Origin of the sequence: Streptomonospora alba, from assembly GCF_000826685.1 — a bacterium.
In the GTDB taxonomy this organism is placed as follows: Bacteria; Actinomycetota; Actinomycetes; order Streptosporangiales; family Streptosporangiaceae; genus Streptomonospora; species Streptomonospora alba.
Genome location: NZ_JROO01000023.1, coordinates 1 through 57,671, shown reverse-complemented (window position 1 = coordinate 57,671; position 57,671 = coordinate 1). Strand labels below are relative to the sequence as shown.

Here is a 57,671-nt window from a genome sequence, read left to right as displayed (position 1 = left end):
TGGCGTTCAGCGCCTCGGGAGAGGGATCGACGGAGTCGGCTTCGGCGCGCAGGATGGCGCGCAGCCGCTCCTCGATGGGGTCGTGGGGTGGTTCGGTCATGTCGTCTGCTCCAGAGCCGAGCGGAGCGCGGCTATACCCCGTGCGGTGTGACTCTTGACTGCGCCGCGGCTGATGCCCATCGCGTCGGCGATCTGCGCCTCGGAGAAGTCGCCGTAGTAGCGCAGTACGACCGCCTCCCGCTGTCGGGAGGGCAGATGGCGCAGGGCCTCGATGACCGCCGCTCGCTCGAGCTCGCTCATCGCCCCCTGCTCGGCGCTGGGTGCGTCGGGTAGGGCCTTGGGCGCGTGCTTTTCTACCACGGCGCGGTGCCGTAGGACCGACCGGGCCCGGTTGACCACGGATTGGCGGAGGTAGGACAGTGCCTTGTTGGGGTCGCGCAGCCGGCGCCAGGCGCCGTGCATCGCGACGAAGGCGTCCTGTACGACCTCTTCGGCGGTGGCGGAGTCGCGAACGAGCAGGGTGGCCAGTCGGACCAGTGGACGGTACTGCGTCGTGTAGAGCTGGGTGACGGCTTGGTCGGCGTCCCAGTCGACAGCGGACGGTGCCGCTGTGGCCCCTGCGACCATCGTTTCAGTCACATCCGTTTGACGCGCGCCCTTCTCGTCGGGTTTACGAAAGGGCATACCTGTACTTCTCGTTCCGCGTCGTCGTCGCCGGGATCAAGCAGCGCTGGCCGATCGCCGTGTCGCCTCGCGAGCCCGGGCCGCCCCGGTGCCTCGCAGGCGCCGCCGCTTCGGCGGTGTGCTGACAGTACAGGACGGCGCGGCCCACATTGCGCGGTGCGCAAGAAGGGCCCGCGGCGCATGGGGCAGGGCGCAGCGGGCGGGAAGCGTCCGCGCGGGCGGACGGGTGGGGAGACCTCACGGGAGCACCACTTGCTGAGGGGACGGTTGGCTGAGCGAGCGGGGATATGACACACACCGCACGTGCACGGTATGACGCAACCGTAGAAGATCGGGCGCGGGTTCGGCAGCCGGACCGCCCGAGGGGCGGCGGGTGGCGGGCGGCGGAGAGGGATTCGGCGGCACCGCCCCGTCCGGCGCCCGCGGCGGTGCGCTCCGCTCAGGCGTCGAGCTCAGGCATCATGGAGGACGCCCGCGCGACCGGCGATCCGGCCGCCGCGGGCGGCCGCATCGGACCACGGAGACGGAGAGGCCCTACGGTGACCACGACCGAGCCCGACTGCCTGTTCTGCAAGATCGCCGCCGGCCAGGTGCCCGCTGAGATCGTCCGCGACGGCGAGCGCGTGCTGGCCTTCCGCGACATCAACCCGCAGGCTCCCACGCACGTGCTGGTCATCCCGCGTGAGCACCACCCCGACGCCGCCTCGGCCGCCAAGGCCGGAAGCGGTCTGGTCGACGCGATCGTGAGCGAGGCCCACGCCATCGCCGAAGACGAGGGGATCGCCGGCACCGGGTACCGGTTGGTGTTCAACACCGGCTCGGGTGCCGGGCAGACGGTCTTCCACCTGCACTGCCACCTGCTGGGCGGGCGGGGCATGGAGTGGCCCCCCGGATGAGCGGTGCCCCCGGATAATGCAGGAGAGCGGCGCAGCGCCGTTGGTAGACTGAAAACGCACGACAGAGTTCGCTTCGATCACTGCGGCCACGGTGATCACGTCCTCCCGAGCGGGGCCGCGCGACAGGCGAACCCGACCTTCGGACCGCGAGAGGCAGGGGCGAGACGGCCGCAAGGCCACATCATGGTCGACTCAACACAACAGAGCACTCACCAGGTGAAGATCGTCGTGCCCGAAGAGCACATGATGGTCCACCTGCTGGGCTCCGGTGACGAGCTGCTCCACACCGTCGAGCGCTCCTTCGACAGCGACATCCACGTTCGCGGCAACGAGATCACGATCAGCGGCAGCCCCGAGGAGACCTCGGTGGTGGTGCGGCTGATCGAAGAGTTGCTCGAACTCGTCAAGAACGGCACCGTGGTCACGCCCGACGCCATCGACCGCACGCTGGGCATGCTGCGCTCTCCGGGCGGCGACGAGGAACGGCCCGCCGACGTGCTCACGCACGACATCCTTTCGTCGCGCGGGCGCACCATCCGGCCCAAGACCCTCAACCAGAAGCGCTACGTCGACGCCATCGACCGCCACACCGTGGTCTTCGGCATCGGCCCGGCCGGCACCGGCAAGACCTACCTGGCCATGGCCAAGGCGGTCAAGGCGCTGCAGAACAAGCAGGTCAACCGGATCATCCTGACCCGCCCCGCGGTCGAGGCCGGCGAGCGGCTGGGATACCTTCCGGGCTCGCTCTACGAGAAGATCGACCCCTACCTGCGCCCGCTCTACGACGCGCTGCACGACATGCTGGCACCGGAGTCGATCCCCAAGCTGATGTCGGCGGGGACGATCGAGGTCGCGCCGCTGGCCTACATGCGCGGGCGCTCCCTCAACGACTCCTTCATCATCCTCGACGAGGCGCAGAACACCTCGCCCGAGCAGATGAAGATGTTCCTGACCCGCCTGGGCTTCGGCTCCAAGATCGTGGTTACCGGCGACGTCACCCAGGTCGATCTGCCCGACGGCACCACCAGCGGGCTGCGCACCATCGAGAACATCCTGCACGGCATCGACGACATCGGCTTCCGCCGCCTGACCAGTACCGACGTGGTGCGGCACAAGCTGGTCAGCGCCATCGTCGAGGCCTATGGTCGGTACGACGGCCAGCAGCAGAAGGGGTCCCAGGGCACGCGCGGGCGGTCAGGGGGGTCCCGCTCCGGCAACGGCACCGGCACCTAGAGGATGACGCGGCCGCGGCCCGACCGCCCTTCGCGCACGGCGCGGTGCGGTCGGCGCCGGCGTGCCGCCGCCCCCGACACCGAGCACGAGACGAAGGCGCGCTGAGCAATGAGTATTGACGTCGCCAACGAGTCGGGCGTTCCCGCCGATGAGGAACGACTGTCCCGACTGGCCCGCTACGTCCTGGACGCCATGCGGATCCACCCGCTGGCCGAACTGTCCATCGTCCTCGTCGACGAGGAGCCGATGACCGAGCTGCACGTGCGGTGGATGGACGAACCCGGCCCCACCGACGTGCTCTCGTTCCCGATGGACGAACTGCGTCCCGGAGGCCAGGAGGACCGCCCTTCCGAACCGGGCGTGCTGGGCGACGTGATCATCTGCCCGCAGGTCGCGGCGCGCCAGGCCGAGAAGGCCGGCCACAGCGCCCAGGAGGAGACCGACATGCTGTGCACGCACGGCATCCTGCACCTGCTGGGCTACGACCACGCCGAGCCCGACGAGCACAAGGAGATGTTCGGCCTGCAGGGCGAACTGCTCTCGGGCTGGCGGGCCGATGAGGGTGCGGCCGGCGGCCGTCCGCACGAGAGAGAAGACACCGCCCGATGAGCGCCGGCTCTTCGAGCCCGGCGCCGACGGCGGTGGCAGACGGGGGACATCTGGCGGCGGCTGCGGCCGGCGCGCCCTTCGATCCTGCCTACGCGTTCCCCCTCGCGGCCGTGTTCGTGCTGGCCGCGGCGTTCTTCGTGAGCGCCGAGGTGGCGGTCACCCGCAGCGGAGGCATGGAGACCGAGGCGGGCGACGACAGCCCGGCGGTCCGGCGCCTGCGCCGGGTCCTGGCCGAGCCGGCCGAGCACCTCAACACGGTGCTGCTGCTGCGCGTGGCCTGCGAGGTGCTGGCGACCGTGTCGCTGGCGGTGGGCTTCATCGGCTGGCTGGGCACCGGCTGGGCCGCCATCGCCTGCTCCGTCGGCGTGATGATCGTCGTCGACTACGTGTTCGTCGGCGTCACGCCGCGCATCCTGGGTCGCCAGTTCGCGCCTTCGGTGGCCGCGGCCGGAGTCAACGCGGTGGTGCCGCTGGCGTGGCTCATGGGACCCGTTTCGCGCGTCCTGGTCCGGCTGGGCCGCTCACTCACCCCGCGCAACCTCGGTGACCGCAGCGGCCCTTTCACCAGCGAGAGCGAGCTGCGGCGCCTGGTCGATCTCGCCGAACGCGGCCACGTGATCGACGCGGAGGAGCGGGAGATGATCCACTCGGTGTTCAAGCTCGACGACACCTCGGTGCGCGAGGTCATGGTGCCGCGCACCGACATCGTCTTCGTCGAGCGCGACGCCTCCCTGGACGACGGGCTCTCCCTGGCGCTGCGCAGCGGATTCTCCCGCATCCCGGTCCTGGGTGAGGACGAGGACGACGTCATCGGCATCGTCTACCTCAAGGACGTCGTCGCCCGGGCGCACCAGGAGTGGACGAACGGAGGCGGGGCGCCGGAGCGCGGCGCGCAGAAGGGCCAGACGGTAGGCGACGTGATGCGCGCCGCCTCCTACGTGCCCGACTCCAAGCCCATCGACGAGCTGCTGCGCGACATGCAGCAGCGGCGCATCCACGTGGCGGTGGTGATCGACGAGTACGGCGGGACGGCCGGGCTGGTCACCATCGAGGACATCGTCGAGGAGATCGTCGGCGAGATCACCGACGAGTACGACGACGAGGTTCCGCCCATCGAGCGCCTGGACGAGCGCCGCGCACGCGTCACCGCCCGCCTGCCTCTGGGCGAGCTGGCGGAGCTGTTCGGCACCGAGCTGGACGTCGCCGACGTGGAGACGGTCGGCGGGCTGCTCGCCTATGCGTTGGGGCGCGTGCCCATCACCGGCTCCCAGGCCGAATACGCTGGGTTGCGGCTGACCGCCGAGGACACGGTGGGCCGCCGCAACCAGACCGCCACGGTCCTGGTCGAGGCGCTGGAACCGGCCGAGGCGGGCGAAGAGTGAGTTCGCGCGACCGCGCTGAGGCCGCCGAGCGCGGCCTCCAGGCCCGCCACGCGCCCGGGCGCGGCCGCGGCCGCGCCGAGAGACGACCCCGATGGGAGGAGGGCGAGAGTGACCGAGAGCTCCACGCCTGACCAGCTCGACCCCGAGGACGAGAAGCTGATCACCCTGGCGCGCGCCACGCGCGCCCGTACCCAGGCCGCCGAGGGCGCGGCAGTACGTGATGAGACCGGCCGCACCTACACGGCCGCGACGGTGGAGCTGCCGTCGCTGAAGCTGACGGCGCTGCAGGCCGCCGTCGCCGCTGCGGTCTCCAGCGAGGCCGGGGCCTTGGAGGCCGCGGCTGTGGTCACCGCAGCCTCGGAGGCCGCCGAGGCCGACCGGGCGGTGGCGGCCGACATGAAGACACCGCTGGTGGTGCTGGCCGGCCCGGACGGCACCCCCACCGCAGCCCTGCACGCCTGAGCGCGCGAGCGCCCGATACCGCGGCGGTGGCGTCCGCCGCGGGAGCAGACGAGACTGGAGAGATGGACGACCTCGACCTGGAGAAGCTGCGGACCCCGCTGGCGATGCCCTCTTACCCGGAGGGCTTCCGCAGCGGCTTCGCCTGCTTCGTCGGCCGCCCCAACGTGGGCAAGTCGACCTTGATGAACGCGCTGGTCGGCCAGAAGGTGGCCATCACCAGCACCCAGCCCCAGACCACCCGGCGCACCGTACGCGGGATCGTGCACCGCGAAGACTCGCAGTTGATCATCGTGGACACCCCCGGGCTGCACAAGCCGCGCACCCTGCTGGGGGAGCGGCTGGACAGCCTGGTGCGCTCGACCCTGGTCGAGGTCGACGTGATCGGCTTCTGCGTCCCCGCCGACGAGCCGATCGGGCGCGGCGACACCTACATCGCCCGCGAGCTGGCCGCGCAGCGCGATACCCCGGTGGTCGCGTTCGTGACCAAGACCGACCGCACCGACAGGGCCGGCGTGGCCAAGCAGCTCGTCGCGGTGGAGCAGCTGGGGGAGTGGGCCGACGTCGTGCCCGTCTCGGCCGAGTCCGGGTTCCAGGTCGACACCGCCACCGGCGTCCTCTGCGGGCACCTGCTGGAGGGGCCCCCGCTCTACCCCGTCGAAGACCTCACCGACGAGCCCGAAGAGATGATGGTGGCCGAGCTCATCCGCGAGGCCTCCCTGGAGGGGGTCCGCGACGAGCTGCCGCACTCGATCGCGGTCACGGTCGAGGAGATGCTGCCGCGCGAGGACACCCGCCCCGGCCGCGAGATGCTCGACATCTACGCCTCGCTCTACGTCGAGCGGCCCAGCCAGAAGGCGATCGTGATCGGGGCCAAGGGAGCGCGGCTGCGCGAGGTGGGATCGGTCGCACGCCGCCACATCGAGGCGCTGCTGGGCACCAAGGTCTACCTGGACCTGCGGGTTCGGGTCGCCAAGGATTGGCAGCGCGACCCCAAGCAGCTGCGCCGGCTCGGGTTCGACCAGCAGACCTGAGCCCGGGCCGGGCGCGGCCCGGGCCCGGCTCCTGCTGGGCGGGTCCCGTTCGGCGGCCCGCTAGTCGCGGTGCTCCAGGTCCCCGGCCAACTGCAGAGCCGTCCGGCGCACGATCGGGGCGGCGCGGGCGACGAAGTCCCAGCTCACCCGGGCCTCCGGGCCTGAGATCGACACCGCCATCATCGCCGGGCCGCCCAGGACCGGCACCGCCAGGCAGCGCACACCGACCTCCTGCTCGCCGTCGTCGATGGCATAGCCCCGCTCGCGGATGCGGTTCATCTCGGCCAGGAACGTCTCGGTTCCGGTGATGGTGCGGTCGGTGGCGGCGGGCATGCCGGTTCTGCGCAGTGCCGCCAGCGCCTCCTTCTCCGGCAGCTGGGCCAGCAGCGCCTTGCCCACCCCCGCCGAGTGCGCCAGCACCCGCCGGCCGACCTCGGTGAACATCCGCATCGCGTGCTGGGAGGGCACCTGCGCGACGTAGACCACCTTGTCACCGTCGAGCATCGCCAGGTTGGCGGTCTCGCCAAGTTCGTCGACGAGGTGGCTCAGGTGGGGCCGCGCCCAGGTGCCCAGCATCCGCGAGGCGCTGTCGCCCAGGCCGATCAGCCGCGGGCCCAGAGCGTATCGCCGCGACGGCAGCTGGCGGACGTAGCCGTTGGCCAGCAGGGTGCGGATGATGCGGTGGATGGTGGGCAGCGGAAGTCCCGAGGAGTCGGCGAGCTGGCTCAGCGAGACCTCGCCGCCGGCCTCGGCCATGATCTCCAGCAGGGAGAACGCGCGGTCCAGCGATTGCACGCCGCCCGAGCGCGTGCGGGGTCCGGGGTCGGCGTCGGCCGCCGCCTGCGAGGTAGCCACGTCAGCTGCTCCCATCCTTGTGCCCGGCGATCGCGGCGCCGGGTGCGCCGGCGCCCGCCGACTCTTGTCGTTTTCGAATTGTAAAAGTTAATGTCCGCTATACAGAAGTCGGATGCGGGACGCGAGGCCATGCTGATGCCCGCCCCGGGACCGCGGGAGTATGCGGAACCGAGGTCGGTCGTGACCGTACCCGCTGGAGACGAGGCGGTGGCCGAGAAGTGGATGCAGTCGGAGACGAGGGCGCCGGGAGCGCGCGAAACGGCCCGGAAGCCGGTTCCGGCGCCCCGGGACCGCTCCTGGAGCGGTCGCTGGAGGAGCTGAACGCCGAGCTCGACGCCCGCCTTGCCGGCGCCGACGCGCGGCTGCTGCGGGACTACCCCGGCACCGGCGGCGGGCGGCAGCCGGTGCACACCGTCTACGTGCCCGCCGACCGGATCGGGCGCGGAGCGGCCGCCGACTGGGGTGCGCGGGCCGCCGCCGCGCTGCGCGAGTACGCCCCCTCTGCGGCGGAGCTGGCATCGGCGACCGGCCTGGAGGAGGGGGACGTCGCCGCGGCGCTGCCCCGCGTGCTGGCCAAACTGGAGCGCGAACCCGTCGAGGACCTGCGCGTCGACGCCGAGGACGGCTACGGTGCTCGGCCCGGCGCCGAGGAGGACGCCCACGTCGCCGCCGCCGCCACCGCGCTGGGCGCCGACGTCCGCGACGGTGCTGCCCCGCCCTGGATCGGAATCCGGATGAAGGGGATGGAGGCCGCGGAGCGGCACCGCGGCGCACGGAGCCTCGCGCTGTTCCTGAGCGCGCTGCGGGACGCGGCCGGGGACCTGCCGGAGGGCGTGCGCATCACTCTGCCCAAGATCACCTCGGTGGAGCAGGTGGCGGCGGCTGCCGCGGCCTGCGCCCGGATCGAGGGCATGCTCGGCCTCGACGAGGGGCGGCTGCGGTTCGAGCTGCAGGTGGAGACCCCGCAGTGCGTCATGGGCCCCGGCGGCACCGCCGAGCTGGCGCCCATGGTGCGCGCGGGCGAGGGCCGCGTCAGCGCCCTGCACTTCGGCACCTACGACTACACCGCCGCCTGCGGAGTGACGGCCGCCCACCAGGCGATGGACCACCCCGCCGCCGACTACGCCAAGGCCGTCATGCAGGTGGCCGCAGCGGGAACGGGCGTGTGGCTGTCGGACGGCTCCACCAACGTGCTGCCGGTGGGCCCGGCCGAGCAGGTGCACGCGGCCTGGCGGCTGCACGCGCGGCTGGTAGGGCGCTCTCTGGAGCGGGCCTTCTACCAGGGGTGGGACATGCACCCGCACCAGCTGCCCACCCGCTACCTGGCCACCTACGTCTTCTACCGCCGCGCCTTGGCCCCCGCGGCCGCCCGGCTGGCCGACTACCTCGGCTCGGCCGGCGGCGCCGTCCTCGACGAGCCCGCCACCGCACAAGCGCTCGCCTCCGTGCTGACCCGCGGCCTGCAGTGCGGCGCCCTCGACGAGTCCGAGGTGACCGCGGCCTGCGGCGCGACCGCCGGCGACCTGGCCGCGCTGGCGGCCCGCCGCGTGGGGTAGGGGGTCTCCATGAGCATCGGAGGCGGCGAGTACCGGGGGGAGGGCGCCCCCGCCGGCGGCGGAGACGACTGCGATCTGATCGTGCGGGCGCTGCGCGCCGTCACCCCCGAGGGGGAGCGGGCGGTCTCGGTGGGCGTGCGCGACGGGCGCATCGCCTGGGTCGGCGAGTACGGGCACAGTGCCCGGGCCGCCCGCACGGTCGAGACCGCAGGCGACGAGGTGCTGCTGCCCGGCCTCGTGGACAGCCACGTGCACATCAACGAGCCGGGGCGCACCGAGTGGGAGGGCTTCGCCACCGCCACCCGCGCCGCCGCGGCCGGCGGCGTCACCACGCTGGTCGACATGCCGCTCAACAGCGTCCCGCCCACCACGACGCTCGACGCGCTGGAGGAGAAGCGCGCGGCGGCCGACGGGGCGGTCGCCGTCGACGTCGCGTTCTGGGGCGGCGCGGTTCCCGAGAACAGCAGCCCCGAGACCGCGGGGGAGCTGCGCCGGCTGCACGAGGCGGGCGTCTGCGGATTCAAGGCGTTCCTCGCGCCGTCGGGTGTCGAGGAGTTCGGCCACCTGGGCCCGGCCGAGCTGCGCACCGCCGCGGAGGCGATCGGGGCGTTCGGCGGGCTGCTGATCGTGCACGCCGAGGATCCCGCGGTGCTCGCGGCGGCGCCGGCGGCCCACGGGCGCGACTACGCGGCCTTCGCCGCGTCGCGTCCCGAGCAGGCCGAGGCCGCGGCGGTGCGCGCGGTCGTCGAGGCCGCGCGGGCGACCGGAGCCCGTACGCACATCCTGCACCTGTCGTCGTCGGCGGCGCTGCCGGAGATCGCACGGGCCCGCGCCGAGGGCGTGCCCGTGACCGCCGAGACCTGCCCGCACTACCTGACCCTGGCCGCCGAGGACGTCCCGCCCGGCGCCACTCAGTACAAGTGCTGCCCGCCCATCCGCGGCGCCGCCGAGCGCGACGCCCTGTGGCAGGGCCTGGCCGAGGGCGTGATCGACTGCGTCGTCAGCGACCACTCGCCCAGTCCACCCGCACTCAAGAACACCGCCACCGGCGACTTCGCGACAGCGTGGGGCGGGATCTCCGGATTGCAGGTGGGCTTCTCGGCCGTGTGGACGGCGGCGGCCGCGCGCGGCCACCGCCTCGCCGACGTCGCCGCCTGGATGTCACGCGCCCCCGCCGAGATCGCCGGGCTCAGCACGAAAGGCGTCCTGGAACCGGGCCGCGACGCGGACTTCGCCGTCGTCGCCCCCGAGGACCCGGTCCGCGTCGACGCCGCGTCGCTGCACCACCGGCACCCGCTGACCCCCTACGACGGCCGCGACCTCGTCGGGCGGGTCCGCTCCGCCTGGCTGCGCGGAGACCCGATCGACCCGGACGGACGGCGGCCCCCGCGCGGCCGCCTGCTGACACGGGGGTGAGGCGCGCGGCCCGCGGCGCCCGCGCCTCCTCTTATACGAAGCCGGGGATCGCGTCCCAGGCCCGGCCTGGACCGGCGGCGTCGTCGCGCTCGACCGCGGCCTCGATGCGGCCGTAGGGGCGATCGGCGGCGTGGAAGACCTCGTTGGGGTTGTCCATGCCGAAGGGGGACAGGTCCACCGCGATGTGGTGGATGTTGGGCATGGAGAAGCGGACCTCGGCGATCTCGGAGTGCTCGCGCAGGACGGCCTCGCCCATGGTGTACAGGGTCTGCTGCAGGGCGAGACTGCGGGTGGTCGCGAACGTCTCCAGCATGACCGCCTTCACCTGCTCGTAGACCGCGTCCCAGTCGGTGGCGCCCGCCTCCCACCGGCCGCCGGTGTAGCGCCAGCGGGCCGTGATGTCGGTGGCCAGGAGCCTGTCGTCGGTCTCGGCCAGGGTGGTGAACCGGGTCTTGGGGAAGTCGCGGAACTCCGACTCGGCGGACTTGAGCACGGTCAGCCCGTCGAACCCGGCGACCACCCACTCGCGGTCGCCGTCCCTGGTGACGACGGCGGTGCGGGTCTCGGCTCCGCTGCGGGCGAAGGCGTGGTCGTGGGGCCCCTCGGCGGTGGGGATGCGCTGCCAGGCGTACTGCTCAAGCTCCACACCGGCGCCGTCGATGTAGTCGTGCTCGGTGGTGAAGTGGCGGGCCAGCAGCAGGCCGAAGTCCTCGGCGGCGCCGACGCCGTGCTCGCGGGCCAGCGCATAGACCGCGTTCTTCTGGGTGTCGGTGGTCAGGCAGTGGGCGTTGTCGCCGCGGGTGTGCACCGCCACCATGTCGCCGCGCAGCCGGGTGCTGACGTTGAGGTCGGTGATGCGGTGGGCGGCCGCGGAGCGGTCGACGTGCACCAGGCGCACCTCGGCCTTGCCGTACTCGTTGCGCCCGAGGCGGATCGCCATGTCCGGCTCCTTGGTCGGGTGGGGGTCGATGTCCAGACGCCGGTCGCCCGGCTGCGCGGCGAAGTGCCCGAAGGAGCACTCAGCTGCCGCGGTAGGTGGCGTAGCCGAACGGGCTGAGCAGTAGCGGAACGTGGTAGTGGGCCTCCTCGTCGGCGAGTTCGAAGGCTACCGCCACCTCCGGATAGAAGCCCTGCTGCCCGGTGCGGGCGAAGTAGTGGGCCGTGTCGAAGACCAGCCGGTAGGAGCCCTCCGCCAGGCGGTCGGGGCCCAGGTCGCGGGCGCGCCCGTCGTCGTCGGTGGCGCCGGAGGCGATCACCGTCCTGCTGCCGGTGTGTCCGTCGGCGCCGGCGTTGTGGGAGGCCGGGCGTTCCAGCCGCACCGGTACACCGGCGGCGGGGCGGCCGAGGGCGGTGTCCAACACGTGCGTGGTGACGTGGCTCATCGGCGATCGAGTACCTTTCCGACACGCTGCAGGGCGATCTTGCGGAGTTCGTCGGCGACGACGCGCGCCTCGGTCGCCGGGTCGTTGGCCATGCGCCGGGTGAGGTCGGCCAGCAGTTCGCCGGCCGGACGGCCCTCTGCGCAGACGAGGTAGATCCGGCCGAAGCGCCGTTCGTAGTCGGCCTGGGCGGCCGCGAAACGCCCGCGCACCTCGGCCTCGCCGGCGGAGAACCCCTCCTGCTCACCGCGTGACCACGTGCTTTCGGCGCCGGTGCCGGCAGCGCGCTCGCCGATGCGGGGGTGCCGGGCCAGGGCGGCGGCCACCTCGTCGTCGGTGAGTGTGCGCGCGAGTTCGTCGGCGGCCTCCAGGAGCGCCGAACGCGAAGCGAAGGGGCGCCGGTCGCGCAGTTCGCCGATCCAGCGCCGCACGTCGAGGCAGGAGCCGAACTCGGTGGCGAACTCCTCGGGGGAGAGGGCGTTCACGCGTGCGAGACCGGGATCGGGGGCGCTCGCAGCGGCGCTGTCCGGCATCGTGCCTCCTTCGCCGGGCCCGGCGGCCGACCGTGGTCCAGGCCCTGTCCGACTGAGGACACCTTCCCGTCTCGGCCCCGTCGGATTCAATCTCCCGGTGCCCGTTCGGCGCCCCTCCTGCGGGCCGGAGGGTGCCGCGACGCCCGTCGCGGATCAGGTTTTCACACTTCGGAATCTCGGTACTGCATCCCGGATTGCGGTTCGGAGGGGGGAGAGCGTGGAGTCGGTCGGTCGTGGGAGTGATGACGGCGCAGGGTGTGGAGCCCTGTCAGGGCGAGTCGGGCGCACGGGAATGCCGCGAAGGGTGGTTGACAACCCCCGCAGTGTGGCGCAAACTCACATCAATTCCTTGAAGTGAAAGAGCAATTCCACATAACGGAATCTCTTCACCCGAGCGAGCGGAGCGCACACGGACTCCGTCCAGCCACTCCGGTCGGCCCCTCCTCCAGCCGCGCCGACCGCGTCCCGTCCCCCGGCCCTCACCCCCACCGCCCGTGCGAACCGGTCCGGTTCCGCCCGGACCGGTGCAGCGCGTCCCCGAACCGCCCGACCCCGTCCGTCCTCTTGGAGGAGGCGAGCCATGAGCCACTCGCTGCCCTACACCGTCAACTGCTCGCTGCTATTCACCGAGCTTCCGCTGCACCAGCGCCCCGCCGCCGCGCGCGAATCCGGATTCGACGCCGTCGAGTTCTGGTGGCCCTTCGAGAGCGCCGCGCCCGGCGACGCCGAGGTCGACGCGTTCGTCGCCTCCGTCGAGAACGCCGGCGTCCGCCTCACCGGCCTGAACCTCTTCGCCGGGCGGCTGCCCGGACCCGATCGCGGCGTCCTCTCCCACCCCGACCGGGTCCAGGAGGTCCGCGACAACCTCGACGTCGTCGCCGGAATCGCCGAACGCACCGGCACCACGGCGTTCAACGCGCTCTACGGCCTGCGCCAGGAAGGCGTCGACCCCGCCGAGCACGACGAGACGGCCATGCAGAACGTCCTGGCCGCCGCCAAGGCCCTGGAGCCGGTCGGCGGCACCGTGCTCATCGAGCCGATCAGCGGTTCCGCGGACTACCCGCTGATCACCGCCGCCGACGGCCGCGCCTTCGTCTCCGCCGCCGCGAAGGCGGGCGCCGCCAACGTCGCGCTCTTGGCCGACCTCTACCACCTGGCGGTGAATGGAGACGATGTGGCGGCCGTCGTGCGCGACCACGCCGCCGAGTTCGGCCACATCCAGATCGCCGACGCGCCCGGCCGCGGCGAGCCCGGCACCGGGCAGCTGCCCCTGATGGACCTGCTCGCCGCCGCCCAGGAGGGCGGCTACCACGGCCACGTGGGGCTGGAGTACAAGCCCACCGTCGCCACCGCCGACAGTTTCGGCCGGCTGCGTAGCTGACCGCGGCCGACTCCTTCTTCCTCGACCTTCCTCCGCTTCCGATACCGGCCGCACCGGGCGCCTGGACCGCCCGGGCCGCCCGCCGTTCCGGCCCGCCTCCCGCCGCTCAGGCCCGGAGTCCGCGCCCGCGCGGTCGGGCCCGGCCCTGCTCCGCCGAAGCGCCGGCCGAGGCGCGCCCGTCCTGTCGCGCCGCCCTTGCTCCCGCACCGTCCGCACCGCCCTTGAAGGAGGGAACCGCCATGTCCCAACCCCGCACGATCGCGTTCGTCGGGCTCGGCATCATGGGCCTGCCCATGGCCGCCAACCTGATCTCCGCCGGCTTCGCCGTGCGCGGCTACGACCGCAGCCCCAAGCAGACCGACCGCTTCGCCGAGAAGGGCGGCACCGCCGCGTCCTCGCCCGCCGAGGCCGTGGCGGGCGCCGACGTCGTCATCACGATGGTCCCCGACTCGCCCGACGTCGAAGAGGCCATGTTCTCCACCGGCGGCGTGTTCGACAGCGCGTCGTCCGGAACCCTGGTGATCGACATGAGCACGATCCGCCCCGACACCGCGCGCGCCGTCGCCGAGGAGGGCGCCAAGCACGGCCTGCGGGTGCTCGACGCCCCCGTCAGCGGCGGCGAGGCCGGTGCGGTCGAGGGCGTGCTGTCCATCATGGTCGGCGGGGACTCCGCCGACTTCGACGCCGCCGCCGACGTGTTCGCCCCGCTGGGCACCGCCGTGCTGGTGGGCCCCTCCGGGGCGGGGCAGACCGTCAAGGCCGCCAACCAGCTCATCGTCGCCGGCAACATCCAGCTGGTGGCCGAGGCGCTGGTGTTCCTGGAGGCCCACGGCGTCGAGACCGAGGCGGGTCTGCGCGTCCTCAACGGCGGCCTGGCCGGCAGCACCGTGCTCACCCGCAAGGGCGAGGCCATGCGCCACCGCCGCTTCGAACCGGGGTTCCGCATCGAGCTGCACGACAAGGACATGGGCATCGTCACCGCCGCCGCCCGCGAGGCCGGCGTGCCCGTCCCGATGGGCGCCCTGGTGGCGCAGTTCGTCGGCGCTCTCAAGGCCCAGGGCCACGGCGGCCTCGACCACTCCGCGCTGCTCAAGCTCGTCGACCAGCTCGGCGCCGAGCAGAAGTGACACGGTGCCGCCGGCGGAAGGCGCCGCCCACCTCGCGGTGCGACCGCGACGGGGCGCCCGGGTGTTGGCCGCACCCGGCACTTCCGCCGGCGGCCTCGGAAAACCCAACCAGCACTGAAGGGTTCAGCGAACATGGTACAGATGCCCGCGATGAACGCCGTGGTCGAGGTCCTCAAGTCCGAGGGCGTCGACACGGCGTTCGGCTGCCCGGGAGCGGCCATCCTGCCGCTCTACAAGGCGATGGAGGAGGTGGGCGGGATCGAGCACCTGACCGTCCGCCACGAAGAGGGCGCCACTCACATGGCCGACGGCTGGGCGCGCACCAACGGCGGCGTCGGCGTGGCCATCGGCACGTCCGGCCCTGCCGGCACCAACATGATCACCGGCCTCTACACCGCCATGGCCGATTCCATCCCGATGGTCTGCATCACCGGCCAGAACGTCTCGACCAAGCTGCACCAGGAGGCTTTCCAGGCTGTCGACATCGTCGAGATCGCCGCGCCGGTGACCAAGTGGGCCGTCCAGCTCAAGGAGGCCGGCCAGGCGCCGTGGATCTTCCGCGAGGCCTTCCGGGTGGCCCGCGAAGGGCGGCCCGGACCGGTCCTGGTGGACCTTCCCATGGACATCGCCCAGGAGTTCGTCGAGTACGACCCCACCATCGACGCGCCGCTGCCGATCCACCCCGTATGGCCGCACCCGCCGCGCGTCGAGCGGGCTCTGGACATGCTGCTGGAGGCCGACAGGCCGCTGATCCTGGCCGGGGGCGGCGTCGTGATCGCCGAGGCCGCCGACGCGCTGCGCGAGGTCGCCCAGATTCTCAACGTGCCCGTGCAGACCACGTTGATGGGCAAGGGCGCCTTCGACGAGGACAGCCCGCTCTATGCCGGCATGGCCGGAGTGCAGACCTCGCAGCGCTACGGCAACGCCTCCTTCCTCGAATCCGACCTGGTGCTGGCGGTGGGCGCGCGCTTCGGAGACCGCCACACCGGAAAGCTCGACGTCTACCGCGGCGACCGGCGCTTCATCCACGTCGACATCGAGCCCACCCAGCTCGGCAAGGTCTTCGAGCCCGACCTGGGCGTGGTCTCCGACGCCGGGCTGTTCCTCAAGTCGCTGGCCGAGCGCGCCGCCCGGCGCGGGCCCGCCCGCGACCCCGGCGCATGGGCGAGGCGGGTCGAGGAGCTCAAGTCCGAGCTGGGCCGGCGCGAGGACTTCGACTCCACCCCGATCAAAGCGCCGCGGGTCTACAAGGAGATCAACGAGGCCTTCGGGTCCGAGGCCTACTTCGTCACCGCGATCGGGCTGTATCAGATCTGGGGCGGACAGCACCAGAAGGCCCACCTGCCCCGCCACTACCAGGTCTGCGGCCAGGCGGGGCCGCTGGGCTGGGAGATCCCCGCGGCCATCGGCGTGAAGAAGGCGCTCAAGCGCACCGAGCCCGAGGCCGAGGTGGTCGGCGTCGTCGGCGACTACAGCTTCCAGTACACGGTCGAGGAGCTGGCGGTCGCCGCCCAGTACGACGTGCCGTTCGTGCTGATCATGCTCAACAACGAGTACCTCGGACTCATCCGCCAGGCCGAGATCCCCTACGGCATGAACTACCAGGTCGACATCCACTACGACGACTACGGCACCGACAACGTCAAGATCATGGAGGCCTACGGCTGCACCGGGCGCCGCGTCACCGAGCCCGGCGACGTCCGCTCCGCCATCGACTGGGCGCGCAAGGAGGCCCAGCGGACCTCGCGTCCTGTGCTCGTAGAGGTCATGATCGAACGTGAGGCCAACACGCCCCACGGACCGGCCCTCGACGCCGTCAAGGAGTTCGAGCCGCTGCCCGGCGCGACCGCCTGAGTCGGCGGTGCGGTGCCGGGACGGGCGGACGGCACCGCACCGCATCCGACGAGGAGGTGACCGCCGGTGAGCGGCCCCGCGTTCCAGCTCCTGCCCGACCTCGCCCTGCGCAGTCGCGGCGGAGCCGTCGTGCACGCCAGCGACGAGTCGTTCGCCGAGCGCGAGAACCTGATCAAGCCCGGCGCGGCAGGATTCGACCCCGCCGCATTCGGACACAAGGGCAAGATCTACGACGGCTGGGAGACGCGGCGCCGTCGCGATCAGGGCCACGACCACGCTGTCGTGCGGCTGGCCGTGCCCGGTGTCGTGCACGGCGTCGTCGTCGACACCGCCCACTTCACCGGCAACCACCCGCCCGAGGTGTCGGTGGAGGGCGCCGGGTTCGAGGGCCACCCCTCCACCGGCGAACTGGGTGCCGCCGAGTGGACGACCCTCGTGCCCCGCACCGCCGTCGCCGGCGACACGGCCAACGCCTTCGCCGTCGAGGACCCGCACCGCTACACCCACGTGCGGCTGAACATCCACCCCGATGGGGGCGTCGCCCGGCTGCGGGTCCACGGCGAGGCCCTGCCGGACCCGCGGCTGCTGGTCACCGAGTCGATGGACCTGGCCGCCCTGGTCGTCGGCGGGCGCGTGCTGGCCTGCAGCAACGGCTTCTACGGTGCGCCGGAGAACGCCATCGCGCCGGGCCGGGCCCGCCATATGGGCGAGGGATGGGAGAACGCGCGTCGCCGCGGTGCGGGCAACGACCACCTGGAGATCGGCTTGGCCGCCGCCGGCGAGCCGCGGCTGCTGGAGGTGGACACCTCCTACTTCCTGCACAACGCCCCCGCCGAGGCCGCCGTCAGCGGCAACGCGGAGGCCGACGGCACGGGGGAGTGGTTCCCGCTCCTGGAGCGCACCCCGCTGCTGCCCGACACCCCCCACATGTTCGTCGTGGCGGCGCCGCGCCCGGCCGAGCGGCTGCGGCTGGACGTCTACCCCGACGGGGGCGTCGCCCGTTTCCGCGCGCACGGGCCGCTCACGGCAGCGGGACGGGCCGCGCTGTGGGTGCGCTGGCTCGACGCGCTGCCGGAGGACCAGGCCCGTGCGGCGCTGGCGGGGCTGGGGCTGTCACACCGCCAGACCGAGTCCCTGCTGCGGCGCCGCCCGGTGGGCACGGCCGCCGACCTGCCCGAGCCGCTGGCCGCGGCCGTGCGCGGTTGAGCGGGCGGCCGCAGCCGGCGGCGGGAGATTTCGCCGCCGGGTCCCGAGACCCGGAAATCGTGCATAGTTCCTGCTCAGAGGGTCGGTTTCCGGGTTCGAAGAAGCCGGGAGGACGGCCGCGGCGGCGTCGTGCCGAGCCTGCGATGCCGTGCCGGCGACGAAGCTTCTGCTACGGTGGCTAGCACTATGCTGCGCGAGCTGCTCCTCCTTAGCGGCCGCGGCGGGGGTCGCTAACCAGGTCGACTCCCTCGCCGCGGGGCTTCGACGTGTTCACAGTCGGCCGCTGATCGCGAGCAGTCGCCCGTCTCCACCACCGTTTCTGTCGGAGGCGTCTGGCGGCGCATTCCTTCCAAGGAGCCTTTTCCATGGTGCCGCAGCAGCAACCCAGTGGTATGCCCTTCCAGCGCTACCGCCCCTTTCCCGCGGTCGATCTGCCCGACCGCACCTGGCCCTCCAAGGCCATCACCGCCGCACCGCGCTGGCTGTCGACCGACCTGCGCGACGGCAACCAGGCGCTGATCGAGCCGATGGACCCCCAGCGCAAGCACGAGATCTTCGCGCTGCTGGTCCGCATGGGCTACAAGGAGATCGAGGTCGGCTTCCCCGCTGCCAGCCAGACCGACTTCGACTTCGTACGCAGCCTCATCGAGGGCGACCTGATCCCCGACGACGTGCAGATCTCCGTGCTGACCCAGGCCCGCCCGGACCTGATCGAGCGCACCGTGCAGAGCCTGGTGGGCGCCAAGCGCTCCACCGTGCACCTGTACAACGCCACAGCGCCGGAGTTCCGCCGCGTCGTCTTCGGCGTCGACCGCGAAGCCTGCAAGGCCATCGCCGTCGACGGCACCCGCGCGGTCATGGAGAACATCGACCGCTACCTGGGCGACGCCGACTACGTCGGCTACGAGTACTCGCCCGAGATCTTCATCGACACCGAGCTGGACTTCGCGCTGGAGGTCTGCGAGGGCGTCATGGACGTCTGGCGGCCCGGTCCCGGCCGCGAGATCATCCTCAACCTGCCGGCCACGGTCGAGCGCGCCACCCCCAATGTCTACGCCGACCAGATCGAGTGGATGAGCCGCAGCCTGTCCCGTCGCGAACACGTCTGCCTGTCGGTGCACCCTCATAACGACCGCGGCACCGGCATGGCTGCGGCCGAGCTGGGCGTGATGGCCGGCGCCGACCGCGTCGAGGGCTGCCTGTTCGGCCACGGCGAGCGCACCGGCAACGTCGACCTGGTCACCCTGGGCATGAACCTGTTCAGCCAGGGTGTCGACCCCATGATCGACTTCTCCGACATCGACGCCGTGCGGCGCATCGTCGAGCACTGCACCCAGATGCCCGTCGCGCCGCGCCACCCCTACGGCGGCGACCTGGTCTACACCGCCTTCTCCGGCTCCCACCAGGACGCCATCAAGAAGGGCCTCACCGCCCTGGAGGAGGACGCCGCCCAGGCGGGCACCCCGGTGTCCGACTACCGCTGGCACGTGCCCTACCTGCCCATCGACCCCAAGGACGTGGGCCGCAACTACGAGGCCGTCATCCGGGTCAACAGCCAGTCCGGCAAGGGCGGGGTCTCCTACATCCTGCACCGCGACCACGCGCTGGACCCGCCGCGCCGCCTGCAGATCGAGTTCTCCCACAAGGTCCAGGAGTTCACCGACACCGACGGCGGCGAGGTCGACGGCGAGCGTATCTGGGAGATCTTCTCCCGGACGTACCTGAACGAGGACGGCCCGGTGGGCGTGCTGGCGCACCGCTCCGAGAGCGCCGAGGACGGCGGCTACCGCATCAGCGCCGACGTCCGGGTGCAGGGGGAGATCCGCGAGATCGCCGGCAGCGGCCAGGGCCCGATCTCGGCGTTCTGCGATGCGCTGACCGACGTCGACACCAAGGTCCGGGTGCTGGACTACGTCGAGCACTCGCTGGAGGTGGGCAGCGACGCCCGCGCCGCCGCCTACGTGGAGGCCGAGATCGACGGGCGCACCGTGTGGGGCGTGGGCATCCACCACAACATCACCACCGCTTCGCTGAAGGCGGTGTGCAGCGCCATCGGCCAGGCCCGCGCCGAGGCCCGGGCCACCGAGGCGGAGTGACCCGCTAGTCGGGTCCCGCGCCCTCGATCGGCGCCCCGCGGCGGCGCCGGCGGATCTCCGCCGGCGCCGCCGCGGCGTGTCCAGGGCGGCTTGGCCGCCTCACCCGGTGCCGAAGTTCTGCGCCCACTTGGTGTCGGTCTCGGCGACACCGACCTCGGTGTTGCCGCAGTCGAGGATGTTCCTGCGGTGGCCGGGGCTGTTCATCCAACCCTCCACCACGTCCGCGGCCGAGGTGTAGCCCGCGGCGACGTTCTCGCCGGACCAGGCGCCGTAGCCGGCCTCCTGCGCGCGCTCGGCGGGGCCCTCGCCTTCGGGGCTCTCGTGGGCCATGTAGTCGCGCTCGGCCATGTCCCGGGTATGGGCCTCCGAGGCCGCGGTGAGGCGGGAGTCCGTGCTCAGCGGGTCGCATCCGGCCTCGGCGCGCTCCTCGTTGGCCAGTTCCACGACCTGCTGGGCGAGCGCCGAGCCCTGCGAACCGCCGCCCGAGGAGCCGCCGGAGCCGTCGCCGGATCCGCCGTCCTGCGAACCGTCGCCGGAGTCGGCGCCCTGCCCGTCCTGTCCGTCCTCCTCGGGCTGCTCGGAGGGGGCCAGTGTGGTGTCGTCCTCGACCACCGCATCGGGCCCCGGAGCGTCCCCGCCCTGGTCGGCCCCCGCGTCGCCGCCGTCGGCGGTGCCCGGGGAGCCCTGCCCGGCGGAGCCGGTCTGCTGGTCGTCGAAGAAGTCGTCGGCGGCCGGAGGCAGCGCCTCGTCGGCTCCCGGCGGGGCCGTACCGGCCTGGGAGCCCTGAGTGAGGGGGTTGGCCGAGGGCGGGCCCGCGGCCACGAGCAGCACCGCGGCCAGCCCCAGGCCCACCGGGACCGCCGTGAGCACTCCCAGGAGCATCCGCTTCGGCCCGCTGCGCCTCGCCGGCCGCGCTCGTGAGGACCGTTCGCGCTCTCGGCGCCCACTCCTCCTCTGCTGTCCGCGCCGTCCACGTGCCATGGCGTCGAGCCCCCGTTCGCTAGGGATCTGTCGTTACTCGCGCGTGATCGTAGAGCAAATCGAGATAAAAGGGGAGTGTTGGGAGTGGTTTGCCCGATTTGCCCATGCGAACGCTTCCAGACTGCTCGACCGTCGTCCGCCTGCTCGCGGCGCGCAAAGAGGACGCCCTCCTGCGTCGTCGGCTCAAGCGCCGGGCGCATGCGCCGGCGCTCATCGACGCCGGAGTCGCCGGCGTGATCCGCGGGCTCTCCATCACTTCCAAACCCGATGTCCGGATCTCTGATCAGCGGGCGCGGACGATGCTGGCGCGCTTCGGTGAACTTGGCATCACGCGGTATCCCATGCTGGACCTGCGGTTCCGCTGCCACGAACTACGCGGCAACCTCACCTCCTCCGACGCCATGTACGTCGTTCTCGCAGAGGCGTCGGATCTTCCGCTCCTCACTGACGACGCGAAGATCGCCAAGGCGTCCGGGCACCGGGCACGGGTCCTGCATCACCCCCGGGAACGATGCGGCGACGAAGACGAGACCCGCGGCTCCGCGTGCGCGTCGGCGGTACTGATCCGCGACAATGGGGGAGTGAGCCTTTACCGTGACGAGGGAGTCGTCCTCCGCACCCAGAAGCTGGGCGAGGCCGACCGCATCGTCACCCTGCTGACCAGGCGCACCGGGCTGGTTCGCGCGGTGGGCAAGGGCGTCCGGCGCACCAAGTCGCGCTTCGGCGCCCGGCTGGAGCCCTTCAGCCACGTCGACCTGCAGCTCTACACGGGCCGCACGCTCGATGTGATCACCCAGGCCGAGACCCTGCGCGCCTACGGCGAGTCCATCGTCGACGACTACTCCCGCTACACCGCGGCCACCGCCATGCTGGAGACCGCCGAAAAGGTCGTCGCGGTCGAGAACGACCCCCAGTTGCGGCAGTTCCTGCTGCTCATCGGCGCGCTGCGTACCCTGGGCGAAGGCACCCACGACTCCCGCCTGGTGCTGGACGCCTACCTGCTGCGCTCGCTGGCCGTGGCCGGCTACGCGCCCGCACTGCAGGAGTGCGCCCGCTGCGGCTCGCGCGGGGACCACCGCTCCTTCGCCGTGCACGCCGGGGGGTCGGTGTGCTCGGTGTGCCGCCCCCACGGCGCCACCCACCCCGCTGCACAAACCCTGCAGCTGATGCTGGCCCTGCTCGGCGGCGACTGGCCCACGGCCGACGCCAGTGAGGACCGCCACCGCAACGAGTGCAGCGGACTGGTGGCCGCCTACCTCCAGTGGCACCTGGAAAACGGAATCCGATCGCTGCGTCTTGTGGAGCGCTCTTGAGCCTGTTCAACACCTCCTCCTCCCGCCGGGCCTACCGCCCGCCCAATCCCCATCCCAGCGGGGTCCGGCCGCCGGAGCTGCCCAAGGAGCTGGTCCCGCGCCACGTGGCGATCGTGATGGACGGCAACGGCCGCTGGGCCAAGGAGCGCGGCCTGGCCCGCACCGAGGGCCACCGGGCGGGCGAGTCCTCCCTGTTCGACGTCGTCGAGGGAGCCCTGGAGATGGGCGTGGACTGCCTGTCGGCCTACGCCTTCTCCACCGAGAACTGGAAGCGCTCGCCCGACGAGGTCCGCTTCCTCATGGGCTTCAACCGCGAGGTGATCCGCCGCCGCCGCGACGAGCTGCACGCCATGGGGGTGCGGGTGCGCTGGGCCGGCAAGCGCGGGCGGCTGTGGAAGAGCGTCATCTCCGAGTTGGAGGACGCCGAGGAGATGACCAAGGACAACACCGCGTTGACGCTGCAGTTCTGCGTCAACTACGGCGGCCGGGCCGAGATCGCCGACGCGGCCGCGGCCCTGGCGCGCAAGGCCGCCGAAGGCCGGCTCAACCCCGACCGCATCACCGAGGCCACGCTGGCCCAATACCTCGACGAGCCCGAGCTGCCCGACGTCGACCTGTTCCTGCGCTCCTCCGGCGAGCAGCGCACCTCGAACTTCCTGCTGTGGCAGTCGGCCTATGCCGAGATGGTCTTCCTGGACACCCTCTGGCCCGACTTCGACCGGCGGCACTTCTGGCACGCCTGCGAGATCTACGCCAGCCGCGACCGCCGCTACGGCGGGGCCGTGCCCAACCCGGTCGAACCCGGGCCCGCGACCGGCGAGCAGAACACCGAGGAGGCGCGGTGAGCCCGCTGGACCTGGACCGCCGCGCACTCGACTTCGTGGCGCTGGGCGACAGCTTCACCGAAGGGGTGGGAGACCCGTATCCGCCCGAGCAGACCGGCGGTGAAACCCTCTACCGCGGTTGGGCCGACCGCGTCGCCGAGTACCTGGCCGAGCCCGTGCCGGGACTGCGCTACGCCAACCTTGCCGTGCGCGGCAAGCTGATGAGCCAGATCATCACCGACCAGCTGCCCCGCGCCCTCGAAATGGCCCCCGACCTGGTGACACTCTCCGCGGGCGGCAACGACCTGCTGCGGCCCGGCGCCGATCCCGACCGGCTCGCCCGCGTACTGGAGCTGGCGGTGCGCCGCCTGCGGGACGCGGGATCCGATGTCGTGCTGTTCACCGGCGTCAACTTCAGCGGCGGCTTCATGCGGCTGCGCATCGGCATGTTCGCCCGTTACTACCTGAACGTGCGGTCCATCGCCGACCGCCACGGCTGCTACCTGGTCGACCAGTGGTCCATGGACACCCTGAGCGATGCGCGTGCCTGGGACGCCGACCGGCTGCACATGTCCTCCGCGGGCCACCGCAGGCTCGCGCTGAAGGTCTGCGAGACGCTGGGCGTGCCGGCAGAGGGCAGCGGCGACGACGCCTGGCCGCCGCTGCCGCCGCTGGACCGCCGCGCCGCGCGCCGCGCCGACGCGCACTGGGCCCGCGAGCACCTGGCACCCTGGATCGGCAGGCGGCTGACCGGGCGCTCCTCCGGCGACCACGTCACAGCCAAGCGTCCGGACCTGCAGCACCTCGACGCACGCGAGCGCGCCCACCGGCCCGAGTAGCCGCCGAGTACCCCTCCCGCCCACCGGCCTCGCCCCGGCCCGGGAGGGGTGACGGTTGTTACAGAGCACCCCAGGCTCGAACCTACTGTCGCGTAACCCGAGGTCGTAGGTGCATCATCGGGAATCATGAGCGGGTTTGCCAGCGGGAGCGACATCATCTCCTACGTCGCCTTGGGCGACAGCTTCACCGAGGGTCTGGACGACCCCTATCCCGAGAGCGAAGGAACCGGATCGGCGCGGTATCGGGGCTGGGCCGACCGGCTGGCCGAGCACCTCGCCGCGAGCCGCGGCGAGGTCCGCTACGCCAACCTGGCCGTGCGCGGCAGGCTCATCCGCCAGATCGCCGAGCACCAGGTGCCGCGGGCCGTCGAGCTGCAGCCGGACCTGGTCACCCTCTGCGCCGGCGGCAACGACATCATCCGCCCGGGCGCCGACCCCGACGTCACGGCGCGGATCTTCGAGGCCGCGATCCGCAGGCTGGCCGCCACCGGCGCGCGCATCGTGGTCTTCACCGGCATGGATACCGGGTTCCAACCGGTCATGCGCCACCTGCGCGGCAGGATCGCCACCTACAACATGCACGTGCGGGCGATCGCCGACGACTACGGCTGCGACGTGGTGGACCTGTGGGGCATGCGCGTGCTGAGGGACCACCGGGCCTGGAGCAGTGACCGGTTGCACCTCTCGGCCGAGGGCCACCGGCGCATCGCGCTCCGGGTCTGCGAGGTCCTCGACGCCTGCCCGCCCGCCGACTGGCGCGAACCCTGGCCCGCCGAGCGCCCGCGGCCGTGGCGTTCCGCCCGCCAGGAGGACCTGGTGTGGGCACGGGAACACCTGGTGCCCTGGATCGGGCGGCGGCTGACCGGACGCTCCTCCGGCGACGGGCTCGCACCCAAGCGCCCCGAGCTGGAGCCGCTGCAACCGGCGGGCCCCGGGAACTGACACGGACGCCGGAGCGCGCCGCTCGGGAGGGAACCCGCGGCGCGCTCCGGCGCTCGCCGACGTCAGGCCGCGGCGCAGGCGGCGCAGGTGCCGAACACTTCCACGGTGTGCGTGACGTCGGTGAAGCCGTGCTGCGTACCCATCGCCTCGGCCCAGCGCTCCACCTGCGGGCCTTCGACCTCGACGGCCTTTCCGCAGTCGCGGCAGACCAGGTGGTGATGGTGGGTGTCGGTGATGCATGCGCGGTAGACGGCCTCGCCGTCGTCGGTGCGCAGGACGTCGATCTCGCCGGAGTCGCTGAGCGCCTGCAGCGCCCGGTAGACGGTGGTCAGGCCGATCTTGGAGCCCTCCGACCGCAGGTTCGCGTACAGGTCCTGGGCGCTGCGGAACCCGGTGCTCTCGTTGAGGGCCTGGCGAACGGTCTCGCGTCGTGTGCTCATGATGATGCTACGCCCCCCTGCTCGGTCTGGGGCATCGTACCCTCAGCCGGTGCCCCTGCGGCGTCGCGGGTGCTGCGTGCCATGCCCCGCGCGCTGCGTACCAGGTAGCCGGCCGCCACCGCCGCCGCGAAGACGCCCAGGGCCAGCAAGACGATGGCCGCTCCGGGCGCGACGTCGGCGTAGAAGGCGGTGGAGAGTCCGCCCAGAGCCGAGGCGACGCCGATGGCCACAGCCAGTGCCAGGGTTACCCGGAAACTGCGGCTGAGCTGCTGCGCGGCGGCCACGGGCACCACCATCAGCGCGCTCACCAGCAGCACACCCACCACCCGCATCGCCAGGACGACGGTGAGCGCGGCCGTGACCGCGATGACCAGACTCAGCATGCGCACCGGCAATCCGTGGGCGCGGGCCGCCTCCTCGTCCTGGCAGAGGACGAACAGCTCGCGGCCGAAGTAGCCCACGGTAGCCAGCACCAGCACCGCCAGCACCGCCACCATCACGATGTCGCCGCTGGTGACCGTGCTGACGGAGCCGAACAGGTAGGCGGTCAGGGTGGCGGTCGTGGTGCCCGGGGCCAGTCCGATCAGCAGCACGCCGCCGGCGATGCCGCCGTAGAACAGCAGCGCCAGCGCGACGTCCCCGCTGGTGCGCGCGCGCACTCGGACGAGCTCGATCAGTCCCGCGCCGATCGCGGCGACGATCGCCGCGGCGACGACCGGGGAGGTGCCGGTCAGAAAGCCCAGCGCCACGCCCGTGAGCGCGACGTGGCCGATGCCGTCGCCCAGCAGCGCCAGGCGGCGCTGCACCAGGAACGTGCCGATCACCGGCGCCACCATGCCCACCAGCACGGCGGCCAGCAGCGCCCGGCGCATGAAGTCCAGCTGGAGCATCTCAGCCACGGCGTGGCACCTCGATGTCGGGCAGGGCGGCCGAGGCGGGGTCGGGATCGGCGTGGGGGTGCACGTGCTCGTGCCCGGGGCGCGCGCAGTCGCCCTCGGGACGGGGCGGAGCGCCGTCGTGCACGATGCCCCCGCCGGAGAGGACGATGCTGCGGCCGATCAGCGGCTCCAGCGGGCCGGGTTCGTGCAGCACCAGCACGACGGTGGCGCCCTGCGCGCTGAGCCGGGTGACGGTGCGGGCGAGCGCGCGCTGGCTGGCGGCGTCGACGCCGGCCATGGGCTCGTCCAAGAAGAAGGTGTCGGGGCGCGCCGCCAGCGCGCGGGCGATGAGCACCCGCTGCTGCTGGCCCCCGGAGAGCTCGTGCACGGAGTCGCGGGCGCGGTCGGCGAGGTCGACGGCTTCGAGCGCCTCGCCCACAGCGGCGCGCTCGGCGGCGGTGGCGCGGTGCAGCCGGCGCCGCCGGACGACCTGTCCGGAGGCCACGACCTCGCGCACAGTGGCAGGGACGCCGCCCCCGGCCGACAGGCGCTGGGGCACGTAGCCGATCCTGCCCCACTCGCGGAAGCGGCGCAGCGGCGTGCCGTGCAGCTCGACGCTTCCGGACGACAGCGGCACCAGCCCCAGCATCGCGCGAACCAGCGTGGACTTGCCCGAACCGTTGGAGCCGAGGACGGCCAGGATCTCGCCGGCGGGGACCTCGAGGCTCACTCCGCTGAGGACGGTCGTGCTGTCGTAGGCGACCGCGGCGTCGGCCACGCGCACGGCCGGGGCCGCGCCCGCAGAGGTGCGATCCTGCGCGGGGACGCCGGTGGTAACGGTGGACACTCTTCGATTATCACGAAAACGAAAACGATTGTCAAAATTGCGGAATGCGGTCTCCCTGGGAGCGGGGGACGCCGTCGGCGCGGCCGGTCTCAGCGCCTCCTCAGAACTGGCCGCTCTGCAGTAGCCCCAGACCGAGCAGCACCCCCACCGCCACGACGCGCATCGCCCGCTCACCGCCGCGCAGGCGCGGCCAGGCCAGGAACGCCAGCCACCCGAAGAACGCCGCGAGCAGCGCCAGCAGGACGGCGCCGACGACCCCCGCCACCACCAGGCCCGCGATGAGGACCGCGCCCACCACCGCGGGCAGCAGCAGGTTCGGCGCGTTGTGCAGCCACACCAGCGGAACCGCGCTGCGCCGCTCGATGTCTCGGCGCAGCGGGCCGGCGCCGGGTGTGTAGAGCGTGTCCCCGGGAGGCAGTGGCCGCGAAGCCCCTGCCGCTCCGTCGCGGCCGGTGGACCGGCTCGCTCCGCGCTTGTTGCGTTTGGCCGACACCGTCTCCTCCGCCCTTACCGCCCCCGCGCTCCGCTGCGGCGACTCCTGCTCCGGAAGCTTAGGCCCGGGACGCGCCACCCTCAACGGCGGGGAAGGCGCCCCGGCGGGACCACGCACAAGCCGCTGCCCCGGAAGGCTTCGGCATGGCGCGCAGCGAGCGAGCCGCCCCCACCAGCCGGAGACGGGAATCGCGTCACACGCCTACCACCGCACGGATTCCCCCGCTGAGCGGACGACCACGAGCGGTGCCGTGGGCGCGGTCGTGCGGCGGCCCCGCCCGATGGCGCTATTCTGTTCGCCGGGGTGGAGCCTTCCGCCGTCGAGCGGGGAGGCGCCTCGCTGCGCGCCGCGCGCCTGTGCCACGTGGACGGTAGTGCGTTCACAGCGAAATCCAAGCTGCCGACGATAGACACGGTGGTGCATAGCCAGGGCGGCGGAGACCCTGGAGGCCCGCGGAGAAGGCGGTGGGCGGACGCAGCGGCTCCGTCCCCGGTCGCGAGGGGAGGCGACCGACTCGTGCGGGCCGTGCGGGCGCCTGTGGCGGTGTCGGAGGTTTACCGACCACTTACACGCGGTGACCTAGGTTGACGTGCCGACGCCACCGCGATCCCCCGCCGTCCGATCTTCGTGCTCCGTAGCAGACACGTCGGGAGATATCTTTTCCGTGCCGAAGTTCAGTGTGATCGTGACTTTCGACGTCACCGAGCCGCATCTGCAGGACAGCCTCGACTCCCTGGCGCGCCAGGACCAGCGCCGCGACGACGTCGAAGCCGTCCTCGTGCCCGTGGCGCCTCGCACCGGCCCGGCCGACGGCGGCACGGAGACCGGCGGCGCTGATCCCGCTTCGGCGGGCGTCGACATCGACCCCGACGAGGCCGACGAGGCCGAAGGCGACACCCGGGCCGGCGCCGAAGAGCTGCAGGAGTCGCCCGACGAGGAGAGCGACGAGGCTGTCGACACCGTCCGCTCCGAGGGCCTGGCCACGGCCCGCGAGTTCACGGCCGATCCGCCCGGAGGGCTCGCGGTGTCGCTGTCGGCGGAGACCGCCGAGTCCCACCGCGCGGCCCGGTCGGTCGGCGCCGCCGCGTCCTCGGGCGAGTACCTGATGTTCCTGGGCGGCGGGGACATGCTGAGCAGCTACGCGCTCTCCTACCTGGGCGCCAGCCTCGACGCCTCCGGCTCCGAGTTCGCCACCGGCGACATCTACCGCTTCAACGAGTTGGGCTCGCGTCCCTCCTCCGCCCAGCGCAGCGTCTTCACCGAGACCCGCATCGCAACGGACGTGCACGCACTGCCCGCCCTGCTCCTCGACCGCCGCCACGGCAACAAGCTGTGGCGCCGGACGTTCTGGGACCGCCTGCCCGCCGGCAGCTTCGCCCCCGCAGCGGGCTCCGGCCACGACCCCGACCGCGACACCGACCTGGACGTGGTGCGGGCGCACTTCGCCGCCCGCGCCGTGGACGTGCTCGTGGCCCCCGTGCACCTGGCGCGCGACCGCGCCGACAGCGACGACTACAGCGCCGCGCCCGCCGTCTCCCGCCGGCTCACCGCGCTCGCCGAGCTCTCCGCCGTGCTCACCGGGTCCGACCGCGACCTGTGGGACAGCCGCGCGCTGCGCAGCGACATGCGGTCGATCCTGCTGCGCCTGGACGACGCCGACGACGCCGCGCGCAGGCGCTTCCTCGACCTGGCCAACGCCTACCTGGGCACCGTCTCGCGCGATGTCCTGGACGCCCTCGCGCCGCTGCACCGGCTGAACTACTTCCTGGTGCGCAAGCGCCAGGAGGAGCGCCTGCTGGAGACCGTCATCTTCCAGAAGAGCGTCGAGCTCAAGAAGGCGCCGGTCGTCCGCCGCGGCCTGCACTACTACCTCCGGTACCCCTTCTTCGAGGACGCCGCCGCCGGTGTGCCCCGCGACCTCTACCGTGCCGACAGCGAGCTCAAGGTCCGCCAGAAGACCGAGTCCGTCGAGTGGCGCGACGGGCGGCTGGTGGTCTCGGGCCGGGTGGGCATCGTGCATCTGCGCGCCGCCCGCCGCTGGCAGCAGCAGGTTTTCGCGTTCGCCGTCAACGCCGACACCGGGCGGCGCATCGCCGTGGCCGTCAAGGTGCGCCGCGCCGCGGAGTACCGGCTGCCCGACGTGCCCACGGCCGCCCGGCACGACTACGGCGGCTTCGAGATCACCGTCGACCCGGCCCGGTTGCGCACCTCGAAGGCGCGGCAGGAGGCCCGCTGGCAGTTGGAGCTGGTGGTGATCAACCGCGGCCTGGTCCGCCGCCGGATCGTGGGCAACCCCGTCAGCGGGCCGCCGGAGCGCCCGCCCTACCGCGAGGTCGCCGAGGACGTGTGGGTGCGGCCCACGTGGGACAGCGGGCGCCGGCTGTCCATATCGGTCGCACCGGTGCAGGCCCGGCTGTCCGGGCACCGCATCAGCCGCGCCGGCGCCCGTCCGGAGCTGGTGCTGAGCGGCGAGTTCGTCGGCCCGCCCGCGGCCGAGACCCGCTGCCTGCGGCTGGCCCGTTCGCCGGGCACCGCGCACCTGGAGTACCCCCTCGAAGTCGACGGGGCGCGCTTCTGCGCGCGGGTGCCCGTCGGCGACCTGGTCGACAAGGCGGTCGACGAGGGCACCCGCATGCTGCGCCAGGAGATGTGGCGGGCCGAGCTGGCGGCGCCCGACGGCCGCACCGCCGCGGTGGTCATGCCCGACGACGTGGAGTCCGCCGCCTACGCGGCCGTGGACGGATACCACGAGGTCGCCGTGCAGCGCACCAGCACCGGCTACATGCGCCTGCGCGGGGGCTGGGCGCACCCGGTGGTCCGCGAGGTGTCCTGGTCCGGGCGCAACCTGGTGCTGGAGGGCTACTACTCCGCCCAGGCGCGCGCCGAGCTGGTGTTCAAGGCCCTGGGCCGCGACGAGGAGCACGCGGTCTCGCTGACGCGCGACGGCGACTCCTTCCGCGCGGTGTTCACCCCCGCCGACATCCCCACCCTCTCGGGTACGCTGCCGCTTCCGGCCGGCAGCTACCAGCTGTGGGCGCGGGTGCGCCGCGACGACGGCCCCGCCACCGACATCGGCGCCGAGATCGACGCCGAGCTGCTGCGCCGCCTGCCGCTGCGCATGGAGACCCCCGAGCGCGCCTACACCTTCGAGGACACCGGAAGCGAGATGCCCGTGCTTCGCGTGGGCAGCGACCTGCGGGCGGAGGAGAAGGGCACCTACGCCCAGCAGCGCCTGCGCGACAAGGTCTACCCGGCGCTGCGCGCGGAGCCGCTGGAGCCCGGCATCCTCTTCGACAGCTACACCGGGCGCCAGTTCTCCGACAGTCCGCACAGCATCTACGCCGAACTGCGCTCGCGTGAGGGTTGGGCCGACTACCCGATGTCGTGGCTGGTCAAGGACGGCCAGGTGACCCTGCCCGACGATCTTGCCCCTGTGCGCCACAACGGCCGCGACTACTACGAGGCGCTGGCGCGCAGCTCCTACCTGGTGACCAACTCCCGCCAGCCTGCGTGGTTCACCCGCCGCCCCGGCCAGGTCGTCGTGCAGACCTGGCACGGATCGATGCTCAAGCGCATCGGGTTCGACATTGAGAACATCCGCGGCAAGTCCCGCGACTACCACGAGCAACTGGCCTGGGAGACCCGGCAGTGGGACTACCTGGTCTCGCCGAGCCCGTGGGCCACCCCCATCCTGCGGCGCGCGTTCCGCTTCGAGGGCGAGATCCTCGAAACCGGCTACCCGCGCAACGACATCTTCTTCTCGCCGGGGCGCGAAGCGATCGCCGAGCGCACACGGCGCCGGCTGGGCATTCCCGAAGGCAAGAAGGTGGTGCTGTATGCGCCCACCTGGCGCGACGACAAGTACTACACCCGCGGCAAGCACAAGCTCGATCTGCACCTGGACCTGCGGCGGATGTACGAGAAGCTCGGCGACGACCACGTGCTGCTGGTGCGCCGCCACCCGCGGGTCGTCGACAGCGTGCCGATCGTCGGGCGCGACTTCGTCTACGACGTGTCGCTGTACCCCGAGATCATGGAGTTGTTCCTGATCACCGACGTGCTGATCACCGACTACTCGTCGATGATGTTCGACTTCGCCAACACCGGCCGCCCGATGCTGTTCTTCACCTACGACATCGAGAGCTACCGCGACAACCTGCGCGGCTTCTACTTCGACTTCGAGGAGACGGCGCCGGGACCGCTGCTGCACCACTCCGACGACGTCATCGACGCGCTGCTGAACGTCGACGAGGTCGGTGCGGCCTACGGCGACAAGTACAAGGCCTTCACCGACCGCTTCTGCCCGCTGGACGACGGCAACGCGGCGGCGCGGATCGCGGACCGGGTCTTCGGTGCGGGCTGAGCGATGCGCCCGGCGGGCCCGCGCGATCGGGTCCGGCGGGCGGCGGCCCGGTGAGAGGATGGGCCCGTGTTCGTGATCACCCGCCACACAGTCCCCGCCGGCGAGGAGGACGCGTTCGTCGCCCGCGCCGAGGCCGCCGTCGAGGCGATGTCGCGGCGCCCCGGTTTCCGCGGATCCCGCGTCGGCCGAGCCGCCGACGATCCGCAGCTGTGGACGGTGGTGACCGAGTGGGACGGCCCGGGTGCCTACCGGCGGGCGCTGTCGGACTTCGACGTGCGTATAGCGGCGGTCCCGCTGCTGTCGACGGCCTTCAACGAGCCCAGCGCCTTCGAGGTGGTCTCGCGCCGCGTACCCGAGGGCTACGACGCCGACCCCGGCTCCGGGGGCGGGGCAACAGCCTGAAGCCGTGTGCGCGGTCCGGGCGCCGGGCCGCGAACCGGGCACAGGGCGGAAAACCCGTCGAAGCGGCACCGTTTCGGTGCGTATCGTCGTCGGTGCGCGTCCGCCCTCCCCGGTCCCTTAAGCTGGGCACTCACCGTCAGTACATCGCGTTGCGCGATCCGCCGACCGCCAGCCGGATGGAGAATCGAGAAGCTAATGGCCGCCAAGTCTGAGGCAATGGACGCCCTCGTCAACCTCGCCAAGCGCCGGGGTCTGGTCTACCCCTCCAGCGAGATCTACGGGGGTCTGCGCGCCTCGTGGGACTACGGCCCGCTGGGCGTGGAGCTGAAGGGCAACGTCAAGCGCCAGTGGTGGCGCGCCATGGTCCAGGAGCGCGAGGACATCGTCGGCTTGGACTCCAGCGTGATCCTGGCCCGCGACGTGTGGGAGGCGTCGGGCCACGTCAACGCGTTCGTCGACCCGCTCACCGAGTGCCAGTCCTGCCACAAGCGCTTCCGCCCCGACCACCTGATCGAGGCCTACGAGGAGAAGCACGGCCACCCGCCCGAGAACGGAGTGGACGACCTCGCCTGCCCCAACTGCGGCGCGAAGAAGTCCTTCACCGAGCCGCGCATGTTCAACGCGATGCTGCGCACCTACCTCGGCGCCGTGCAGGACGACGAGTCGGGCCTGGCGTTCCTGCGGCCCGAGACCGCCCAGGGCATCTTCATCAACTACCTGAACGTGCAGCAGAGCGCGCGTAAGAAGATCCCCTTCGGCATCGGCCAGATCGGCAAGTCGTTCCGCAACGAGATCACGCCGGGCAACTTCATCTTCCGCACCCGCGAGTTCGAGCAGATGGAGATGGAGTTCTTCGTCCGCCCCGGCAACGACGAGGAATGGCACCAGTACTGGATCGACAGCCGCATGCAGTGGTACGCCGATCTGGGCATCTCCAAGGAGAACCTGCGGCTCTACGAGCATCCGCAGGAGAAGCTCTCGCACTACTCCAAGCGCACCGTCGACATCGAGTACCGCTTCAACTTCACCGGATCCGAGTGGGGCGAGCTGGAGGGCATCGCCAACCGCACCGACTTCGACCTGTCGACCCACTCGCGGGCCTCGGGCGTGGACCTGTCCTACTTCGATCAGGAGACCGAAGAGCGCTACGTGCCCTACGTCGTCGAGCCCGCGGCCGGTGTCGACCGCGCGGTGCTGACGTTCATGCTCGACGCCTACAACGTCGACGAGGCGCCCAACGCCAAGGGCAAGATGGAACGGCGCGCGGTCATGCGGCTGGACCCGCGGCTGTCGCCGGTCAAGGCGGCGGTGCTGCCCCTGTCGCGCAACGCCGACCTCTCGCCCAAGGCCCGCGACCTCGCCGCGGCGCTGCGCAAGCGCTGGAACGTGGAGTTCGACGACGCCGGCGCGATCGGCCGCCGCTACCGCCGCCAGGACGAGATCGGCACCCCGTTCTGCGTGACCGTGGACTTCGACACCCTGGAGGACAACGCGGTCACCGTGCGGGAGCGCGACACGATGTCCCAGGAGCGGGTCTCGCTGGACCAGGTCGAGATGTACCTGGTGGAGCGCCTGCCGGGCTGCTGAGGCGGCCGGAAGCAGGGCGCCGACAGGGGCGGGGCCGAACAAGCGAAAGAGGCGACCGGACCCGGGGGGATGTGGTTTCCGGTCGCCTCCTTCGGTCTGCCGGATGCACACATCCGGCGGAACCGGTTCTCACGGTATCTTCACGACGGCCGCACGTCCCGAGGCGCGGGCCGCTCGCCCCTATGTGTAAGCGAATCGTGACTGATCATTCGCCGGGGACGCGCCGGGACGCCGGGGGCGCGGCCACGCACGCGGAACATGTTCCACTCGCCGCACCGCACCGGCGGCCTCCGGCCGGCGAGCCCGGTGCCGTGTCCGGCGCCCGACGGGCTCACCCGGCCGTGTAGACGACGAACGACACGGCGATGTAGTGGCAGACGTAGGCGGCCACGGTCAGTGAGTGGAAGACCTCGTGGAATCCGAACCAGCGCGGGGCGGGGTCGGGCCGCTTCATGGCGTAGACGACGGCGCCGGCGCTGTAGAGCAGCCCGCCGGCCAGTACCAGGATCCAGGCCGCGGGGTGGGTTCCGCTGACCAGCTGGGGAATGAACAGCACGGCCACCCAGCCGATCGCCAGGTACAGGGCGGTCGACAGCCAGCGGGGCGCGTTGAGCCAGAACATCTTGAACAGCACGCCGGCGACGGCGCCCGTCCAGATCAGCGTGAGCATCGCCGTGCGCAGCCCGCCGTCGAGCACCAGCACCACGAACGGCGTGTAGGTCCCGGCGATGATCAGGTAGATGTTCGCGTGGTCCATCCGGCGCAGCACGGCGAAGGGGCGGCGGGACCAGCGGCCGACGTGGTAGACGGCCGACGTCGTGAACAGCAGTACCGCCGAGGCCGCGTAGACGGACGCGGCGACGCGGGCCGCCGTGGTGGGGGCCAGGCTGATCAAGACGATTCCGGCCGCGAGCGCCAGGGGCGCGGTGCCCAGGTGCAGCCAGCCGCGCAGGCGCGGCTTGACCGCCTCGACGAGGTCGGCTGCGATGCCCCACGCGCCCTCGTGCTGCTGGTTCGGGGGCCGGGGGGCCGAGGGCGTCACCATGTCCTCGGTTCGCTTGGGGCGCACACCTGATCCTCCGTCCTCCTGCGGGTCCGCCAAGGCGCGGGTGCGGGGCCGCGCGGACCCCGCCGCCCCGCGCCGCGGCGGAGGCGTTGTCACTGTCGACTATAACCTACGGAGCCGTAGGTTACCGATGAGTAATCCTGTGTCGCTCGGCACAGGTCGACTACCCGGATCAGGCGTGTGTACGGGAGACGCCGGTGGAGCGGACGCCCGGGACGGCGTTGTTGCGGAACGCGTCGACGAACAGGGAGCGGTCCCTGCGGGCCTGCTCCGAGTAGCGGCGGGCGAAGTCGGTGTTCCACGCGACGAACTCCTCCTCGCGGCCGTCGAGCGCCTCGATGATCGCGTCTTCGGTCTGGAAGGGCACCAGGGACTGATCGGAGTCCCGGTCGGAGACGCAGTGGGCCTTGGCCGTGGCCCGTCCGAGGTAGTCCACCACCGCGCCGATCTCGTCGGGCTCGGTCAGGTCGCTCCAGTCCAGGTCGGCGGTGTAGGGCGAGAGTTCGGAGACGACGAAGCCGGTGCCGCCGTAGGTGGTGTGGCCCAGGAGCGGGTCCGCGTGGGCCTGGAGCGCGCGCTGGGAGAGGGCGGTGCGGTGGCCGTGGTGGAGGAAGTAGTCGCTGATGCCGGTGTCGGTGACCACGCGGGAGGGCGCCGCCACATTGCCCTGCTTCATCGACAGCACGATGTCGTTGTCCAAGGCCTCGCTGAAGCCCTCGATGAGGACGTTGAAGGCGGGCAGTCCGGCGCTGCCGATACCGAAGCCCGACTTGCCCACCACGTCCTTCACCCGGTAGGCGATCGACGAGTACCGCTTGTCGTCGGGGATGGTGGCCCGGTAGGCCTCGAAGGCCGCGCAGACCGCGTCGCGCTCCTCGGCGGCCAGCCTCCGCACGCCGTCGCCCTCGCGGAAGCGGCGGTCGTAGTCCTGCACCCGTGTCATCGAGTCCAGCAGGGACACGCGGCTGTTCAGCCGGCTGCGCTGGAGCACCTCGCGGATGCGGCCCTCGGTGGTGTCGAGCCGCAGCGAGAACGACTCGTCGCGGCTGTGTTCGGCGAACCAGCGCACCTGCTCGACGTAGGAGCGTACATAGGTCCCCACGAGCGCCTCGATGTCCTCGTCGGAGAACGCCTTGCGCCAGCACAGCAGGGACACGCTGGCCACGAACCGCTGGATGTCCCAGGTGAAGTGGCCCAGGTAGGCCTCGTCGAAGTCGTTGACGTCGAAGATGAGCGCACCCTGGGCGTCCATGTAGGTGCCGAAGTTCGCGGCGTGCAGGTCGCCCTGGATCCACACCCGCGAGGTGCGCTCGTCGATCCAGGGGTCCTCCACGCCGGCGACGTCGGCGTAGAACAGGCAGGCGCTGCCCCGGTAGAAGGCGAAGGGGTCGGCGGCCATCTTGCGGAACTTCGTGCGGAAGGCGTCGGGGGCGGCCGTCATGAGGTCGGAGAAGGCGTCGACGAGGGTCGCGACGATCTGCTCCTGGCGCTCGGTGTCGGAGGCGGTGGTGTCAAGAGCACTGAATTCGGACATGTCCGCATCTTCGCAGCGTCCCGCGGTGCCGTGCAGCCGCTCGCGCGCGGGTCGCGCGGGTTGTTCGCGCATCCGGTGCGCAGGGCGATGGGTGCACCACCGCCGGCGGGCGGCACCGCCGCCTTCCCGGGCGGCCGCGCCGGCGTAGTGGACCAGTGGGGGAGAGGTCTCTCGGAGGTCGCCGCCGCACGGGGATCACCACGGGTCCCACCCGCACCCACCTGCGCATCGGTGTGTCCCCGGTCTCATCCAGCGGTCTGTGCGGCCGGGGTGGAGGTGCTTGAAGAAGAGACCATTGGTATAGACCTGTAGAAATGCTTCGGCCTGCGAAAACATCGGTATTAGGGTGGGGTGAGAGGTGGAAACGCGTCAGCTGGGTAGAGTCGCGCGCATTCCAGGACGAGCGGCCGTTTCCGGTCCTTCCGACAGCAGGGAGCCACCGTGCCCAAGTACGTTTACGAGTTCGCCGAGGGCAGTAAGGATCTGAAGGATCTGCTCGGCGGCAAGGGCGCCAACCTGGCCGAGATGACCAATCTGGGCCTGCCCGTGCCCCCGGGGTTCACCATCACCACCGAGGCCTGCCGGTACTTCCTGACCAACGACGCCATGCCCGAGGGCATCGACGCCGAGATCGACGCCAAGCTGGGCACTCTGGAGCGCGCGATGGGCAAGCGGCTCGGCCAGGCCGACGATCCGCTGCTGGTCAGCGTCCGCTCCGGCGCCAAGTTCTCCATGCCCGGGATGATGGAGACAGTCCTCAACATCGGCCTCAACGACGAGTCGGTGCACGGCCTCGCCGCCCAGTCCGGCGACGAGCGCTTCGCCTGGGACTCCTACCGGCGGCTGATCCAGATGTTCGGCAAGACCGTGCAGGGGATCGGCGGCGAGTTGTTCGACGACGCCTTCGAGGAGGTCAAGCGGCAGAAGGGCGTCACCGGCGACCTGGACCTGGACGCCGCCGACCACCGCAAGCTCGTCGAGCTGTTCAAGGGGATCGTGGCCGAGCACACCGGCAGGGAGTTCCCCTCCGACCCGCGCGAGCAGATGGACCTGGCCGTGCGCGCCGTGTTCGGCTCCTGGACCGCGCCGCGCGCCGTGCTCTACCGCCGCCAGGAGCGCATCCCCGTGGACCTGGGCACGGCGGTCAACGTGTGCGCCATGGTGTTCGGCAACATGGGCATGGACTCCGGCACCGGCGTCGCCTTCACCCGCGATCCCGCATCGGGCCGCCAGGGCGTCTACGGCGACTACCTGCAAAACGCCCAGGGCGAGGACGTGGTCGCCGGCATCCGCAACACGGTTCCGCTGGCCGACCTGGAGCGCCTCGACCCCGCGAGCTACAGCGAGCTCCTGTCGATCATGGAGACGCTGGAGAACCACTACCGCGACCTCTGCGACATCGAGTTCACCATCGAGCGCGGCAAACTGTGGATGCTGCAGACCCGGGTGGGCAAGCGCACCGCCGCCGCGGCCTTCCGTATCGCCGACCAGCTCGTCGACCAGGGCATGATCACCCTCGACGAGGCCCTCTCCCGTGTCACCGGAGACCAGCTCGCCCAGCTGATGTTCCCGCGCTTCGCCGAGGACGCCCAGGGCCACCTGCTGGGCAGGGGCATGAACGCCTCGCCCGGCGCCGCGGTGGGCAAGGTCGTCTTCGACTCCGAAGCCGTCGTCACGCGGGCCCACGACGGCGAGGACGTCATCCTGTGCCGGCGCGAGACCAACCCCGACGACCTCGAAGGCATGCTCTCGGCTGCGGGCATCCTCACCAGCCGCGGGGGCAAGACCTCCCACGCCGCCGTCGTGGCGCGCGGCATGGGCAAGACCTGCGTGTGCGGTACCGAGGAGCTCGACATCGACGTCAAGAACCGCCGGATCACCGCGCCGAGCGGAGAGGTCGTCGAGGAAGGCGACGTCGTCTCCATCGACGGCACCAGCGGCCGCGTCTACCTCGGCGAGGTGCCCGTGGTCGCCTCGCCCGTCGTGCGCTACTTCGAGGGCGAGATCGACCCCGCCGCCGACGACGCCGACGACCTCGTGCGCGCCGTGGACCGCATCATGCGCCACGCCGACTCCGCGCGGCGGCTGCTGGTGCGCGCCAACGCCGACAACGCCGACGACTCCGCCCGAGCCCGCCGCATGGGCGCCGAGGGCGTCGGGCTGTGCCGCACCGAGCACATGTTCCTCGGTGACCGCCGCCGACTCGTCGAGCGGCTCATCCTCGCCGACAACGACGCCGAACAGCAGGAGGCCCTGGACGGGCTGCTGTCCCCGCAGCGTGGCGACTTCGCCGAGGCGTTCGCGGCCATGGACGGCCTGCCGGTGACCGTGCGGCTGCTCGACCCGCCGCTGCACGAGTTCCTGCCCGACTTCACCGAGCTTTCGGTGCGCGTGGCACTGGCCGAGTCGCGCGGCGAGGATCCCGAGGAGGACCGGCGGCTGCTGCAGGCGGTGAGCAGGCTGCACGAGCAGAACCCGATGATGGGCCTGCGCGGCGTGCGGCTGGGCCTGGTGGTACCCGGCCTGTTCACCATGCAGGTGCGCGCGATCGCCCAGGCGGCCGCTCAGCTGCTGAGCGAGGGCCGCCGCCCCCGGCCGGAGGTCATGATTCCGCTGGTGGGCACGGTCCAGGAGCTGGAGATCATCCGCGAGGAGGCCACGCGCGTGCTGAGCGAGGTCGCCGAGGAGTACGGCGTCGAGCTGGACTTCCCCGTCGGAACCATGATCGAGCTGCCGCGCGCGGCGCTGACGGCCGGGCAGATCGCCGAGAGCGCCGAGTTCTTCTCCTTCGGCACCAACGACCTCACCCAGACCGTCTGGGGTTTCTCCCGCGACGACGTCGAGGCCTCGTTCTTCTCCGCCTACCTGGAGAAGGGCGTCTTCGGGGTGTCCCCGTTCGAATCGCTGGACGTGGAGGGCGTCGGGCGGCTCATCGACATCGCCGTCGAGGAAGGGCGCGCCGCACGGCCCGGGATCAAGCTCGGCGTGTGCGGCGAGCACGGCGGCGATCCCGACTCGGTGCACTTCTTCCACCGCGCCGGCCTGGACTACGTCTCCTGCTCGCCGTTCCGCGTGCCCGTGGCCCGGCTGGAGGCCGGCCGGGCCGCGGTGCGCGGCTGAGCCGGCGCGGGGCCCGGGCCGGCGCGGCCCCGTCGGCGCCGGGCGGCGCCCCGCAGGCGGATGCCGCCCGGCGCAGCAACGCCCGCGGTGTCGGTTATCGTCAGGTATCCGACGAGCGAACCGGGGGGTGAGCGGTGCCAGCTGGGGGCGACGATCGCGGCGCCGGCGTGCCGAACGAGCCGGCCGGACACGAACCGGGCGCGACCCGGGTCTTCTCCCGGCCGGGATCCGGCGTGCCGGATTCCCCTCAAGACCGCACGCAGCCGCTCTCCCGCGAGGATTACCCGGGGGCCGAGGCACCGGGGGAGCGGGCGGCGGACGCCTACGGCCCCACCGCGTCCTCCGGACCGGCCGACCGCGCCGCCCCCTACGGCGGCGGTGATCCGGGTGCCGGCGCCGATCCGGTCGGTGCCGGCGGCGAGGAGCGGACCAGAGTCCTGCGGCGCACCGGCCCATCGCCCGGCACGGTCCCCGGGTCCCAGCGGGAGCCCGACCCCGCCGGGCCCGAGCCCCGCGCGCCGTACCGGCGCGGCGGTGGGCCGGGCGGGTCGCCGCCCCGGCCGCCCCGGCGGCGCCGCTTCCGGCTGCGCTGGTTCGTGGCGCTGGTGCTGCTGCTCGTGCTCGCGGCCCCGCCCGCCACGTGGGCGTGGGTGTGGTACACCGCGCGCGCCGACGAGCGCCCCGCCTCCGACGCGATCCTCGTGCTGGGCGCCAGCCAGTACAACGGCCGTCCTTCGCCGATCTTCGAGGCGCGGCTCGCCCACGCCGAGGAGCTCTACCGCGAGGGCGTCGCCCCCGTCCTCGTCACCGTGGGCGGGAACCAGCCCGGCGACAACTACACCGAGGGCGGCTCCGGGCGCGACTGGCTGGTCGAGCAGGGCGTGCCCGCCGACGACGTCGTCGCCGTCGAGGAGGGCGGCGACACCCTGCAGAGCATCACGGCGGTCGCCGGCGTCTTCGAGGAGCGGGACTGGTCCAGCGTGGTCATCGTCAGCGACCCGTGGCACAGCCTGCGCTCGCGCCAGATGGCCGAGGACCACGGTATGGAGGCGGCCACTTCGCCGTCGCGCTCGGGACCCGCTGTGATCGAGCGGGAGACCCAGATGTGGTACATCACCAGGGAGACCGCGTCGCTCTGGTACTACTGGCTCTTCGGTGACAGCACCGACATCGAGGTCGACGCGGCCTGATCCCGTCGGCGCCCGCAGCGGAAGGTCGCCGCAGCGTACGGGGTTGCGGCGGCGCCGCTGTCGGTGGCGTTGCATAGAGTCGACTGTGACCATGGCAGCGATCGACGAGACCCCACCGCCCGGATACAGCGCCGGCGACCGGCAGCGCTGGGCCCCCGAATCCGCGAAGAGCCGCTCCCGCAGCCCGTTCGAACGCGACAGGGCGCGGGTGCTGCACAGCTTCGCCCTGCGCCGCCTGGCCGCCAAGACCCAGGTGGTGCAGCCGGGCGCCAGCGACTTCCCGCGCACCCGGCTGACCCACTCGCTGGAGTGCGCCCAGATCGGCCGCGAGCTCGGCGGGGCGCTGGGGTGCGACCCCGACCTCGTCGAGGCCGCGTGCCTGGCCCACGACCTGGGACATCCGCCCTTCGGCCACAACGGGGAGAAGGCCCTGGACGCCGCAGCGGCGGCCTGCGGCGGTTTCGAGGGCAACGCGCAGAGCCTGCGGCTGCTCACCCGGCTTGAGGGCAAGGTCGTCGTCGACGGCGGCGCACTCGCCGGCGCCGCAGGCATCGGTCCGTCCGCGGAGTCGGCGAGCGCTGGCCTGAACCTCACCCGCGCGACGCTGGACGCCACACTGAAATACCCTTGGCCGCGCGGCAGCGGAGACGGGCAGAAGTTCAACTGCTACCCCGACGACCTGGCGGTCTTCGAATGGATCCGCGCGGGCGCCGCGGACGCCGGCGGCGGTCTGCCGCCGCTGTGCTTCGAGGCCCAGGTCATGGACTGGGCCGACGACGTCGCCTACTCCGTGCACGACCTGGAGGACGCGCTCTACGCCGGTATGATCCGGCTTCCCGCGCTGCACAGCAGCGCCGAGCGCGCCGAGGTGTGCGCGGTGGCCGCCGCGCTCTACGCCGACGCCGGGCGGGGCGAACTCGAAGAGGTCTTCGCCGAGCTGATGGCCGAGCCCTTCTGGCCCAAGGAGTTCTCCGGCGACCTGGGGTCGCTGGCGGCGCTGAAGAACCTCACCAGCGAACTGATCGGCCGCCTGTCCCGGTCGGCCGTGCAGGCCACCCGCGCGTCCTGCGGCCCCGAGCCCATCACCCGCTACACCGCCGACCTGGTCCTCCCGCGCCGCAGCCTGCTCGAATGCGCCCTGCTCAAGGCGCTGACCGCCCACTACGTCATGGGTCGCACGGAGGCCGCGGCCTACCAGGCCCGCGAGCGCGAGATCGTGACCGGACTCGTCGACGCGGTCCACCGGGGAGCCCCCGCCACCCTCGACGGCCCCTTCCGCGCCGCCTACGAGCAGGCGCCGGACGACACCGCCGCCCTGCGCGTGGTCATCGACCAGATCGCGTCCCTCACCGACACCTCGGCCCGCGCCTGGTACGAGCGGCTCGCCGGATGACCGCGTGTTCGCGGGGAGGGGAGAGCGTGGTCGGCGCGGGAAGCAGCGCCGACCGGCGGGCCTACCGCGGCCGGCTGCGCGACCTAGGCGACCGGGCTTTCCCCCGTTGATCTTGTACTTACGGTCACATGTGATCGCTCACAATGACCGTAGGTACAAGATCAACGCTGATGCGAAGAGCCGGGACCGGGCCGGCCGCCGCGTCGGGTGGGTGACCGGCGGACGTCGGCTGCGGCGGGCGCGGGCACAACCCACCGCCTTCGCCGCCCTCCGCCGTGAACGCGACCGGCGGGCGCCCGGTGCGATGGCCGCCGGGCTCAGCCCGGCACCGTGCTAGCGTGGCGCACACCCGGAGCCGGAGTCGCCGCGCCTTCGGGCGGCCGTGCCGCCGTGCCCGTCGTACCGGGCGCCGGACCGAGGAGGTGAGCCCGATCCCCGCTGTGGTAGGCAGGGCGCTTCCCGCCTGTGGTCGCTTCACCGACTCGCTCTAGGCGGCCGCCGGGGAGGCCCGCAGAGGCACCCCGAGAGGCTACATGCCGATTTCGACGCCATCCCTTTCCTTCTCCTCCGTCGTCGCCCGGCTGCGCCGGGCCGGATGCGTATTCGCCGAGGACGAGGCCGAGATCCTGCTTTCCTGCACCCGCGGCTGCGACGGCCTGGAGGCGATGGTCGAGCGGCGGGAGGCGGGGGAACCGCTGGAGTACGTCGTGGGCTGGGCGGAGTTCTGCGGACGGCGCATGTCCGTCGAGCCCGGGGTGTTCGTCCCGCGCAGGCGGACCGAGTTCCTCGTGGGCCGGGCGGTGGACCTGGCGCCCGAGCGGCCGGTGGCGGTGGACCTGTGCTGCGGGTCGGGTGCCCTCGGTGCGGCGCTGGCCGCAGCCCGCCCCGGGACCGAACTGCACGCCGCAGACCTCGACCCGGCGGCCGTGCGGTGCGCGCAGCGCAACCTCGCCGACGTCGGCGGGCGGGTCTACGCAGGCGACCTCTACGATCCGCTGCCGCGCAGCCTGCACGGGCGCGTCGACGTGCTGCTGGCCAACGTGCCCTACGTGCCCACCGGCGAGATCGCGCTGCTGCCCGGCGAGGCCCGCGATCACGAGGCGCGTGCGGCGCTCGACGGCGGCCGCGACGGGCTGGCGGCGCTGCGCCGGGTGAGCGCAGCGGCGCCGGACTGGCTCGCGCCGGGCGGGTGCCTGCTCTTCGAGGTCAGCGAGCGCCAGGCGCCCGCAGCCGCGGCGATCGCCGCGGCCGACGGGCTCGCCGCGCGCGTGGCCGCCGACGAGGACGCGGGCGCCACGGTGGTCGTCGCGACGGCCCCTGAGGGCTGACCCGCCGGGGACGCCGAGCGACCGACTGCGCGCCGGCCGCCTCGGCCCGCGCCGGCCGCCTCGGCCCGCGCCGGACTCGCCGCTGGCCGGCCGCCTGGCCGCCTCACCTCCCGCTCTCCCCGCCGCGCCCCGGCGTGCCGACGGCGACCGCCGCGCGTGTCGGGCGCATCACCGCGGGTTCCGCCGGGCCGTGTTTGCCGACCTGTTGTGAGCCGGGTTACGTGCACCTCTTGACGGGGACGAATGTTAGCGCTAACAATGTTGCCCACGTCACCAGCGCGCAAACAGCGCGTTTCGCACGTCGATGCAGCAGGAGTACGCATGTCGGTACCCGTTGGGCGCAGTCCGGTCATGGCCGACGTAGCGCGGCTGGCCGGAGTGTCCCATCAGACCGTCTCGCGCGTGCTCAACGGACACCCCAACGTCCGCACCGAGACCCAGGCCCGGGTCCAGGCCGCGATCGAGGAACTGGGCTACCGCCGCAACTCCTCGGCGCGGGCGCTGGTCACCCGGCGCACCGGCGTGATCGGCGTCGTCGCCTTCGACACCACCCACTACGGCCCCGCTCAGACTTTGTCGGGCATCGAGCACGCCGCCCGCGCCGACGGCTACTTCCTCAGTGTGGTGACGCTGCAGACGGTCACCCGCCAAGCCGTCAGCGAGGCGATGGACTACCTCGCCCAGCAGTCGGTCGAGGGCTACATCGTCATCGCGCCCAAACGCGCGGTCGTCGAAGGACTGGCCGGACAGCCCGCCGATCGCCCGGTTGTGGCGGTCGAGGGCGGCGAGGCTCCGGACCTGCCCGTGGCCTGCGTCGACCAGGAAGGCGGCGGCTACCTCGCCACGCGCCACCTGCTCGACCAGGGCCACCGCACGGTCCACCACATCGCCGGGCCCGACGACTGGCTGGAGTCCGAGGGCCGTATCGCCGGCTGGCGCCGGGCGCTGGCGGAGGCGGGGGCTCCGGTGCCGGAGCCGCTCTACGGCGACTGGCGGCCCCGCTCGGGCTACCGGATCGGCGCGCAGCTGGCCGGCGACCCCGACGTCTCCGCCCTGTTCGTGGCCAACGACCAGATGGCGCTGGGTGCGCTGCGGGCGCTGGGCGAGGCCGGGGTGCGGGTGCCCGACGACGTCAGTGTCATCGGCTTCGACGACATCCCCGAGTCCGAGTTCTTCACCCCGCCGCTGACCACGGTGGCCCAGGACTTCAGCGAAGTGGGCCGCCGCGGCATAGAACTGCTCATCGACATGCTGGAGGCCCCCGCCGAATCCACCTCCCTGCACCCGGCGCGCAGCGTGGTGCCCGCCCGCTTGGTCGCCCGAGTCAGTACCGCCCCCGCCCGCGCCTGAGCCGACCGCCCCTCGGAGGATCCCCATGGACGAGAAGGACGAGAATGTGAGCGCTCACAACGACGACGTCGTCATCGGCGTCGACTTCGGAACCCTTTCGGGGCGCGCGGTCGTCGTCCGGGTCGCCGACGGCGCCGAACTGGCCAGCGCCGTGCACGAGTTCGAGCACGGTGTCGTCTCGCAGACCCTGCCCGGCTCCGGCACTCCGCTCGCCCCCGACACCGCACTGCAGGTGCCCGAGGACTATCGGGCGGTGCTGCGCCACACCGTGCCCAAGGCACTGGCCGCCGCGGGCGTGTCGCCCCAGCGCGTCGTCGGCATCGGCACCGACTTCACCGCCTGCACCGTGCTGCCCACCACCGCCGACGGCACCCCGCTGTGCGAACTGCCCGAGTTCGCCGACCGCCCCCACGCATACGCCAAGCTGTGGAAGCACCACGCCGCCCAGCGCGAGGCCGACGACATCAACGCCCTGGCCGCCGAACGCGGCGAGGACTGGTTGGCCCGCTACGGCGGCAAGATCAGCTCCGAGTGGCAGTTCGCCAAGGGCCTCCAGGTCCTGCGCGAGGACCCCGAGGTCTACCGGCGCAGCGACCGCTGGATCGAGGCCGCCGACTGGATCGTGTGGGTGCTGTGCGGCGCCGAGACCCGCAACGTCTGCACCGCCGGCTACAAGGGCATCTACCAGGACGGCGCCTGGCCCGACCGCGACTACCTGGCCGCGCTGCACCCCGACTTCGCCGGCTTCGCCGAGGAGAAACTCGCCCATCCGCTCATGCAGTTGGGCGAGCGCGCCGGGGGCCTCTCCGCCTCCGCCGCAGCCCTCACCGGGCTGCCCGAGGGGATCGCGGTGGCCGTCGGCAACGTCGACGCCCACGTCACGGCCGCCGCGGCGCAGACCGTCGAACCCGGCAGGATGCTCGCCGTCATGGGCACCAGCACGTGCCACGTGATGAACGGCGAGTCCCTGGCCGAGGTCCCGGGCATGTGCGGCGCGGTGCGCGACGGCATCGCCCCCGGCTACTGGGGCTACGAGGCCGGCCAGAGCGGCGTCGGCGACATCTTCGCCTGGTTCGCCCAGAGCCACATGCCGGCCGAGTACCAGCGCGAGGCCGACGAGCTGGGCGTCTCCGCGCACGACCTGCTCTCGCGCAAGTCCGCCGACCAGCCCGTCGGCGGCCACGGCCTCGTCGCCCTGGACTGGCACAGCGGCAACCGATCGGTGCTGGTCGACCACAGCCTCTCCGGCGTGATCTGCGGGCTGACCCTGGCCACCCGGCCCGAGGAGGTCTACCGCGCGCTGGTGGAGTCCACCGCCTTCGGCACCCGCACCATCTTCGACGCGTTCACCGGCTCCGGCGTGCCCGTCGAGGAGGTCACCGTCGCCGGCGGCCTCAAGCGCAACGCCTACGTCATGCAGATCTACGCCGACGTGCTCAACCGCCCCCTGCACGTCGCCGACTCCGACCAGGGCCCGGCGGTGGGCTCGGCCATCCACGCCGCCGTGGCGGCCGGCGCCTACGCCGACATCCGGACCGCCTCGGCGGCCATGGGCGGCGCCACCCGCGACGCCGTCCTGCCCGACCCCGAGCGCGCCGCAGCCTATGACCGGCTCTACGCCGTCTACACCGAGCTGCACGACCACTTCGGCCGCGGCGGCAGCGACGCGCTGCACCGCCTGCGCGCCGTCCGCAACGAGAGCCTCACCCGTTGAAGGACGCCATGACAGCACTGTCCACACTCCCCCCGGAGACCGCCGAAGCGCTGCACGCCACGCGCGAGAAGGTGTGCGCCCTGCACGCCGAGCTGACCCGCTGGAACCTGGTCACCTGGACCAGCGGAAACATCTCCGAGCGGGTACCCGGCACCGACCTGATCGTCATCAAGCCCAGCGGAGTCACCTACGAGGATCTGACCCCGGCCTCGATGGTCGTCTGCGACCTGCACGGCGCCCCGATCGAGGACGGCTGCTCCCCCTCCAGCGACACCGACGCCCACGCCTACGTCTACCGCCACATGCCCGAGGTCGGTGCGGTGGTGCACACCCACAGCACCTACGCCACGGCCTGGGCGGCCCGGGGCGAAGCCGTCCCGTGTGCCATCACGGCGATGGCCGACGAGTTCGGCGACGACATCCCCGTGGGGCCCTTCGCCCTCATCGGCGGCGACGACATCGGCCGCGGCATCGTCGCCACCCTCACCGGCCACCGGTCGCCGGCGGTGCTGATGGCCCAGCACGGGGTCTTCACCATCGGCAAGGACGCCAAGTCCGCCGTCAAGGCGGCTGTGATGTGCGAAGACGTCGCTCGCACCGTGCACCTGGCCCGCCAGCACGGGCCCGTCCACCGGCTCGCCCAGGAGCACATCGACGCCCTCTACGACCGCTACCAGAACGTCTACGGCCAGAGAAAAGGGACCGACTCGTGAGCGAACGCCTTCCCACCATCGGGATCCTCGGCATCATGCAGCCCCTCTACGACGACATGATCCCGGGCATCACCGACCGGCAAGCCGGCTACGCGCGCCGGATCGCCGACAGCCTGGCCGACGTGGCCGACTGCGTCGTCGCCGACCCGGTACGCGGGCGCGCCGACGCCGAGCGGGCGATGCAGGGCTTCGAGAACGACGACCTGGACGGCGTCCTCGTCGTCATGCTCACCTACGGCCCCTCCCTGCGCGTCACGCGGGTGCTGCACGAGGCGCGGCTTCCGCTGTGCCTGGCCAACATCCAGCCCGACCCGGTGGTGACACCGGAGTGGGACATGGACGACATGACCTACAACCAGGGCATCCACGGTGCGCAGGACACCGCCAACGCCATGGTGCGCGCCGGCCGCGCCTTCGACGTCATCACCGAGGAGTGGCCCGGCGACGCCTTCCGCGAGCGCGTCGGCCGCTGGGCCCGCGCCGCCCGCGCCGTCACCGCCTGGAAGCGCCTCAAGATCGGCATCTTCGGCTACGCCATGAACGGCATGGGCGACGCCCGTGTCGACGAGACCGCCTGGATGCGCAAGCTCGGCCCGGAGATCGAGTACATCGCCCCCGGCGAACTGCACCGCACCATGGCCGAGCTGCCCTCCTCGGCGGTCGAGGCGCTGATGGCCGAGGAGGACGAGCGCTTCGAGGTCGACGAACGCCTGTCCAAGCAGGAGCGCGACGACCACGCGCGCATGCAACTGGCCCTGGAGCGGCTGCTCGTCGACCGCGCGTGCGGCGCCTACTCCACGCACTTCGACGCCATCGCCGAGGACGGCAGGTTCACGCGGCTGCCGATGGCATCGGCCTCCAGCCTGATGGCCCAGGGCTACGGCTTCGCCGGCGAAGGCGACGCGCTGGCCGCCTCCGTCGTCTACGCCGGCCACCAGCTCGCCGGCGACGGGCACTTCACCGAGATGTATGCGATGGACTTCCCCACCGACTCGATCCTGATGAGCCACATGGGGGAGGGCAACTGGAAGGTCGCCCGCGACGACGAGCCGGTGCGGCTGATCAAGCGCCCGCTGGGCATCGGCGGCCTGGACGACCCGCCCACACTGCTGTTCCGCATCCAGCCCGGCCCGGCGACGCTTGCCTCGCTGGTCGCCTTGGGCGGCGAGCGCTTCCGGCTGGTGGTGGCCGAGGGCGAGGTCCTGGACTCCCAGAAGCTGCCGGCCCTGGAGATGCCCTACGGCCAGTTCCGCCCCGCCTCGGGCGTGCGGGCCTGCATGGACGCCTGGCTGCGCGCCGGCGGCACCCACCACATGGTGATGAACCTCGGTCGCACCGCCGCCGACTGGAAGGTCTTCTGCGACATGGCCGACATCGACTTCGTCCAGGTCTGACACGCGAATGCGGCCGCGGGTCCGACCCCTGCGGCCGCACCCCGCCGACACCGGCGCCCCCGCCGGGCGGTCGCCGGTGGGGGCGACACCTGCACCCGCATCCGCCGACAGCACGTACACCGACCGGCACGCACAGCACACGCACCCAGCGCGCGACCTTCGCGTGAAGGCCGGCCGAGGCGCCCCATTCGCCTCCGGCCGGCCCGCAGGGGCGCCGCAGACGCGCCTCCATCCAGCGGCCTTTGGGGGGCGGCCGCACCAGCGCAGCGAGAGCAGAGGAGTCGCCATGCGCAAACAAGAGACCACCGGCTCCCGGTCGGCCCCCGTCCTGGGACGGCGCGCGTTCCTGGCCGCCGGCATGGCCGCGGCCGGGACGGCCCTGGCCGGCTGCGGCCCGGCCGACACGGTGCTCAGCGGCAAACAGCGGCTGCGCCAGTGGAACCTCTTCACCGGCGGCGACGGCGCCCGCATGGTGGAAATGCACGAGGCCTACCGCAAGCAGCACCCCGGCATCGATTTCCAACCCTCCACATTCCAGTGGGGAAACCCCTACTACACCAAGTTCGCGATGGGCGCCGCGGGCGGTCGCGCCTTCGACATCGCCACCCTGCACGTCTCCCGCATCCGCGGCCTGGGCGCCGGCACCCTCCTCTCCCCTGTGCCCACCGACCTGCTCGCCCAGCACGGCATCACCCGCGACACCATCACGCCCAACATCTGGGACAAGTGCACGATCGACGGCGAGCTCTTCGCCATCCCGCTGGACACCCACTTGATGGTGAACTACTTCAACCGGCCCGTCTGCGAGGAGGCCGGGGTCCTGGACTCCGACGGCAACCTCGTAGCCGTCAGCGACGAGGACGAGTTCTTCGAGGTGTGCGCGGCCGTCAAGGAGGTGACCGGCCAGTACGGCGTCGTGACGGACACGACGCACGCCTGGCGCCCGTTCTGGTCGCTCTACCGCCAGCTCGGCGGTGAGCTCACGCTGGAGGGCGAACTGGGCATCGACGACGACAAGGCGCTGCGGGCCCTGGACTTCCTGCGCCGCCTCTCCCAGGACGGACTGGCGCCCAAGTCGTCCGACGGGGCGGCCACCCCCGCCAACTTCCAGAACGGGATCGCCGGACTGATGCTCTCCGGCAACTGGGAGCTGCCCACGCTCAAGGACGCCGGGATGGACTTCGGCATGCGGCCCTTCCCCGGCATCTACGGCGAGGAACTGGGGCAGGGCGACTCCCACTGCTTCGTCCTTCCGGTGCGCCGCGAACCCGACGAGGACGCCGTCGCCGCCGCCGTCGAGTACGCGGCCTGGATGCTCAAGAACAGTGTCACCTGGGCCGGCGGAGGCCATGTCCCCGCGTATACGCCGGTCACCGAAGGCCGGGAATACGCCGATCTGCAGCCGCAGGCGAACTACCGGCACGCCGCCGAGAACGTGCAGTTCGACCCCTCGGCCTGGTTCAGCGGATCGGCGGCCCAGCTGCAAGCGGACGCTGGCGCGATCTTCACCGGAGTGCACACCGGCGCGGTAACCCCCCAGGCCGCCCTAAACCGGTTCAAGCGCGCCGCCCAGAACCTCATCGACACCACTTCGCCGGTGTAAGCCGTGCGCCGCCCCCCCCTTCTCCGGAGCGTGAAATGACCGTGCACGCCAATCCCACGGAGACGCCGGACGCCGCGCCGGCGCCCCGGTCCTCATCCCCCCCTGCCGTGAGCGGAACCGCACGGCGGTCCGCGGCCGGTATCTGGTTCGTCCTGCCCTTCACCGTCCTGTTCGCCGTCTTCCTGATCTGGCCGCTGATCGCCGGACTGTGGGCCAGCTTCACCGACCGCAGCCTCGCCAAGGAGGACTCCTCCTTCGTCGGGTTGTCCAACTGGGTCGAGATGTTCGGCGACCCCGCGGTGTGGCAGTCGCTGTGGGTGACACTGCTGTTCACCCTGATCACCGTGCCGCCGCTGGTGGCGATCGCGCTGGCGATGGCGCTGCTGACCCATCGCGCGACCGCCCGCATCGGCTGGTTCCTGCGGTTCTCCTACTTCGCGCCGTTCCTGATGCCGGTGGCCGTGGTGACGCTGATCTGGGAGTGGATGTACCAGCCCGAATTCGGCATGATCAACGACCTCCTGGCCACCGTTGGAATCCCCGGGGTGTCCTGGCTCACCGGCGAGGACACCGTGCTTCCGGCCATCGCCCTCACGACCGTGTGGTGGACCGTCGGGTTCAACTACCTGCTCTACCTGGCGGCGCTGCAGGGCATCCCCGCTTACCTCTACGAGGCCGCCGCCCTCGACGGCGCCGGCGCCTGGCGGCGGTTCACCTCGATCACCGTGCCGCTGCTGCGCCGCACCACCACGCTGATCGTGCTGCTGCAGATGGTCGCCTCGCTCAAGCTGTTCGACCAGGCCTACCTCATGACCAACGGATCGGGCGGTCCCAACTACGCGGCCCGGCCCATCATCGGCTACATCTTCGAGAGCGGGTTCACCGGATTGCGCATCGGCTACGCATCGGCGATCTCGTATCTGTTCTTCGCCGTGATCATCGTCGTATCCGTCCTGCAGCTCCGCCTGTTCTCCCGGAAGGAGGACGCGGCATGACCTCCGCAACCCTCACCATCGCTGAGCGGCCCGGCACCCCTGCCGGCCCCGCCTCGGCGCGGCCCCGCCGCCGCTTCAAGGTCACCCCCGGCGGCGCCGCGATCGCCGTCCTGGCGCTGTTCCTCGCCGTGGTCTGGCTCCTGCCGCTGGTCTGGGCGATCCTGACCTCCCTCAAGCCCGAGCCCGAGACGACGGCCGTGCCGGTGCGCTGGCTTCCGCTGGAGCCCACCTTCGAGGCCTACCGCACGGTCATCGCGCGCGGCGAGCTGATGCAGTGGCTGATGAACAGCGTGATCGTCTCCGTCATGGTCACCGTTTTGACCCTGGTCACGTGCGTGATGGCAGCCTACGCCTTCTCCAAGACCGAGTTCTGGGGGCGCAAGTGGCTGTTCGTGCTGTTCATCGCCGGCATCCTGGTGCCGCCTCAGGTGCTGATCGTGCCGCTGTTCGACGAGATGACGTTCCTCGGCCTGGTCGACACCTACTGGGGCGTCGCACTTCCCCAGGTCGTCGCCCCGGTGATGATCTTCATCCTCAAACGGTTCTTCGACGCGATCCCGCGCGATTACGAGGAGGCCGCGAGGATCGACGGCGCCGGGCACCTGCGTGTGCTGTGGAACGTGGTGCTGCCGATGTCCGTACCGATCCTCGCCGCCGTGGGCATCTTCACCTTCGTCCAGGCGTGGAACAACTTCCTGTGGCCGTTCGTGGCGACCACCGATCCGGCGCTGATGACGGTGCCCGTGGGCCTGGGCACTGTCCAGAGCGCCTACGGGATCCTCTACGCCCAGCAGATGGCCGCCTCGGTCCTGGGCGCGGTCCCGCTGATCGTCGTCTTCATGCTCTTCCAGCGCCAAGTCGTGCGGGGCGTCACCGACGCCGGTCTGAAGTGACGGCGTGATGCCCCCCGCCTTTATCGGTGCCCCCGTTCGCGAGAAAGAGGAACCCCCATGCCGACGACGACCACCTGGCCCGGCAACTTCGTCTTCGGAATCGACAAGGTGCACTGGGGCCCCGACGGCCGGCCCCGCCTGAAGCCCTGACCCGACCGCGATCCGCACGCCCCGCAGGGCCGGCGCCCGCCGCCGGCCCCGCGCACGACCCGACACACAGCACGACCAGCCCTTGGGGGAACCCCGCCCATGCTCCACGCGTCGATGACCATCGATCCCGCCTTCCGCGTCGCTCCCGTGAACCGCCGTACCTTCGGTTCGTTCGTCGAGCACATGGGGCGCTGCGTCTACACCGGGATCTACGAGCCCGAGCACCCCGCCGCCGACGCCGACGGGTTCCGCACCGACGTGGCCGACCTCGTCCGCGAGTTGGGCGTCACCACCGTGCGCTATCCCGGCGGCAACTTCGTCTCCGGCTACCGGTGGGAGGACGGCGTGGGGCCCAAGGACCAGCGCCCGGTGCGGCGCGAGCTGGCCTGGCACTCCACCGAGACCAACCAGTTCGGGCTGGACGAGTTCGCGGCCTGGACCCGCAAGCTCGGCATCGAGCCGATGATGGCGCTCAACCTGGGCACCCGGGGCCTGCAGGAGGCCATCGACCTGCTCGAGTACGCCAACCACTCCGGCGGCACCCGGATGTCGGACCTGCGTATCGCCAACGGCAGCCCGCAGCCGCACGGCATCGGCATGTGGTGCCTGGGCAACGAGATGGACGGCCCCTGGCAGATCGGCCACAAGACCGCCCACGAGTACGGTCGGCTGGCCGCCGAGGTCGCGCGGGCCATGCGGATGAGCGACCCGGGCCTGGAGCTGGTCGCCTGCGGCTCCTCGGGCCCGGAGATGGCGACCTTCGGCGCCTGGGAGGCCGAGGTGCTGGAGCAGACCTACGACCACGTCGACTACATCTCCCTGCACTCCTACTACGAGGAGCACAACGGCGACCTGGCCAGCTTCCTGGCCTCCGGCGCCGAGATGGACGCCTTCATCGAGTCCGTGGTCGCCACCGCCGACGCCGTGCGCGCCAAGCTGGGCGCCACGAAACGCATCCGGCTCTCCTTCGACGAGTGGAACGTGTGGTACCGGATGCGCTTCGAGGCCGAGGAGCCCAGCACCGAGTGGCCGGTGGCGCCGCGCGTCATCGAGGACCGGTACCACGTCGCCGACGCCGTGGTCTTCGGCAGCCTGCTCATCTCGCTGCTGCGGCACAGCGACCGCGTGACCGCCGCCAGCCTCGCTCAGCTCGTCAACGTCATCGCGCCGATCATGACCGAGCCCGGCGGTCCCGCCTGGCGCCAGACCACCTTCCACCCCTTCGCGCTGACCTCCGCCAACGCCAAGGGCACCGTGCTTCGGGTGGAGCCGCAGAGCCCGGTGCGCGAGACCGCCCGCTACGGGGAGGTGCCCCTCGTCGACGCGGTCGCCACCCATGACCCCGAAAACGGCGAGGCCGCGCTCTTCCTGGTCAACCGCGCCACCGACGAGCCGGTCACCGTCGACGTGGACCTGCGCGGCCTGCGCGCCGACCGCGTCGCCTCCTGCCTGACCCTGCACGACGAGGACGTCTACGCCGCCAACACCCGCGAGCGGCCCGACCGCGTCGTACCGCGTGAGAACACAGACGTCCGGCTGGAGGGCGGCCGCCTGACGGCCGTACTCCCGCCGGTCTCGTGGACGGTGCTCAAGCTCGCCCTCTCGCTCGCCTGAGCGGCACCGCCCCCGATCCCCCCATGGAAACCCACCCCAAGGAGCACACGATGAAGCGGACTCCCTCCGCCATCCTCTCCGCGGCCCTCGCCGCGGTCATGGTGTTCGCGCTGAGCGCCTGCGGCGGCGTCGGCGACGCCGCCCAGCAGGGCGGCGAGAACGGCACCGTCGGCATCGCGATGCCGACCAAGTCGTCCGACCGCTGGGTCGCCGACGGCAAGAACATGGTCAAGATGTTCAAGGAAGCCGGCTACGCCACCGATCTGCAGTACGCCGAGGACGTGGTCGAGGACCAGGTCGCCCAGATCGAGAACATGATCACCCGCGACGTCGACGCCCTGGTCATCGCGGCGATCGACGGCGAGGCGCTCACCGACGTGCTGCAGATGGCAGCCGACAGCGACATCCCCGTCATCTCCTACGACCGCCTGATCAACGGCAGCGAGCACGTCGACTACTACGCCACCTTCGACAACTTCCAGGTGGGCGTGCTGCAGGCCTCCTACATCGAGGAGTCCCTGGACCTGGAGAACGAGGAAGGCCCCTTCACCATCGAGCTGTTCGGCGGCTCGCCCGACGACAACAACGCCTACTTCTTCTACGACGGCGCCATGTCGGTCCTGCAGCCCTACATCGACGAAGGCAAGCTGGAGGTCCTCAGCGGCCAGACCGAGATGGACCAGATCGCCACCATGCGCTGGAGCGGCGCCGAGGCCCAGTCGCGCATGGACAACCTGCTCAGCTCCCACTACTCCAACGAGCAGCTCGACGCGGTCCTCTCGCCCTACGACGGCATCAGCATCGGCGTCATCTCCTCGCTCAAGGCCGTGGGCTACGGCAGCGACGACCGCCCGCTTCCGGTGATCACCGGTCAGGACGCCGAGCTCGCCTCGGTCAAGTCGATCATCGCCGGCGAGCAGACCCAGACGGTCTTCAAGGACACCCGCGAGCTCGCCGAGGTGGCCGTGAACATGACCGAATCGGTGCTGGACGGCAAGGAGCCCGAGGTCAACGACACCGAGAGCTACGACAACGGAGAGAAGGTCGTGCCCGCCTACCTGCTGGAGCCGGTCTCGGTCGACGAGGACAACTACGAAGAGGCCCTCGTCGACAGCGGCTACTACGACGAATCGGAGCTGTCGTGAGGCGGTGCCGGACATGAGCGACGTACTGTTGCGGATGCGCGGCATCACCAAGGAGTTCCCCGGTGTCGTCGCGCTGGACGACGTGGACCTGGCCGTCGAACGCGGCGAGATCCACGCCCTGATGGGCGAGAACGGCGCCGGCAAGTCGACCCTGATGAAGGTGCTCAGCGGCGTCTATCCGCACGGCGACTACTCCGGCGAGATCCTGCTGGAGGGTCGCGAGTGCGCGTTCCACGGCATCAGCGACAGCGAGAAGGCCGGGATCGCCATCATCCACCAGGAACTGGCGCTCATCCCGCAGCTGTCGGTCGCCGAGAACATCTACCTCGGCAACGAGCGCACGCGCGGCCCCGGTCTCATCGACTGGGGCCGCACGGCCTCGATGGCGCGCGAGATGCTGCGGCGCGTGGGCCTGGAAGAGGACCCCACGGCGCCGGTGTCGACGCTGAGCGTGGGCCGGCAGCAGCTCGTCGAGATCGCCAAGGCGCTGTCGAAGCGGGTGGAGCTGCTGATCCTGGACGAGCCGACCTCGGCGCTGAACGAGGCCGAAAGCGACAACCTGCTGCGCCTGCTGCTGGAGCTCAAGGAGCAGGGCATCACCTCGATCCTCATCTCCCACAAGCTCGGCGAGGTCACCCGGGTCGCCGACTCGGTGACGGTGCTGCGCGACGGGCGCACGATCGAGACGATCGCCACGTCCTCGGGAAGCGTCGAGGAGGACCGCATCATCCGCGGGATGGTCGGCCGCGACCTCGACGAGCGCTACCCCGAACGCACCCCCGACATCGGCGGGGTGCGCTTCGAGGTGCGCGACTGGACCGTCGACCACCCCACCCAGCCGGGCCGGCGGGTGGTCGACGGCGCGGGGCTGAGCATCCGCCGCGGCGAGATCGTGGGACTGGCGGGGCTGATGGGCGCGGGCCGCACCGAGCTGGCGATGAGCGTGTTCGGCCGGTCCTACGGGCGCTACGTGGACGGTGCCGTCTACAAGGACGGCGAGCCGCTGCACGTGCGCGACGTCGACGACGCCATCGCCGGCGGCATCGCCTACGTGCCCGAGGACCGCAAGGAGCTCGGGCTGATCCTGGACGACGACATCCGGCGCAACCTGACCCTGGCCGGGCTGCACCGCGTCAGCAGGCGAACGCTGATCGACCCGGCCCGCGAGGCTGTGGCCGCCGACGAGATGCGCACCCGCATGCGGGTGAAAAGCAACGGCGTCAACCAGGCCACCGGCGAGCTCAGCGGCGGCAACCAGCAGAAGGTCGTGCTGGGCAAGTGGATGTTCGCCGAACCCGACCTGCTCATCCTGGACGAGCCCACGCGCGGCATCGACGTCGGCGCCAAGTACGAGATCTACACGATCGTGCAGCGCCTGGCCGCCGAGGGGGCGTGCGTGCTGATGATCTCCTCGGAACTGCCCGAACTGCTGGGCATGTGCGACCGGATCTATGCGATGTGCGAAGGGCGCATCACCGGGGAGGTGCCGCGCGAGGAGGCCGACCAGGAGAACCTGATGAAGCTGATGACCACGACGAAGGCGTGACGGGCCATGCAATCAACACCACTCGTGCGCACACTGCGCGACCTGGTGCGCAACAACGCGCGGCAGTACGGCATGGTGATCGCGCTGGCGGTCATCGTCGTGCTGTTCCAGATCCTCACCGGCGGCCTGCTCCTGCGGCCGCTGAACATCACCAACGTGATCATGCAGAACTCCTACGTGCTGATCCTGGCCGTAGGGATGATGCTGGTGATCATCACCGGGCACATCGACCTCTCGGTGGGCTCGGTGGTCGCGTTCACCGGCGCGGCCTCGACCGTGCTGATGACCAGTTGGGGGCTGCCGCCGCTGGTGGTGGTGCCGCTGGCCCTGGTCATGGGCGGTCTCATCGGCGCCTGGCAGGGATTCTGGATCGCCTACGTGCGCATTCCGGCGTTCATCGTCACCCTCGCCGGGATGCTCATCTTCCGCGGCGCCACCCTGATCGTGCTGGGCGGGCGCTCGATCGGCCCGCTGCCGCAGTCGGTGCGCATGTGGGCCAGCGGGTTCATCCCCGGCTTCACCGAGGGGCCCCACCTGCTGACGCTCGCGCTGGGCGCCGCCGGGTCGGTCGCCCTGGTGTGGATCCAGTGGCGGGTGCGCGCCCGCAACCTGCACTACGGTCTGCCGGCCCTCTCCGCGAAGATGACCGCGGCCAAGTCGGCGGCGACCGCGGCCGTGGTGATGCTGTTCGCCTACGCGCTGGCCGACTACAACGGGATCCCGATCGTGGGGCTGCTGCTGCTCGCCCTGATCGTGGGTTACGCCTTCCTGATGAAGTCGACCACCGCGGGTCGGCGCATCTACGCCGTGGGCGGCAGCGAGAAGGCCGCCCGCCTCTCCGGGGTGAAGACCCGGCGCACCACGTTCTGGGTGTTCGTCAACATGGGCGTGCTCTCGGCGCTGGCCGGCCTGGTCTTCGCCGCGCGGCTCAACGCGGCCACCCCGGGCGCGGGTGAGATGTTCGAGCTCGACGCCATCGCCGCGGCCTTCATCGGCGGGGCCTCGGCCTCCGGCGGTGTGGGAACCGTGATCGGTGCCGTCGTGGGCGCTCTGGTCATGGGCGTCATGAACAACGGCATGTCCATCATCGGCCTGGGCGTCGACTGGCAGCAGGCCATCAAGGGCCTGGTGCTGCTGGCCGCTGTGGCGTTCGACATCTACAACAAGCAGCGCGTCGGGTCGGGCCGCGCGGGCGGCAGCGCCGCCCGGAAGGGCTCGGGCGATCCGTCGCCGCCGCCCCGTGCTGCGCAGGCGGAGGGGGACGAGGACCGAACCGAGACGGTCTCGCCGGCACCGCCGCGCTGACGCCGCCGG

General features: G+C 71.8%; 48 protein-coding genes (1 of these 48 running past the window's edge). 35 read left to right on the top strand and 13 right to left on the bottom strand.

Annotated features, from left to right (window positions below):
* Positions 1 to 100, bottom strand: the start of a protein-coding gene (locus LP52_RS25765; protein WP_052809777.1) for a hypothetical protein. The gene continues 635 nt to the left of window position 1, outside the view; the window shows 100 of its 735 coding nt (coding positions 1-100); the start codon lies at positions 98 to 100; its stop codon lies beyond the left edge, outside the window.
* Positions 97 to 627, bottom strand: a complete 531-nt coding sequence (locus tag LP52_RS12620) for a SigE family RNA polymerase sigma factor (RefSeq protein ID WP_040273520.1) — start codon at positions 625 to 627, stop codon at positions 97 to 99. The genes LP52_RS25765 and LP52_RS12620 overlap by 4 nt, the downstream gene beginning before the upstream one ends.
* A 596-nt stretch (positions 628 to 1,223) precedes the next feature.
* On the opposite strand from LP52_RS12620, the gene LP52_RS12615 reads away from it, so the two are divergent.
* The 6 genes from LP52_RS12615 to era all read left to right on the top strand — a co-directional run bounded on the left by LP52_RS12615 (position 1,224) and on the right by era (position 6,297).
* Positions 1,224 to 1,580, top strand: coding sequence for a histidine triad nucleotide-binding protein (locus LP52_RS12615; protein WP_040273519.1), 357 nt, complete (start codon positions 1,224 to 1,226; stop codon positions 1,578 to 1,580).
* 183 nt (positions 1,581 to 1,763) lie between these two features.
* A complete protein-coding gene (locus LP52_RS12610; RefSeq protein ID WP_040273518.1) occupies positions 1,764 to 2,813 on the top strand; it encodes a PhoH family protein in 1,050 nt (349 codons plus the stop codon).
* A gap of 108 nt (positions 2,814 to 2,921) precedes the next feature.
* Entirely contained in the window at positions 2,922 to 3,422 is a 501-nt protein-coding gene (gene ybeY / locus LP52_RS12605; RefSeq protein ID WP_040273517.1) for an rRNA maturation RNase YbeY, read from the top strand.
* A complete protein-coding gene (locus tag LP52_RS12600; RefSeq protein ID WP_084723147.1) occupies positions 3,419 to 4,804 on the top strand; it encodes a hemolysin family protein in 1,386 nt (461 codons plus the stop codon). The genes ybeY and LP52_RS12600 overlap by 4 nt, the downstream gene beginning before the upstream one ends.
* Before the next feature lie 108 nt (positions 4,805 to 4,912).
* A complete protein-coding gene (locus LP52_RS12595) occupies positions 4,913 to 5,266 on the top strand; it encodes a hypothetical protein (RefSeq protein ID WP_040273515.1) in 354 nt (117 codons plus the stop codon).
* 62 nt (positions 5,267 to 5,328) lie between these two features.
* Positions 5,329 to 6,297, top strand: coding sequence for a GTPase Era (era, locus tag LP52_RS12590; protein WP_040273513.1), 969 nt, complete (start codon positions 5,329 to 5,331; stop codon positions 6,295 to 6,297).
* Positions 6,298 to 6,357: 60 nt separating this feature from the next.
* Here era and LP52_RS12585 read toward each other — a convergent pair whose 3' ends face one another.
* Positions 6,358 to 7,092 carry an IclR family transcriptional regulator gene (locus LP52_RS12585; protein WP_040273583.1) on the bottom strand — a complete coding sequence of 245 codons (735 nt, stop codon included), beginning with the start codon at positions 7,090 to 7,092 and terminating at the stop codon, positions 6,358 to 6,360.
* Between the two features lie 377 nt (positions 7,093 to 7,469).
* On the opposite strand from LP52_RS12585, the gene LP52_RS12580 reads away from it, so the two are divergent.
* On the top strand, positions 7,470 to 8,708 hold the full coding sequence (locus LP52_RS12580) for a DUF6986 family protein (RefSeq protein ID WP_157036313.1): 1,239 nt from the start codon (positions 7,470 to 7,472) through the stop codon (positions 8,706 to 8,708).
* A 9-nt stretch (positions 8,709 to 8,717) separates the two neighbouring features.
* Positions 8,718 to 10,124, top strand: a complete 1,407-nt coding sequence (allB, locus tag LP52_RS12575; protein ID WP_052809776.1) for an allantoinase AllB — start codon at positions 8,718 to 8,720, stop codon at positions 10,122 to 10,124.
* A gap of 31 nt (positions 10,125 to 10,155) precedes the next feature.
* On the opposite strand, the gene pucL is transcribed toward allB, so the two are convergent.
* The 3 genes from pucL to uraD all read right to left on the bottom strand — a co-directional run bounded on the left by pucL (position 10,156) and on the right by uraD (position 12,036).
* Complete coding sequence (pucL, locus tag LP52_RS12570; RefSeq protein WP_040273512.1) at positions 10,156 to 11,064, bottom strand: factor-independent urate hydroxylase; 909 nt, start codon at positions 11,062 to 11,064, stop codon at positions 10,156 to 10,158.
* 79 nt (positions 11,065 to 11,143) lie between these two features.
* Positions 11,144 to 11,506, bottom strand: a complete 363-nt coding sequence (gene uraH, locus LP52_RS12565; RefSeq protein WP_040273510.1) for a hydroxyisourate hydrolase — start codon at positions 11,504 to 11,506, stop codon at positions 11,144 to 11,146.
* The gene (gene uraD / locus LP52_RS12560; RefSeq protein WP_040273508.1) at positions 11,503 to 12,036 is read right to left on the bottom strand and encodes a 2-oxo-4-hydroxy-4-carboxy-5-ureidoimidazoline decarboxylase; all 534 of its coding nucleotides are present in this window, start codon (positions 12,034 to 12,036) and stop codon (positions 11,503 to 11,505) included. The genes uraH and uraD overlap by 4 nt, the downstream gene beginning before the upstream one ends.
* A gap of 580 nt (positions 12,037 to 12,616) precedes the next feature.
* Between uraD and LP52_RS12555 the strand changes: the two genes are divergently transcribed.
* The 5 genes from LP52_RS12555 (at position 12,617) to leuA (ending at position 19,700) form a co-directional block, all read left to right on the top strand.
* Positions 12,617 to 13,417 carry a hydroxypyruvate isomerase family protein gene (locus LP52_RS12555; RefSeq protein WP_040273507.1) on the top strand — a complete coding sequence of 267 codons (801 nt, stop codon included), beginning with the start codon at positions 12,617 to 12,619 and terminating at the stop codon, positions 13,415 to 13,417.
* 239 nt (positions 13,418 to 13,656) lie between these two features.
* Complete coding sequence (locus LP52_RS12550; RefSeq protein WP_040273505.1) at positions 13,657 to 14,544, top strand: 2-hydroxy-3-oxopropionate reductase; 888 nt, start codon at positions 13,657 to 13,659, stop codon at positions 14,542 to 14,544.
* 132 nt (positions 14,545 to 14,676) lie between these two features.
* The gene (gene gcl, locus LP52_RS12545; RefSeq protein ID WP_040273503.1) at positions 14,677 to 16,398 is read left to right on the top strand and encodes a glyoxylate carboligase; all 1,722 of its coding nucleotides are present in this window, start codon (positions 14,677 to 14,679) and stop codon (positions 16,396 to 16,398) included.
* A gap of 66 nt (positions 16,399 to 16,464) precedes the next feature.
* The gene (alc, locus tag LP52_RS12540) at positions 16,465 to 17,604 is read left to right on the top strand and encodes an allantoicase (protein WP_040273502.1); all 1,140 of its coding nucleotides are present in this window, start codon (positions 16,465 to 16,467) and stop codon (positions 17,602 to 17,604) included.
* A 365-nt stretch (positions 17,605 to 17,969) separates the two neighbouring features.
* Complete coding sequence (gene leuA / locus LP52_RS12535) at positions 17,970 to 19,700, top strand: 2-isopropylmalate synthase (protein ID WP_040273500.1); 1,731 nt, start codon at positions 17,970 to 17,972, stop codon at positions 19,698 to 19,700.
* Between the two features lie 99 nt (positions 19,701 to 19,799).
* Here leuA and LP52_RS12530 read toward each other — a convergent pair whose 3' ends face one another.
* Positions 19,800 to 20,570 (bottom strand): CAP domain-containing protein, encoded by a 771-nt coding sequence (locus tag LP52_RS12530; RefSeq protein ID WP_238580883.1) that lies wholly within the window; start codon positions 20,568 to 20,570, stop codon positions 19,800 to 19,802.
* A 692-nt stretch (positions 20,571 to 21,262) separates the two neighbouring features.
* On the opposite strand from LP52_RS12530, the gene recO reads away from it, so the two are divergent.
* The 4 genes from recO (at position 21,263) to LP52_RS12510 (ending at position 24,599) form a co-directional block, all read left to right on the top strand.
* Positions 21,263 to 21,994, top strand: a complete 732-nt coding sequence (gene recO, locus LP52_RS12525; RefSeq protein ID WP_040273577.1) for a DNA repair protein RecO — start codon at positions 21,263 to 21,265, stop codon at positions 21,992 to 21,994.
* The gene (locus LP52_RS12520) at positions 21,991 to 22,839 is read left to right on the top strand and encodes an isoprenyl transferase (protein ID WP_040273496.1); all 849 of its coding nucleotides are present in this window, start codon (positions 21,991 to 21,993) and stop codon (positions 22,837 to 22,839) included. Before recO ends, LP52_RS12520 begins: the two co-directional genes overlap by 4 nt.
* Positions 22,836 to 23,657, top strand: coding sequence for an SGNH/GDSL hydrolase family protein (locus LP52_RS12515; RefSeq protein ID WP_040273494.1), 822 nt, complete (start codon positions 22,836 to 22,838; stop codon positions 23,655 to 23,657). The genes LP52_RS12520 and LP52_RS12515 overlap by 4 nt, the downstream gene beginning before the upstream one ends.
* Before the next feature lie 126 nt (positions 23,658 to 23,783).
* Positions 23,784 to 24,599, top strand: coding sequence for an SGNH/GDSL hydrolase family protein (locus LP52_RS12510; protein ID WP_040273493.1), 816 nt, complete (start codon positions 23,784 to 23,786; stop codon positions 24,597 to 24,599).
* Positions 24,600 to 24,661: 62 nt separating this feature from the next.
* Here LP52_RS12510 and LP52_RS12505 read toward each other — a convergent pair whose 3' ends face one another.
* The 4 genes from LP52_RS12505 to LP52_RS12490 form a co-directional block, all read right to left on the bottom strand.
* Positions 24,662 to 25,039 carry a Fur family transcriptional regulator gene (locus tag LP52_RS12505; protein ID WP_040273491.1) on the bottom strand — a complete coding sequence of 126 codons (378 nt, stop codon included), beginning with the start codon at positions 25,037 to 25,039 and terminating at the stop codon, positions 24,662 to 24,664.
* Positions 25,036 to 25,938, bottom strand: a complete 903-nt coding sequence (locus LP52_RS12500; protein WP_040273489.1) for a metal ABC transporter permease — start codon at positions 25,936 to 25,938, stop codon at positions 25,036 to 25,038. The genes LP52_RS12505 and LP52_RS12500 overlap by 4 nt, the downstream gene beginning before the upstream one ends.
* Positions 25,931 to 26,764: a metal ABC transporter ATP-binding protein gene (locus LP52_RS12495; RefSeq protein WP_040273488.1), complete on the bottom strand. Its 834-nt coding sequence runs from the start codon at positions 26,762 to 26,764 to the stop codon at positions 25,931 to 25,933. The genes LP52_RS12500 and LP52_RS12495 overlap by 8 nt, the downstream gene beginning before the upstream one ends.
* A gap of 100 nt (positions 26,765 to 26,864) precedes the next feature.
* Positions 26,865 to 27,257, bottom strand: coding sequence for a DUF6703 family protein (locus tag LP52_RS12490; protein WP_040273486.1), 393 nt, complete (start codon positions 27,255 to 27,257; stop codon positions 26,865 to 26,867).
* Between the two features lie 664 nt (positions 27,258 to 27,921).
* On the opposite strand from LP52_RS12490, the gene LP52_RS12485 reads away from it, so the two are divergent.
* The 3 genes from LP52_RS12485 (at position 27,922) to LP52_RS12475 (ending at position 33,609) form a co-directional block, all read left to right on the top strand.
* A complete protein-coding gene (locus LP52_RS12485) occupies positions 27,922 to 31,620 on the top strand; it encodes a CDP-glycerol glycerophosphotransferase family protein (RefSeq protein ID WP_040273484.1) in 3,699 nt (1,232 codons plus the stop codon).
* Between the two features lie 66 nt (positions 31,621 to 31,686).
* Positions 31,687 to 32,022, top strand: a complete 336-nt coding sequence (locus LP52_RS12480; protein ID WP_052809775.1) for an antibiotic biosynthesis monooxygenase family protein — start codon at positions 31,687 to 31,689, stop codon at positions 32,020 to 32,022.
* A gap of 195 nt (positions 32,023 to 32,217) precedes the next feature.
* Positions 32,218 to 33,609 (top strand): glycine--tRNA ligase, encoded by a 1,392-nt coding sequence (locus LP52_RS12475; protein WP_193789984.1) that lies wholly within the window; start codon positions 32,218 to 32,220, stop codon positions 33,607 to 33,609.
* Positions 33,610 to 33,940: 331 nt separating this feature from the next.
* On the opposite strand, the gene trhA is transcribed toward LP52_RS12475, so the two are convergent.
* Together trhA and LP52_RS12465 are read right to left on the bottom strand one after the other, a co-directional pair.
* Positions 33,941 to 34,654, bottom strand: a complete 714-nt coding sequence (gene trhA, locus LP52_RS12470) for a PAQR family membrane homeostasis protein TrhA (RefSeq protein ID WP_052809786.1) — start codon at positions 34,652 to 34,654, stop codon at positions 33,941 to 33,943.
* A 193-nt stretch (positions 34,655 to 34,847) separates the two neighbouring features.
* Positions 34,848 to 36,209, bottom strand: coding sequence for a DUF2252 domain-containing protein (locus LP52_RS12465; protein WP_040273574.1), 1,362 nt, complete (start codon positions 36,207 to 36,209; stop codon positions 34,848 to 34,850).
* Between the two features lie 441 nt (positions 36,210 to 36,650).
* On the opposite strand from LP52_RS12465, the gene ppdK reads away from it, so the two are divergent.
* The 15 genes from ppdK (at position 36,651) to mmsB (ending at position 57,662) form a co-directional block, all read left to right on the top strand.
* Positions 36,651 to 39,329 (top strand): pyruvate, phosphate dikinase, encoded by a 2,679-nt coding sequence (gene ppdK, locus LP52_RS12460; protein ID WP_040273480.1) that lies wholly within the window; start codon positions 36,651 to 36,653, stop codon positions 39,327 to 39,329.
* 233 nt (positions 39,330 to 39,562) lie between these two features.
* Positions 39,563 to 40,519, top strand: coding sequence for a YdcF family protein (locus tag LP52_RS12455; protein WP_084723155.1), 957 nt, complete (start codon positions 39,563 to 39,565; stop codon positions 40,517 to 40,519).
* Positions 40,520 to 40,610: 91 nt separating this feature from the next.
* Complete coding sequence (locus LP52_RS12450) at positions 40,611 to 41,912, top strand: deoxyguanosinetriphosphate triphosphohydrolase (protein WP_040273479.1); 1,302 nt, start codon at positions 40,611 to 40,613, stop codon at positions 41,910 to 41,912.
* Between the two features lie 533 nt (positions 41,913 to 42,445).
* Positions 42,446 to 43,240 carry a putative protein N(5)-glutamine methyltransferase gene (locus tag LP52_RS12445; RefSeq protein ID WP_040273478.1) on the top strand — a complete coding sequence of 265 codons (795 nt, stop codon included), beginning with the start codon at positions 42,446 to 42,448 and terminating at the stop codon, positions 43,238 to 43,240.
* Positions 43,241 to 43,561: 321 nt separating this feature from the next.
* Positions 43,562 to 44,590: a LacI family DNA-binding transcriptional regulator gene (locus tag LP52_RS12440; RefSeq protein WP_193789983.1), complete on the top strand. Its 1,029-nt coding sequence runs from the start codon at positions 43,562 to 43,564 to the stop codon at positions 44,588 to 44,590.
* Between the two features lie 25 nt (positions 44,591 to 44,615).
* Positions 44,616 to 46,304: a ribulokinase gene (gene araB / locus LP52_RS12435; RefSeq protein WP_052809774.1), complete on the top strand. Its 1,689-nt coding sequence runs from the start codon at positions 44,616 to 44,618 to the stop codon at positions 46,302 to 46,304.
* 8 nt (positions 46,305 to 46,312) lie between these two features.
* Positions 46,313 to 47,017, top strand: coding sequence for an L-ribulose-5-phosphate 4-epimerase (locus LP52_RS12430; protein WP_040273477.1), 705 nt, complete (start codon positions 46,313 to 46,315; stop codon positions 47,015 to 47,017).
* A gap of 35 nt (positions 47,018 to 47,052) precedes the next feature.
* Positions 47,053 to 48,411 carry an L-fucose/L-arabinose isomerase family protein gene (locus LP52_RS12425; RefSeq protein ID WP_238580895.1) on the top strand — a complete coding sequence of 453 codons (1,359 nt, stop codon included), beginning with the start codon at positions 47,053 to 47,055 and terminating at the stop codon, positions 48,409 to 48,411.
* Between the two features lie 286 nt (positions 48,412 to 48,697).
* Positions 48,698 to 50,014 (top strand): ABC transporter substrate-binding protein, encoded by a 1,317-nt coding sequence (locus tag LP52_RS12420; protein ID WP_040273473.1) that lies wholly within the window; start codon positions 48,698 to 48,700, stop codon positions 50,012 to 50,014.
* 35 nt (positions 50,015 to 50,049) lie between these two features.
* Positions 50,050 to 51,009 (top strand): carbohydrate ABC transporter permease, encoded by a 960-nt coding sequence (locus LP52_RS12415; protein ID WP_040273471.1) that lies wholly within the window; start codon positions 50,050 to 50,052, stop codon positions 51,007 to 51,009.
* Positions 51,006 to 51,902 (top strand): carbohydrate ABC transporter permease, encoded by an 897-nt coding sequence (locus LP52_RS12410; RefSeq protein ID WP_052809773.1) that lies wholly within the window; start codon positions 51,006 to 51,008, stop codon positions 51,900 to 51,902. Before LP52_RS12415 ends, LP52_RS12410 begins: the two co-directional genes overlap by 4 nt.
* Positions 51,903 to 52,151: 249 nt before the next feature.
* The gene (gene arfA / locus LP52_RS12405; protein ID WP_040273469.1) at positions 52,152 to 53,666 is read left to right on the top strand and encodes an arabinosylfuranosidase ArfA; all 1,515 of its coding nucleotides are present in this window, start codon (positions 52,152 to 52,154) and stop codon (positions 53,664 to 53,666) included.
* Between the two features lie 50 nt (positions 53,667 to 53,716).
* Positions 53,717 to 54,811, top strand: coding sequence for a multiple monosaccharide ABC transporter substrate-binding protein (gene chvE, locus LP52_RS12400; protein ID WP_274518808.1), 1,095 nt, complete (start codon positions 53,717 to 53,719; stop codon positions 54,809 to 54,811).
* 13 nt (positions 54,812 to 54,824) lie between these two features.
* The gene (mmsA, locus tag LP52_RS12395) at positions 54,825 to 56,357 is read left to right on the top strand and encodes a multiple monosaccharide ABC transporter ATP-binding protein (RefSeq protein ID WP_040273466.1); all 1,533 of its coding nucleotides are present in this window, start codon (positions 54,825 to 54,827) and stop codon (positions 56,355 to 56,357) included.
* 6 nt (positions 56,358 to 56,363) lie between these two features.
* The gene (gene mmsB, locus LP52_RS12390; protein WP_084723145.1) at positions 56,364 to 57,662 is read left to right on the top strand and encodes a multiple monosaccharide ABC transporter permease; all 1,299 of its coding nucleotides are present in this window, start codon (positions 56,364 to 56,366) and stop codon (positions 57,660 to 57,662) included.
* The last annotated feature ends 9 nt before the right edge of the window (positions 57,663 to 57,671 follow it).

Excerpts from the sequence above, each read along its gene's own strand:
- LP52_RS12475 (WP_193789984.1), top strand. The coding sequence starts at position 32,218 with ATGGCCGCCAAGTCTGAGGCAATGGACGCCCTCGTCAACCTCGCCAAG.
- chvE (WP_274518808.1), top strand. The coding sequence starts at position 53,717 with ATGAAGCGGACTCCCTCCGCCATCCTCTCCGCGGCCCTCGCCGCGGTC.
- LP52_RS12430 (WP_040273477.1), top strand. The coding sequence starts at position 46,313 with ATGACAGCACTGTCCACACTCCCCCCGGAGACCGCCGAAGCGCTGCAC.
- LP52_RS12465 (WP_040273574.1), bottom strand. The coding sequence starts at position 36,209 with ATGTCCGAATTCAGTGCTCTTGACACCACCGCCTCCGACACCGAGCGC.
- allB (WP_052809776.1), top strand. The coding sequence starts at position 8,718 with ATGAGCATCGGAGGCGGCGAGTACCGGGGGGAGGGCGCCCCCGCCGGC.
- LP52_RS12415 (WP_040273471.1), top strand. The coding sequence starts at position 50,050 with ATGACCGTGCACGCCAATCCCACGGAGACGCCGGACGCCGCGCCGGCG.
- LP52_RS12620 (WP_040273520.1), bottom strand. The coding sequence starts at position 627 with ATGGTCGCAGGGGCCACAGCGGCACCGTCCGCTGTCGACTGGGACGCC.
- LP52_RS12440 (WP_193789983.1), top strand. The coding sequence starts at position 43,562 with ATGTCGGTACCCGTTGGGCGCAGTCCGGTCATGGCCGACGTAGCGCGG.
- LP52_RS12510 (WP_040273493.1), top strand. The coding sequence starts at position 23,784 with ATGAGCGGGTTTGCCAGCGGGAGCGACATCATCTCCTACGTCGCCTTG.
- trhA (WP_052809786.1), bottom strand. The coding sequence starts at position 34,654 with ATGGTGACGCCCTCGGCCCCCCGGCCCCCGAACCAGCAGCACGAGGGC.
- LP52_RS12450 (WP_040273479.1), top strand. The coding sequence starts at position 40,611 with ATGGCAGCGATCGACGAGACCCCACCGCCCGGATACAGCGCCGGCGAC.
- LP52_RS12410 (WP_052809773.1), top strand. The coding sequence starts at position 51,006 with ATGACCTCCGCAACCCTCACCATCGCTGAGCGGCCCGGCACCCCTGCC.
- araB (WP_052809774.1), top strand. The coding sequence starts at position 44,616 with ATGGACGAGAAGGACGAGAATGTGAGCGCTCACAACGACGACGTCGTC.
- mmsA (WP_040273466.1), top strand. The coding sequence starts at position 54,825 with ATGAGCGACGTACTGTTGCGGATGCGCGGCATCACCAAGGAGTTCCCC.
- gcl (WP_040273503.1), top strand. The coding sequence starts at position 14,677 with ATGGTACAGATGCCCGCGATGAACGCCGTGGTCGAGGTCCTCAAGTCC.
- ybeY (WP_040273517.1), top strand. The coding sequence starts at position 2,922 with ATGAGTATTGACGTCGCCAACGAGTCGGGCGTTCCCGCCGATGAGGAA.
- mmsB (WP_084723145.1), top strand. The coding sequence starts at position 56,364 with ATGCAATCAACACCACTCGTGCGCACACTGCGCGACCTGGTGCGCAAC.
- LP52_RS12600 (WP_084723147.1), top strand. The coding sequence starts at position 3,419 with ATGAGCGCCGGCTCTTCGAGCCCGGCGCCGACGGCGGTGGCAGACGGG.
- LP52_RS12610 (WP_040273518.1), top strand. The coding sequence starts at position 1,764 with ATGGTCGACTCAACACAACAGAGCACTCACCAGGTGAAGATCGTCGTG.
- uraD (WP_040273508.1), bottom strand. The coding sequence starts at position 12,036 with ATGCCGGACAGCGCCGCTGCGAGCGCCCCCGATCCCGGTCTCGCACGC.
- arfA (WP_040273469.1), top strand. The coding sequence starts at position 52,152 with ATGCTCCACGCGTCGATGACCATCGATCCCGCCTTCCGCGTCGCTCCC.
- pucL (WP_040273512.1), bottom strand. The coding sequence starts at position 11,064 with ATGGCGATCCGCCTCGGGCGCAACGAGTACGGCAAGGCCGAGGTGCGC.
- era (WP_040273513.1), top strand. The coding sequence starts at position 5,329 with ATGGACGACCTCGACCTGGAGAAGCTGCGGACCCCGCTGGCGATGCCC.
- LP52_RS12505 (WP_040273491.1), bottom strand. The coding sequence starts at position 25,039 with ATGAGCACACGACGCGAGACCGTTCGCCAGGCCCTCAACGAGAGCACC.
- uraH (WP_040273510.1), bottom strand. The coding sequence starts at position 11,506 with ATGAGCCACGTCACCACGCACGTGTTGGACACCGCCCTCGGCCGCCCC.
- leuA (WP_040273500.1), top strand. The coding sequence starts at position 17,970 with ATGGTGCCGCAGCAGCAACCCAGTGGTATGCCCTTCCAGCGCTACCGC.
- LP52_RS12550 (WP_040273505.1), top strand. The coding sequence starts at position 13,657 with ATGTCCCAACCCCGCACGATCGCGTTCGTCGGGCTCGGCATCATGGGC.
- LP52_RS12555 (WP_040273507.1), top strand. The coding sequence starts at position 12,617 with ATGAGCCACTCGCTGCCCTACACCGTCAACTGCTCGCTGCTATTCACC.
- LP52_RS12420 (WP_040273473.1), top strand. The coding sequence starts at position 48,698 with ATGCGCAAACAAGAGACCACCGGCTCCCGGTCGGCCCCCGTCCTGGGA.
- LP52_RS12445 (WP_040273478.1), top strand. The coding sequence starts at position 42,446 with ATGCCGATTTCGACGCCATCCCTTTCCTTCTCCTCCGTCGTCGCCCGG.
- LP52_RS12425 (WP_238580895.1), top strand. The coding sequence starts at position 47,053 with ATGCAGCCCCTCTACGACGACATGATCCCGGGCATCACCGACCGGCAA.